The following is a 41,418-nucleotide window of genomic DNA, read 5'->3' on the forward strand; positions in this document are numbered from 1 at the left end:
CCGCAACCGCGCCGGATCTCGGCGCCCAGCTCGGCGGCGTGCTCCGTCAGCAGGCGCTCGGTGGTGCTCTGCGGGACGGCGAGGACGTACGAGTGCGCGGTGTCCAGCCGCTCGGGCCACGGCCTGTCGATGCCCGCGAAGAAACCGCCCGTCGCGAACCGCTGACCGAGCGGGAGGAACCGCTCCAGCAGCCCGCGCTGGTCCATCACCTCGACGCTGCGCACATGCAGGCCGAGCGCGCGGGACTGCCCCGTCGGCTCCGGCTCCCTCTCCAGCACGACCACCCGCACGCCGTGCAGCCGCAGCTCACCGGCCAGCATCATGCCGGTCGGCCCGCCGCCGGCCACGATCACGTCAAACATCCGCATCCTCATCAGGTGAGTGGGCGAGGCGACCGTCGCGAATCCGATATTTCCGCTGGTCCTGGCCTCGGGCGATGATTCTGCGGCACGACAGGGGCCTTGCCGCAAGGCCCCCCGTGCGCTATACGTTGAGAGTGGCAAGGAGCCGGTGCGCTCCTTGCCTTTTGCTGTCTCCGGGGGTCGCTCGGGCCGTCTCCGGGGGAACGCCGCGCCGGGGAGCCCTGCCACGGCGGCGGGGCGGTCGCCCAAGGAGGTTCCGACAGTGCATCTGACACCGCGCGAGACCGAGCGGCTCCAGTTGTTCACGGTCGCCGAGCTGGCCCGCAGACGCCGGGCCCGCGGCAGACGCCTCAACGCGCCCGAGGCCATCGCGCTCATCTGCGACGAGGTGCTGGAGGCCGCCTGGGACGGGCTGAGCATGGCCGAGGTGATCGCGGCCGGACGCGCGGTGCTCACCGAGGCCGACGTCATGGAGGGGGTGCCCGCGATGGTGCCCACCGTGCAGGTGGAGGCGCTGTTCCCCAGCGGCACCGCGCTCGTGGCCGTCGACGCGCCCATCGCCTCGGCGCCGGACACTCCGGAAGCGCCGGGCGCCCCGGGCCCCGGCGCCGTGTGCACCGCACCGGAGCCGGTACGCGTCAACGAGGGCAGGCCCACGCTGGCCCTCACCGTGCGCAACACGGGGGAGCGCCCCGTCTATGTCTCCTCGCACTATCCGCTGGCGGAGGCCAACGCGGCGCTGGAGTTCGACAGGGCGGCGGCGGCCGGGATGCGCCTGGACATCGCCGCGGGCACGGCGCTCGTCTTCGCGCCGGGAGAGTCCCGCGAGGTCCCCCTGGTGACGGCCCGTCACGAGGACGCGGGGCTGCGGCCCCCGGACGGGAAGCCGGACGGGGAGCGGGAGGGGACCGCGTGAACCGGATCGAACGCCGCACGTACAACGCGCTCTACGGGCCCACCACGGGCGACCGCGTCAGGCTCGGCGACACGTGCCTGTGGGTGGAGGTCGAGACGGACGACGGGACGCCGGGCGACGAACTGCTGGGCGGCTGCGGCAAGACCGTGCGCGACGGGCTGCTCGCCTCGCCCCGCTCCGACCGCGCCTCGGCGCTCGACCTCGTCATCTCCAGCGTGGTCCTCATGGACCCCGTACTCGGCGTGCGCAAGACCGACATCGGGGTGAAGGACGGCCGCGTCGTGGCCGTGGGCGGCGTCGGCAACCCGGACGTCATGGCCGTCGAGTACGCCGTCGACTCGCACACCTCGATGGTGCCGGGCGAGGGCCTGATCGCCACCCCCGGCATCGTCGACAGCCATGTGCACCTGTCCTCGCCCGAGATCGCGCCCGCCGCGCTCGCCTCCGGGGTGACGACAGTGGTGGGGATGGGGCTCGGCGGGATGTGGGAGATCGGCTGCAACCCGGCCCACAACCTCCACACCCTGATGAGCGCCTGGCGCGGCACCCCGCTCAACGTGGCGTTCCTGGCGCGCGGTTCGTCCAGCTCGCGGGCGCTGCTGGACGAGGCCGTGCTGGCGGGCGCGGGCGGGTTCAAGATCCATGAGGACTTCGGTGCCACCCCGCGCATCGTGGACACCTGCCTGGGCGCGGCCGAGCACGCTGACCTGCCCGTCGCGCTGCACACCGACTCGATGAACGAGTCGGGCTATCTTCGCGACACCGTCGGCGCGACGAGGGGCCGCACCGTGCACGCCTACCACGTGGAGGGCGGCGGCGGGCATCCCGACCTCCTGGAGATCCTCTCCGAGCCGCACATCCTGCCCTCGTCCACGACCCCGACCGTGCCGTACACCGTCAACACCGTGGACGAGCTGTTCCCGATGACGATGACCGTCCACCGGCAGAACCACCACAGCGAGAGCGACGTCGCCGTCTCGCGCGGCCGTATCCGCGCGCACGCCATCGCCGCCGAGAACTCCCTGCACGACCTCGGCGCCATCAGCATCGTCAACTCCGACTCCATGGGCATGGGCCGGATCGCCGAGACCGTGCGCCGCACCTGGCAGCTCGCGCATGTGCAGGCGTTGCGCACCGGCGACGGCGGCGTCGAACACCCCGCCAACGCGCGCGTGCTGCGCTACCTCGCGAAGATCACGCTGAATCCCGCCGTGGCACACGGACTCGCCCACGAGGTGGGTACGGTGCGGCCGGGACGGCTCGCCGACATCGTGCTGTGGCACCCGGCCTGGTTCGGCACCAAGCCCGAACTGGTCCTCAAGAGCGGCTTCGTGGCCTGGGGCAACACGGGCTCGGGCTCCGGCTCCACCCGGCTCACCCAGCCCCGCGCCTACCGCCCCTACTACGGAGCCCTCGGCGACGCGGCCTCCCGGCTGTCCCGGGTCTTCGTCGCCGCCGAGGCGCTGGCGGACCCGGCAGCCCGCGCGGCGCTCCCCGACGGGCTGCGCTACGCGGCCGTACGAGGTGCGCGCGGCCTCTCCCGTACGGACATGGCGCACAACACGGCCACGCCACGGGTCGAGGTGCCCCGCGATCCGGGGCCCGTCCTCGTCGACGGTGTGCCGACCGCGACGGACGCCGTGCGCGAGGTGCCCCTGGCGCAGCTTCACCACCTGGCCTGACGGTCCGCACGACCACTCCCACACAGCGAAGGCGAAGGCACCCGCATGAGCCCCAGCACCTCCGGCACACCGCACACCCCCGGCACTCCCGGCCCGTCGAGTACCCCGGACACCCCCGGCCGCCTCCCCGCGCGGACCGGCGGGCGCATACTGACCGCGCAGCTCCAGCGGCACGGCGTGGACCTCGTGTTCGGCGTGCCCGGAGAGAGCTATCTGGCCGTGCTGGACGCGCTGTACGACGCGCCGGTACGCATGGCCGTCTGCCGCCACGAGGGCGGCGCCGCCTACATGGCCGAGGCGTACGGCAAGCTCACCGGGCGCCCCGGCGTCTGCTTCACCACCCGAGGCCCCGGCGCGGCCAACGCGCTCGTGGCCCTCCACACCGCGCACCAGGACGCCACCCCGCTCGTCCTCTTCGTCGGCCTCGTCCCGCGCGGGCACACGGGGCGGGCGGCGTTCCAGGAGTTCGACCCGCGCGGCACGTTCGGCGCCCACGCCAAGCTCGTGGAGACCGTCGAGGACGCGGCGCGGCTGCCCGAGCACGTGGCCCGCGCCTTCGCCGTCGCCCGCGAGGGACGCCCGGGGCCCGTCGTCCTCGGGCTGCCCGAGGACATGCTCACCGACATCGCGCGGGTGCCCGACGCGACTCCGCTGCCCGTGCCGGACGGCGCCGTCTCACCGGCGGAACTGGACCGGCTCGGGGCGCTGCTGGCCTCCGCCGAACGACCGCTGCTGCTCCTCGGGGGCTCCCGCTGGACGGAGCGGGCCCGCGCGGACATACGGGCGTGGGCCGAGGAGTGGTCCCTGCCCGTGGCCGTCGACTTCCGCTGCCAGGACCTGATCGCCGCCGACAGCGAGGTCTACGCCGGACACCTGGGCTACGGGCGCTCCGAGGCCCTCGCCCGCCGGGTCGCCGAGACGGACCTCCTCCTCTGCGTGGGCACGGCACCCGCCGACGTGACGACCGACGGGTTCACCCTGCTCGGCGGACCGGGCGACGGAGCCGACGAGGGGGCGCCCCCGGCCGCCGAGACCGGGCCCCGCATCGTGCAGGCGCTGCCCTACCCCTTGCCGCCAGGACCGCTCTACGTGCCCGAGCTGGCCCTGCTCGCCGCGCCCGAGGCGTTCGGCGAGGCGGTCAGGGGGCTGAAGCCGTCCGGGCCCGTGCCCTGGGCCGGGCGCACGGCGCGGGACCGGGCCGCCTACGCCGCCTTCCACGCGCCCCTCCACGACGACGATCCCCTCGACCTCGGCGCCGTCTTCGCCACGCTCGACGCACGCCTGGCGTCCGACGCGATCGTCACCTTCGGCGCGGGCAATCACGCGGTGTGGACGCAGCGCTTCCTCACCTACCGCGAGGGCATGCGCCAGCTCGCCCCGCGCAACGGCTCCATGGGCTACGGCATCCCCGCTGCCGTCGCCGCCTGCCTCGTCCACCCGGACAGGCAGGTCGTGTCGGTCGCGGGCGACGGCTGCTTCCTGATGAACGGGCAGGAGCTTGCCACCGCGACGGCCGAGGGCGCCGCCCCCCTCGTGCTGGTCCTCGACAACGGCGGCTACGGCACGATCCGCAAGCACCAGGAGCGCGAGTACCCCGGTCGGGTGAGCGGAACGCGCCTGGTCAACCCCGACTTCGCCGCCTACGCGCGCGCGTTCGGGGCGCACGGCGAGACCGTCACCACCACGGCGGAGTTCGCGCCCGCGCTCGACCGGGCGCTGGCCCGCCAGGCGGCGGGCACGGCGGCGCTGATCGCCCTGCGCGTCACCGACGGGCGGCTCCTGCCGGGCATGACCGTCGACTCCCTGCGGAAGGCATCCCAGCGGGACTGATGCCGCACCACCTGCGGCACGGTCCGGTAGCGCCACTGTGCGAGCGGGACTGGCACACTGTCGAGGTCCGGTCGAAGGAGCCACGCATGTCGGTAGCACGCCAACTGAAAAAAGCGGTACGTCTGCCACGCGCGCGGTCCCGTGTGGACCTGAGCCACCCCGTCCGCTCCCCGCTCGGCACGGCGGTGGTCAACTGCGTCGCGTACCAGGAGGGCAACCGGCAGGACGACGGGGAGTGCCCCGTCAAGGAAGTGATCGAGCGGGTACGGGAGTCCGGCAGCGGCTTCGCGTGGATCGGGCTGCACGAGCCGACGGCCGAGGAGTTCGCGGGCATCGCCGACCTCTTCGGACTGCACCCGGTGGCGGCCGAGGGCGCCGTGGTCAGGCACCAGCGGCCGAAGGTGGAGCGGTACGACGACACGCTGTTCGCGGTCTTCAAGACGGTCGGCTACGTCGAGCACGGCGAGCTGACAGCGAGCAGCGAGGTCGTGGACACCGGCGAGATCATGGTCTTCACGGGCCCCGACTTCGTCGTCACCGTCCGCCACGGACGGCACGGTTCGCTGGGCCCGCTGCGCGAGGAGCTGGAGGCGGATCCCTCGCAACTGGCGAGGGGGCCGGTGGCCGTGCTGCACGCCATCGCCGACCATGTGGTGGACGACTTCATGGACGTCACCGACGCGGTCCAGGACGACATCGACCAGGTGGAGACCGACGTCTTCGCACCGGACGCGGCCAGTACGGCCGACCCGGCCCGCATCTACCAGCTCAAGCGCGAACTGCTGGAGCTGAAGCGGGCCGTCGCACCGCTGGACCGGCCGCTGCACCGGCTGACGCACCAGGCGATGCCGATGGTCGACACCGAGATACAGAAATATTTCAGGGACGTCGCCGACCACCTGGCCAGGGTCAACGAGCAGATCGAGAGCTTCGACGAGCTGCTGAACTCGATCCTCCAGGCCAATCTGGCCCAGGTGGCCGTCGCGCAGAACGAGGCCATGCGCAGGATCAGCGCCTGGGTCGCGATCGTGGCCGTCCCCACCATGTTCTGCGGGTTCTACGGCATGAACTTCGACCACATGCCGGAACTGCACTGGCGCTACGGCTATCCGCTGGTCCTGTGCGTCATCGCGGTCATCTGCTACACGATCCACCGGGGCTTCCGCCGCAACGGCTGGCTCTGAACCCCCGCCCCCGGCGCCGTCATGGCGCGTCCGGCGCTTCGGCGCCGTCCACGGGGTCGTCGAGGTCGTCGGACTCGTCCAGCAGCGCCTGGCCCGAGACGACCGTGTCCGCCCAGTGCCGGTGCATCCACTCCAGGTGGCCGGCGCGGCTCGCGGCGATGCGCAGGGTGTCCCAGTTGGGGAAGAGCTGCTGTGCCACGTGCGCGGTCATCAGCCGGGGGTCCACCTCGAAGAGGTGGTCGAAGCGCTCGACGGCGACGTCGCTCGCCCGGCGCGGGGGAGGCGGCGTGTGCTCGTCGGCGTAGCGGTAGCCCTCCATCAGCGCTCCTCGCCCTCTTCCCCGTACGCACGGTGCAGCCCGTACTTGCCGGGGTTCATGATGTTGTGCGGGTCGAGGGCCTTCTTGATGTCCAGCATCACGTCGTAGCCGCCGCCCAGTTCCATGGGCACCAGGTCCACCTCGCCCTCGCGGCAGGAGCCGTGGCAGGCGCTGATGGAGCCGCCGTGCCGCAGCGCGACGGCCGCGATGTCCCGCTTGGCGTCCACCCAGGCGGCCCACGCCGCGTCGTCCAGCTCCTGCTCCCAGATGCCGACGTCGATCTCGGTGAGGTAGTCCACCCCCGTGTCGGCGCTCGTGTAGCAGAACATGCCCCAGTCGTCGAAGACGTCGAACCGCTCGCGCAGCCCGGCCACGATGGCGTGCCACTCGCGGCGCACAGCGGGCAGCTCCGTCCAGTTGACGGCCGCGTCCTCGCAGTGCCAGCTCATCGGCGCCACCTGACCCGCCCGGGTGCGGCCGTGGAGCGGGGTGGCGTAGCGGTCGTGCCGTGCGGCCCAGTCGCCGTGCGAGATCTCGTCGCCGAGGTAGCGGGCCCCCGCGTCGCGCGCGATCCGCAGGAAGCGGCGCCCGCCCGCGAGGACCTCGTCCTCGTTGCCGTAGGCGACGGCGCAGACCAGCGCCCGTACGTCGGACGGCTGCGGGATGTACGCCTCGTCGTCCCTGCGCAGGTAGTCGACCTTCCACTCGTCGAAGAGCACGGCCCCGGCGAACGTCGCCACCCCGGCCTGCGCGAGCCGCTGGACGCAGCGGTAGGCGCCGTCGTAGTCGGGGAACGCCCAGAACGGCGAGAACTCCGCCTCCGGCTTCGGGTACAGCTTCAGCGTCGCCTCCGTGGCGATGCCCAGCGTGCCCTGGTGGCCCATGAACAGGTGCTTGAGCTGATAACCGCTGGAGCTCTTGGACACCTTGGGGTCGCCGCCGTCGCCCACCCTGATGATCTTTCCTGTCGGCAGGACGAACTCGAAACTGAGCACCAGATCGCGCGAGTGACCGTAGCGCGAGCCGATCAGCGACCAGCCGCTCGTGCCGATCCTGCCGCCGACGAGCGAGCAGGGGTACGAGGCGGGATCGTCCGGATAGATCAGCCCGTACGGCGCCAGCACCTCGTTGAGCTTCAGCATGTTGATGCCCGTGCCGACGGTGCAGGTGCGGTTGTCGGTGTCGATCTCCTTGACGGTGTTCAGCCGCTTGACGTCCACGACGATGCCGCGCCGCTCCGGCACGGCGCCGTCGGTGAGCCCGGTGCCGCCGTCCCTGGGAACGATGGGGATGCGGTGCGCGTGCGCGATCCGTACGACCTCCGCGACCTCCTCCGCCGTGCCCGGCATCACCACGAGGTCGGGCACGCGCTCGCTCCAGCGGTGCATGGGGAAGGGGGCGGGGACGCGGGCGCGGTTCATGCGCGCGGTCTTGGAGGTCAGCACATACGCGCCGCCGAGCGCGTCGGTGAGTTCGGTGAGCACCCGGTCGGAGAGCTGGGGCGCGGTGGGGGTGCGCGGGGCGGTGGTGCGGGTGGTGGCCGTCGGCCCGCCTGCCGTGGGCCCGTCCTTCGGCTGAGGAGTCATCGGTCCGTGCTCCCTCCCACCTCGATGCCGAGCGAGACGGCGAGCAGTTCGTGCAGGTCCACCACGTCGATGGAGACGGCCTCTCCTGCCTCCGCCAACGGGCGTTCCGACCAGGGACAGGCCGACACCAGGGTGTCCACGTCCAGCTCGGCGGCCTTCGCGACGCGGCTCTCGCTGATCCGCGCCGTCAGCTCCGGCTTCTCGACGGGCAGCCCGCCGCCCGCGCCCGAGCAGTACGACCACTGGGTCACGCGGTCCACGTCGTGGAACGTCAGCCCGGGGATCGCACGCAGGATGCGGCGCGGCTCCTCCCACACGCCCTTGCGCTTGTTGAGGCGGCAGGGGTCGTGGTACGTGATCGTGCGCTCGACGGGCACGGTCGGGGTCAGCCGTCCGTTCCCGATCAGTTCGGCGAGGAGTTCGACCACGAGGACGATCTCGATGTCGAAGTCGGCGCCGAAGTAGGCCGGGTAGTCCTCCGTGAAGGTGATGTAGTCGTGCGGGTCCAGGACCAGCACCCTGCGCACGCCGCTCGCCCGCCAGTCGGCGAGGTTGTGCTCGGCGAAGCGCCGGGACTGCTCGCGGTAGCCCATCTCGGCAGCGGGCCCGCCGCAGCACCACTGCTCGCGCATCAGCCCGAAGTCCACTCCGGCGCGCCGCAGGATCTGCGCGACGGCGCGGGGGACCGAGGTGCGGTGGAACGCCGCCTCGCAGTCCACGAACAGCACTGTCTCCCCGCCGACGGGCAGGTCAAGACCTTCGGCCCAGTCCCGCACCCGCTCCTGCCCGACGGGCACGTCACCGAGCACGGGCTCGTGCGACCGCTCGTCGGTCAGCCGGTTCCACCGCCGGTATCCCGGCTGGTGCACGCCGTTGTCGACGGCGAGCGCGCGCATCCGTTTGACGAGGTCCACGGTGCGGGTGCGGAAGCGGTAGAAGTCGCCGGTGAACAGGGTGTTGGGGCAGCGCAGTTCGCAGGCACCGCACTGGGTGCAGTTCACATAGTCCTCGGCGACGTCCTCGACGGTCAGCTCGCCCTGCTCCATCGCGACGACGTTGGCGTGGAAGGCGGTCGGCGTCCAGGACTCGTTGCGGGTCACCTGCATGACGGGGCACACCTCGCGGCAGAACTTGTGGCCCGAGGAGAAGCAGTTGTAGGCGGCGTCGCGCCAGTCGGAGAGGAACTCGACGGTGACCGGGGCGTGTACGGGCACGCCGCCCTCGGCGGAGGGCTCGGATGGGGGCTCGGCGGAGGGCACGCCGGTGGGTTCGGCGGAGCGTGTGGCGTGGGGTGGGGCGTCGTCGTCGCGATCGGTCATCGGTATGCCTCCACTCGCAGGGGCCGGCCGCGCGGCGTACGCGCCCCGGAGGGGCGGGCGTTCCGCTTCCCCGGCTGATGACGCGCGTTAACCTATGACTTCATAGTTCATGTGACAAGAGGGCGGAGGGAAGCAGGGTGAGCGGGACGGAGGTCTCCGGCGCGGCGCGGCACATCGTCTTCGCGCCGCTGGGGGAGGGCGGCAGGGTGGACGTCGTCGCGCGCCGCATCAGCGAGGCGATCGGCCTCGGCCTGATAGCCGACGGCGAGCAACTGCCCAGCGAGACGGCGCTCTCGGGCGCGCTGAACGTCTCGACGGTGACCCTCCGCGAGGCCCTCGCGCTGCTGCGCCAGCGCGGTCTGGTCGAGACCCGCAGGGGGCGCGGCGGCGGCAGCTTCGTACGGGCACCGGTCGACGCCTCCGTCGAGCGGCTGCGTACACGGCTGCGGGAGACGGGCGTGCACGAGCTGCGCGAGATCGGCGACCACCACCTCGCCGTCTCCGCGACGGCGGCCAGGCTCGCCGCCGAGCGCGCCTCGGGCGAGCATGTGCGGCGGCTGGGGGAGTGGGTGGAGCGGCTGGCCGCAGCGGAGAGTGTCGGCGAGCGCAGGAGGGCGGACGGCCGCTTCCACATCGAGATCGCCGCCGCGGCCCAGTCCACCCGGCTGACCCGCCAGGAGATCGACCTCCAGGGCGAGATCGGCGAACTGCTGTGGCTGCCCTTCGGCGAGGCGGTCGTGCACGAGGAAGCCGTACGGCAGCACCGGGACATCCTCGCCGCGATCGAGGCGGGCGACGGCGCGCGGGCGCGGGCGCTGAGCGAGGAGCACGTCGAACTGGGCGTCAAACGGCTCATCGCCTTCCACCTCCAGCTGGTCAAGAGCTGAGCGCCCAGGCACGAGGTGGGGCCTGCCGCTTGCCGGGAGCCGTGCCCGGGAGGCGTACGGGGAGCGCCGCGGGGGAAGCCGTGCGGACAGGTGCCGTGCGGTGAGCGGCCGTGCGGACAGGGGGAGGTGGGCAGCCGTGGCCGAGGCGGAGGGTTCCGCGTACGGGGCTCCGGGCGAGCGCGCGGCGGGCGAAGGGCCGCTGGGCGCGGGCCCGTCGAGCGGTGGCGGTCCGACGGGTGAGAGCGTCGCAAGCGCGGGCGCGGGCGCGAACGCGTGCGTGGATGCGGCGATCACCGGCGTCGAGACGCTGCTGGCGGACGTCTTCGCGGGCGTCGGCGTGCTGCGCGAACGTACCGCCGCGCTGCTCCGGCGCGCCAGCGCCGAGGGCCGCAGGCCGACGAGCGCCGACCTGGCCACCCTGCGCCCGACCGTACTGCGGCACCTCGCCGAGTCCCGCGGCACGCTGGCGGGCACGGGCGTGATCGCGGCGCCCGGCGCCCTCGCCGACAGGGCACGCTGGCTGGAGTGGTGGCGCGTGCCCGACGGCACGGCGGCGGGCACAGGGGAGGGCACGCCCTGCCCCCTCTGCGTCGACCTGGACCCGGGCAGCGTCGGCGCGTACGAGTACCCCGCCGCCGACTGGTTCGACGGGCCACGCCGCACCGGCCGCCGCACGGTGGTCGGTCCTTACGTCGACTACGCGGGCACCGACGAGTACATCCTCACGTGCGCCGCGCCGGTCGGCTTCGGCCAGGACTTCTTCGGCGTGGCCGCCGCCGACATCCGTGCCACCGACTTCGAGCGCGCCGTGCTGCCCCTGCTGGAGGCGGAGGGCGGCGCTGCGCTGCTGGTCAACGCGTCCGGCCGGGTGCTCGCCTCCAACACGCCCGACTCCATCACCGGCTCCCTGGCCCCCGCCGACGCACGACGCGGCGCCGTGCTCCCGCGCGGCGACGGGTGGGCGGACTGCACGGGGCTGCCGTGGTCGCTGGTACGGCTGTGAGACCGGCCCCGGCCCGTACCACGCGGTTCCCCGGTGCCTCACCTCACTCGCACCTCACTCGGCGGCCATCGCCGCCTGCCACGCGCCCGGGCGCCGGCCTGTCGCCTTCCTGAAGAACACCGAGAAGTTGGACGCGTCGGGGAAGCCGAGCGCGTCGGCGCAGCGGGCCGAGGTGAGGCGGTCGTGTGCGAGGAGGCGCTTGGCCTCCAGGACGATCCGGTCGACGATGTACGCCTTCGCGGTGCGGCCGGTGACCTGTTGCACCGCTCGCGAGAGGGTGCGGGGCGCGTATCCCAGTGTCCTGGCGTAGTAGCCGGCGTCGTGGTGTTCCCGGAAGTGCGCTTCGACGCTGGACCGGAACAGCCGGAACACCGGATGCGCGGACCGTGCCTCGGTATGAGGCGGTCGCAGCCGGGCGAGGAGCGCGGAGAGCAGGATCCCGGGCAGCTCCGTCGGGACGTCCCCGGGCGGCGCTGATGCCTCCAGGAGGAGATGGTCGCGCGCGGCGTCGACGAACGGCCGATCGGCTTCGGGAATGCTCCAGTGCGCGACGAGGTCCGGGGACGCGACGAGTTCCCGGGTGGCGTGGGTGACCGGCGCGGTCGGCACGAACAGCACGAGGTGCCCCGCCACACCGGCGATGTCGTCCCATCGGTGGACCGCGCCGGGGGCGATCCACACCGCGGACCGCTCCTTGAGCGGGTGCCGGAGGAAGTCCACCGTGACGGAGCCGTGGCCGGCGTCGACGAGGGCGAGGACATGGAAGTCGGCACGCTGCGTGCCGCCGTCGTTCAGCTCGCGGAGACGGTCGAACGCCATCGTCTCGACCGCGGTGGCGCGCCGCCCCGGAGGCTGGTAAGTCATCTGCCGGATCATCGTCACGTGTCCATTTTTCACCATCGGGCGACCGGTCCGGCCGATGCCGCGCGCGAGCGTGGAAGTTTGAATGAACACACAGGGCAAACGCCCAGAACACTGACCGGGAGAGACACGATGACCATGACGCAGCAGCCGCTCCTGCCCACTTACGACCATCGGCAGGGGGCCGGGCCGACCCTGGTGCTCCTGCACTACTGGGGTGGTTCCGCCCGTACCTGGGACCTCGTCGTCGACCGCCTCGCGGGTCGTGATGTGCTCACCGTCGACTTCCGCGGCTGGAGCCGGTCGAGCGGCCTGCCCGGCCCCTACACGCTCGGTCAGCTCGCCGAGGACACGCTCGCCGTGCTCGCCGACGCGGGCGTCACCGACTACGTACTGGTCGGGCACTCGATGGGAGGCAAGGTCGCGCAGCTGGTCGCGGCGACGCGGCCCGCCGGTCTGCGCGGCCTCGTCCTCGTCGGCTCCGGTCCGGCGAAGCCCGCCACGCAGATCACCCCTGAGTACCGGGAGACCCTCTCGCACGCCTACGACTCCGACGAGTCCGTGGCCGGGGCGCGGGACCACGTCCTCACCGCGTCCGCGCTGCCCGCGTCGGTCAAGGCGCGGATCGTGGCCGATTCGCGGGCCTGCGCCGACGCCGCACGCACCGAGTGGCCGCTGCGCGGCATCGCGGAGGACATCACCGCGCACACCCGCATGGTCAGCGTTCCCGCCCTCGTCGTCGCAGGGGAGAACGACCAGGTCGAGCCCGTCGGCGTGCTCCGCGACAACCTGGTGCCCTTTCTCTCCCAGGCCGACTTCACGGTGATCCCGGATACCGGCCATCTGATCCCGCTGGAAGCCCCGGCCGGCCTCGTGGACGCCATCACGGCCTTCGCACCGGCAGCCTGACCAGCCACGCGGCGTGGCCGACGCGCCCGCTGGAGGGCACGCCGACACCGTCGCCATGGGCACACACCTGTCCGCGTATCTGCGCCAGCTCTTAATGGGAGCGTTACGCCCTCGAAGGGGCGGCGTCACAGTGAACACAGAGGCTGAAGAGGTCAGTTGGCCCATGCCACGGGCCACCGGTCACCGGCGGCACACCTGAACACACCTGAACACGCCTGACATCCGGTCCTCCCCCCACGATCCGACCAGGATGGGACCTCACGCATGCCTCACGTACCGAGCCGCGCCCGACCCCGCTCCGCTACGCGCGTAGCGGGCCAGGGCGCAGCCACCGGCGTCTCCCAGCCCTCCGACACATCCGGCGCTCCGCTGGCGCTGCTCGAACCCGCGCCCGCGCTCGGCGACACACACGAACACGAGCCCCACCACGCCTCCGCCCCCGCACCCGCCTCCGCTCACGTCCTGGCCGTCGGCGCCCCAGGGCCGAGACGGGAGCGGCTCACCCGCACCCTGCTGGCCAACGGGCACGAGGTCAGCCACGCGGCGCCCGGCGAGGTGACCTCGCGGGTGAAGCAGGCGCCGCCCGACGCGATCGTCGCGCTGCACGAGGAGCGCGCGGGCCTGGACGTCATCGGCGAGGTGCGTGCCGCGCCCGTCGGCAGGGCGCTGCCGCTGCTCATGGTCACCGACGGCGCAGCGCCTGGCGGCGTGGTGGACATGCTGCGGCACGGCGCGGACGACTGCGTACCGGAGACCTCCGACCCGGCCGAGCTGTCGGCCCGGATAGAGGCCAAGCTGCGCCGCGTGCCCGTCCCCGTCGAGAACCTGCTCCGCGACCCGCGCACCGGCCTCTACTCCGCGCCGCACTTCCACGACGAACTCGGCCGCGAACTGCGCCGCCCCGGCGCCGGGCGCCGCAGCGGCGTCGTGGCCATGGTGGCCGTCGCCGAGATGGGGCCCCTGGAGGCCAGGCTGGGCCCGCGCGTGCGCAGGGAGGTCGCGGAGCGGCTGGCCGGGGTCGCCGAGAAGCTGGGCAGCCCGTGGGACCGGCTCGGCTGGGACGACGACGGTCATCTGCTCGTGCTGATGCCGGGCGTGGACGAGGAGACAGCGCGCGCGGCGCTGCGCGAGTTCGCGCACACGGTGGCGGGCACCCGCTTCGTCGTCGCCGACGAGAACGTCCGGCTGACGCCCGCCGTCGGCTGGCTCCCGCTCGCCGAGTGCGCCGATCCGGGCCAGGCCGTGGACAAGGCGCGCGACGCGGTCACCGAGGCACTGCGCCACCGGGACCTGCTGCCCGTCGCCTACGCCCCCTGGATGCGCGACACGGGGCAGCACCGCCGCCGCCCCCTCACGGCCTTCGTGCGCCCGCTGCTCTCCGCGCTCTCCCCGCTGCTGGTGCTGCTCGTCGGGGTGGGCCTGCCGTTCCTGCTCTACCAGCAGTCGTACGAGCTGGGCTGGGACCTGGGCTCCGGCGTCTACTGGGTGGTGGTCGCGGGGCTGCTGGTCTCGGCGCTGCTGATCGTGCTGGAGTGCCTGTTCTCGCTGGACGCCGAGCCCAGGCCGGAGCAGCCAGGGCAGCCCTACCCGCCCGCCAGCGCCGTCATCGCCGCCTACCTGCCCAACGAGGCGGCGACGATCGTCGACACCGTCGAGTCCTTCCTCCGCCAGGAGTACCCGGGCGAGCTGGAGATCGTCCTCGCCTACAACACCCCGCACCCCCTCCCCGTCGAGGACACCCTGCGCGAGACGGCCCGCCGCGACCCGCGCCTGGTCCTGCTTCCCGTGCGGGGCAGCACCTCCAAGGCGCAGAACATCAACGCGGCGGTCACCCGCGTGCGCGGCGAGATGGTGGGCATCTTCGACGCCGACCACCACCCGGCGCCCGACGCGTTCCGACGGGCCTGGCACTGGCTGTCGAACGGCTACGACGTCGTCCAGGGGCACTGCGTGGTACGCAACGGGGACAGCTCCTGGGTCTCCCGGCTGGTGGGCGTCGAGTTCGAGGCCATCTACGCGGTCAGCCACCCGGGCCGCACCAGGCTCTACGGCTTCGGCGTGTTCGGCGGCTCCAACGGCTTCTGGCGCACGGACCTGCTCGCCCGCACCCGGATGCACGGCTCCATGCTCACCGAGGACATCGACTCCACGATGCGCGCTCTGGGCGAGGGCGCGCGCATCGCCACGGACCGCACCCTCGTCTCGCGCGAGCTGGCGCCCACGATGCTGGGTCCCCTGTGGAATCAGCGCTCCCGCTGGGCACAGGGCTGGCTCCAGGTCTCGCTCAAGCACCTGTGGCACGGGCTGCGCTCCCCGGCGTTCACGCTCCGGCAGAAGGCGGGGCTGTTCGTGCTGCTCGGCTGGCGCGAGATACAGCCGTGGCTGACGCTCCAGATCCTCCCCGTCATCCTCTACTCGGCGTGGCGCGCGGGCGGGGTGCACCAGCTCGACTGGGCGGTGCCGCTGTGCCTGCTCGCGCTGCTGTTCACGATGTCGGCGGGCGTCGTACAGGCCGCCTTCGCCTGGCGGCTGGCCGTGCCCGAACTGCGCGCGCGGCGCGCCTGGTTCTGGTCGTACCTCCTGGTCACCACCGTGTTCTACAGCCACTTCAAGAACGTGATCGCCCGGCAGGCGCACCTCAAGGAAGCCCTGGGCGACCGCCAGTGGCGGGTCACCCCGCGCGCGGCGAAGGCGGTGGCCAAGCCGTGAACCGGGCCCGGACTTCCCCGCCCACCCCGCCGGAGGGCGCGCCGGCGCGCAGCAGGGCCCGGGAGATCGAGGGCTACCGAGGGCTCGCCGCGCTGAGCACCGTCGTCTTCCACGTCTGGCAGCAGTACGTCACCTACGACGCGGACGGCTCACGGCCACCCGTGGACAACCCCTACCTCGGCGCGCTCATCTCCCTCGAAGTCATCGACCTCTTCTTCGTGATGTCCGCCTACCTGCTGACGCTCTCCTACGCGCGCGCCGCCATCGACGGCGGCTCGACCCGCCCCGCCGGGGTCTTCCTCTTCCGGCGCGCCATCAGGATCGTGCCGCTGTACTTCCTCGCGGTGCTGGTCGTCTGGGCCAGCCGCAACCCCACCCTGCCGGGCGACTGGCTGGACCTGTTCGAACACCTCACCTTCACCCACGTCTTCGACAAGGACCGCATCTTCTACACCCTCGGCCCCACCTGGTCGCTGTCCCTGGAGATGCTGTTCTACGTCGCGCTCGTCGTGCTCGGTCCGCTCGCGGTGCGCGTCTGCCGCGCCGTCGGACGGCGCGGCGCGCGGGTCGCGGTGTGTGCGGGAGGGTGCGCGCTGCTGTTCGTACTGCCGGTGGTGTGGATCGCGGTGGCGCACTATGTGCTGCACGTGCCGCACACCGAGTGGCCCGTCTACTTCGGCCCGCAGGCGCGGTTCGGCGGCTTCGCCGCGGGCATGGGCCTGGCCGTGGCGACGGTCGCGCTCGGCGAACGCGGCAGGCCCGGCGCCCCGCTCGCGGGCACGCTCGCGCTGACGGCGTTCGCGGGCGTGTACGCCCTGTCGCTGTACTCGGAGCCGGGCAACGCGGGCTTCACCTTCTACCATCCGATCGCCGCCGCGCTGTGGCTGGTGATGCTGTACGGCACCGTCCACGTGGCCAGGCGTCCGCGCTGGCACCGGTTCCTGCGGGCGCGCTGGCTCACGGGCGTGGGCCTGGTCAGCTACAGCCTCTTCATCTGGCACGAGCCGATCATGCTGCGGCTCTACGGTGCCGGACTGCTCCCGCACGGGCAGGAGGACTTCCCGCTGGCCGTCGCCGTCGTGCTGCTCGTGGCGGTGCCCGCGGCCGTGCTCAGCTACTGGGCCGTCGAGTACCCGGCGAGCCTGCTCGGCAGGCTCAAGGACCGCGCGGGCAGGCCCCGCGACTTCTACCCGGCGGACGCGGCGGACCGGGTGGACCCGGCGAACCGGAATGGCCGGGGGGAGGCCCGAGAGAGCCCCGCACGGGCGGGCGCGGAACTGCGCGGGACCGCGTAGCCACCGTAGCCACCCGCGCGCCGCCGCCCGCGGACCCGCACCGCGTCAAGGCCCGACGGGGCCTTGCGGTGCGGGTCTGCCCGTACGGATGAAGTCCGCGTGCCAGCCGGGGCAATCCTGCTTCGCGCCGGGCCTGAAGGGGACGGCATGGAACTGTGGATCTTCCGAGAAGGGTGGCACGCATGGAGCGGTCCGAGCCGGAGCGGCCAAACCGCAGGGCAGCACTCGGGTTCGGCGCGGCGGTGGCGCTCACCGCGGCGCTTCCGGCGCGCAAGGCATTCGCGGCCCCGGGCACCGATGCCCCGGGCACACACGGCGGTCACTCGGGGGCCCTCGGGTTCTCGGGCAAGGAAGTGCTCGGGGTGACGGGTCCTGGGCGGGCGCTGCTGAGCAACCGGAGGCTGTACCACTCGACGGTGATGCAGTCCTTCGGGTTCGACGAGCGACGCGGCCACCTCTATGCGCTCCAGGTCATGCAAGGCGGCGTCCGTCTGCGCGGCGAGCCCCGCGCGTACAGCCACAGCGAGCGCGAGGACCGCGGCGACCTGTGCCTGAACCGCCTCGACATGAAGGGCCGACGGCTCGGCCACATGTTCCTCAAGGGCGTGGGCCACGGCGGCGCCCTGGGCATCGAGCCGCTGAAGGACCGCACCGTGCTGTGGACGGAGTGGGACGCGGCACCGCGCTCCGGCTACGGGCGCGGAGTGTGCCGCTTCTCCTTCGCCAACGGCAAAGTGCTCACCAGCCAGAGCCTGCGCGACAGCTCCTACCGCCCGAAGCCGGGCTCCACGAACAACTACGTCACCCTCGACGTGGCGCACGGCAGGGTGCTGCTGCACTACCGGCGCGACGACGAGCCGTGGTTCGCGGTCTACGCCCTCGACCGCTTTCTGGCCCGCGACTTCCGCCCGCTCATCGAGTTCCAGCGCCCGGCCACGGACCTGCGGCTGCCGTTCCAGGGCATGACGCTGTACGACTCGTCCGCCTATCAGATGCTCGGCAGCGCGTACGGCCCGAAGAACCCGCGCTCCTCCGGAGGCAACACCCGCCTCTTCCGCATCGATGTGCGCTCGGGCGTCACCCTGGAGAACACGCTCGACCGTACGGCCCCCGGCCTGAACCCGCGCGAGCCCGAGGGCCTCGCGGTGCTCAACACCAAGAAGGGGCCGCAACTGTGCATGGGCTTCGCGCACGGCAAGGCCAGGGCGCGCAGGTTCTCCGTCTTCATGAAGGACATCGGCTGGTCGGCCTTGTGAGGGGACAGGGGCTGACGGGGTGAGGCGGCTGCTGGGCGGCGAGGGAGCCAGGCACCCTCGGCCCCCTCGCCGCCCACCCCCGTTGCCCAGCTCCGACGTTCAGCTCCGACGGGAGACGCCCGGCCCCGACCGTACGCGGGAAGCACCCGAACCGCCCGTACTCCCCGAACCGCCCGCACCCTCCGCACCGCCCAGGGCGAGCCACGACGCCTCCAGCGCGCTGTTGAACGACACCTCGCTGAGCACTCCGGGCGCGGCCACCTGGTCCCCGGCCAGATACACGCCCTCGCCACGGTGCACGGCAGGGCGGTCGCGCCAGGTCGTGCCGGGCGGGTCGACGGCGCCCGTGCGGTGCTCCGCGACCGACTCCGTCGAGCACACCGTACGCTCCCGCCAGCCCGGGAAGCCCAGGTCGAGCAGCCGCTCCCCGCGCGCCAGCCCCACGGCCCTCGGCTCCCCTGGCGCCAGCGGGAACTGCGCCTGGAGCAGCGACTGGCAGGGCGGTGCGAGGGAGGGGTCGGCCGCCGTGAACCGCTCGATCCAGCCGGGCGCGTCGAGGTCGGACACGGCGAACGCGTCACCGCGCCGCTTCTCCAGCACCAGGTCCAGCAGCGCCGTACGGCCGCCGGGCCAGTCGAGCGCGCTGTCGCCCAGCAACTGCCGGGCCGACTCCAGGGCGGTGGCCACGATGACGGGCCCGTCGCCCGTCAGGCCGGTCAGTTCCGACGGCGAGGACACGCGTGCCCCCGTCTCGACGCGTACGCCCATCGCGCGGGCACGCGCCGCCATCCCCGCGACGAGCGTGGCCCAGCCGCCGCGCGGATAGTGGGCCTCGGGCGGCAGCTTCATGGCGCGGCGCAGCCGCTCGTGGGTGAAGGCGGCGGACAGCGCGCCCGGGTCGTGGTGGAAGACCGCCACGGCGGCGTAGTGCGCCGCGGCCCGCGCGTTCCGCTCACCGGCCACGGCGCTCGCCCACTCCATGAACGGCACGTCGGACGGCGCCTCGCGCCTGGCCAGCAGCCGCAGGAGGCCGGGCGGCGGGGTCCTGCGCAGCGCGCCGTCACGGTGGAAGCGCAGCCGCGTCCCCTCCAGCGGAGGGACCGGCGCCATGGGAGGCAGCAGTCCGCGCCGCTTGAGCCAGGTCCAGTGCGGGCCGCCTTTGTAGAGGGCGTGCGGCCCCTCGTTGGTGCGGTACGGTCCTTCGGCGGTGCGGGCCCGGCCGCCGAGGTCGCGGTGCGCCTCGTACAGGGTGACGGCGGCGCCCGCCTCGGCGCTGGCCAGGGCCGCGGTGAGTCCGGCGAACCCGCCGCCGACGACGGTGAGATGACGCGTGGGCATGGGAGCCTCCATCTGGGGTGGCGCGGCCCGTAGGGCCACTGGTGGCTGGTGGACGCCGGATTACGCGCGGGCCGCGCGTGCCGGTGGCCGGCCGCCCGGTTCCTGATGGCCGCTCAGCTCCCATGTCTGGCCCCCTACGAGGGCACGCCCCTGGTCGTCCTGCTCCTGCCCGTGCCCGTGTCCGCGTGCGGCGCGGGCCGTCACAACGTGCCGCTTCATGCCGCTGCTCCCTCCGCTCGAAGGTGCCGTGCCCCGCCCGGTGCGGGGCCTCCTGACCCGTACGACGAGGGAGGGGCGCGGAGTGTGACATTGAGGGGGCGGAGAGAGGCGGAGAGAGGCGGACGGGCGCGGTCGCCGGTGCCGGAGCCCGTCGCGTTCAGGACCCCGGACCGGTGCCAGGACCCTTGCCGGGTTCGGTCCTCGGCGCCGGAACCGGGGCGCCGGGTTCCGTTCCGGTCACCGGCGCCGGCGCCGGTGCCGGGACCGGGGACGGGTCCTCGCCGGGGTCCGCGCGCGAGTTTCCCGAGTGCGGGGTGCAGCGGCCCTCGGCCCGCCACTGCCGCACCAGCGCGCGGAAGATCGGCGGATCCTCCTGGTGCGCGCGCAGCAGTTCCGCGAGTACGACCGCCGGATCTCCCGGCTGGGACGACTGCGTGCCTGGGTTTCCCTGGGCATACATGACCTGTCCAACGCGCCTTTCCCCAGGTGGGCACGCTGCCGTCGTGCTGACACCCGCGTTCGGGCGTAGCGGGCCGCCCCGTACAGCCGGTGCGGAACGGCCCTCTCCTGCCCGTCCGGCGGGCCGTTGGCCGCCCACCCGGGCGCCTGACCGGGCATCTTTCCGAGCGCCTGTCCGGGCGCCGGGAACTCCTTCCTGACGTCACCCACAAGGCGGTGCGGTTCCTGCCGCCTGCCGGACGGGTGCTTCGAGGCGTACTTGTCCCGGTCCGCCGCGGAGAGGGAGCGTAGGAGCGCCCAGGTGCCGTCGCCGGATCAAGGAGTTCACGTGACGTACGACGCGTACGACCTCCAGGCCCTCCGCGAGCGCATACCCGCGCTCGGCGCGGGCCGCGCCTACTTCGACGGGCCAGGGGGCACCCAGACCCCACGGGCCGTCATCGAGGCCGTCTCCGACGCGCTGGCGAACCCGCTGGCCAACCAGGGCGAGAACACCCTGGGCGAGCGGAACGCGGAAGCCATCGTCGTCGGGGCACGCGCCGCGCTCGGCGATCTGCTGGCGGCCGACCCGTCGGGCATCGTCTTCGGGCGCAGCGCCACCCAGCTCACCTACGACCTCTCCCGCACCCTGGCCAGGACGTGGTCGCCCGGCGACGAGATCGTCGTGACGCGGCTGGACCACGACGCCAACATCCGCCCCTGGGTCCAGGCCGCGGCGCACGCGGGGGCCACGGTGCGGTGGGCCGACTTCGACCCGGAGACCGGCGAGCTGACGCCGGATCACCTGCGCGCCGCGCTCTCGGGGCCCGGGCGCACCCGGCTGGTCGCGGTCACGGCGGCGTCGAACCTGATCGGCACCCGGCCGCCCGTCGCGGAACTCGCCGCCCTGGCGCACGCGGAGGGGGCGCTGTTCCACGTCGACGCGGTGCACTACGCCGCGCACGCCTGTGTGGACCTCGCGGCGCTGGGCGCCGACTTCCTCGTCTGCTCCCCGTACAAGTTCCTCGGGCCCCACCTGGGCGTCCTCGCGGCCGACCCCGCTCTGCTGGAGACGCTGCGGCCCGACAAGCTGCTGCCCGCGACGGACGAGGTACCCATGCGCTACGAGCTGGGGACCCTGCCCTACGAACTCCTCGCCGGAGTCAGCGCCGCCGTCGACTTCCTCGCCGGTCTCGCCCCGCGCGGGGAGGGCGGCGGGCGCCGGGCGCGGCTGGTCTCCGCGCTCGCCGCGGTCGGGGCGCACGAGGACGCGCTGCGGCTGCGCGTCGAGAAGGGGCTGGCCGCGTTCGAAGGGGTCACCCTGTACTCGCGCGCCGCCGAGCGCACCCCGACTCTCCTGCTCACCCTGGAGGGCCGCGACACGGAGGCCGCCTCCCGCTTCCTCGCCGCACGCGGCGTCGACGCGCCGTCCGGCTCCTTCTACGCGCTGGAGCCCTCCCGCCACCTCGGGCTCGGGGACGCGGGCGGACTGCGCGTCGGCCTCGCCCCGTACAACAGCGCCGAGGACGTCGACCGGCTGCTGGAGGGGCTGGCGGACCACCTCGCCAGGTGACGGGAGAATGACGCCGAAGGCTGTGTGGGGGTGGCCCTGTTCAGGGAGGCGCCGTTCGCCGGTACACGCCGGACGGCCGCCTGGACCGGGAGATCACCTTGCCGGTCTCGCTGACGACGTCCTGCGCCTTCGGCGGGCCGGGCCTGACGGACCTCTACGTGACCACCGCGCGCCGCGACCCGTCCCCCGACCCCCTCGCGGGACGCCTCTTCGTGGTACCGGACGCGGGCCGCGGCATCGCGGGCACCCCCTTCGACGGCTGACGCCCGCGCGTCAGAGGGCGTCGTCAGGGGGCGTACGGGTGCGGCCCGGCGGCCCGTTCGTCGTGCGCCCGCCCGGGACCGCGCCGAACCGGCCGCCGCCTCACCCCCGTACCTCGGCGTACTCCTCCGTGTCCGGTGTGCCCTCCCGTACGCCGGAATCGCGGCGCCCGTACGTCACGCGCCCGGAGCGCTTCCGCGCTTCCGCGGCCCGTCGCGCAGCTTCCGTACAGGGCGCGGAGCGCCGTCTTCCCCTGCCGGGGCGTGCCAGGATCGGCGGCCGTACCGCACCCGGACCCGGACCCGGATCACAGGACGGCTCAGCTTACGGAAGACGGAGGGCCCGCCTCATGACCACGGTTGCCAGGAAGCGGCCCCTGGCCCTCCTCTTCGACGTGGATGGTGTGCTGATCGACTCGGGGGCCGCCCACGCACGCGTGTGGGCCGGATGGGCGCGGGCGCGCGGGCTGGACCCGGCGCTCGTGCAGCGGGCGACGCAGGGCCGCCGCCGCATCGACACGCTGCGGCGGCTGGCGCCCGACCGCCCGCCGGTGGAGGAGAACCGGCTGCTCGACGCGCTCATGGCCGCCGAGGAGCCCACCATCGCCGCCTACGAGGGCGTCCGCGAACTGCTGTGCTCCCTCGCGCCCGGCACCTGGGCCCTCGTGACCTCCAGCCGGGCCGGGACCACGGCCTCGCGCATGACCGCGCTCGGCCTTCCGCTGCCGGAGGCGCGCGTCTGCGCCGAGGACGTACGCGACGGAAAGCCGTCACCCGAGGGCTACCTCGCCGCGGCGGCGGCCCTCGGCGTGGCCCCCTCCGACTGCCTGGTGCTGGAGGACTCGCCCGCGGGGATACGCGCGGGCCGCGCCGCCGGATGCGTCGTCCACGCGGTGTCCACCACCCACCCGCCACACCGCCTCCGCGCCGCACATGCCTGTTTCTCCTCCCTCCGGGACGCCGTCGCCTCCGCACACGCGCACGCTTGTGATGTACGAAGTGCCCATTAAGTTGAACGAGAAGGTTCAAGTCGGCGCGCGGCGGCGCGCGACTCCCGTACAAGGCCGAGGGCGGTGAGTGCCGTCGCGGTGAGTGCGGTGCGGGAAAAAGTGTCGCCCGTGACGGGGGAGTTCGCTGATACTCGGGCCCATGGCGCACTTCTCCGACTTCGATACCCGCGGCTACCGGACGGTGGACGTGACCACCGGCTACGGCCAGTGGGTGGACACCTACGAACAGACCGTCGAGGACGTCATGGACCTCGCCGTGCTGGAGGAACTGGACGAGCCACGCTGGAGCGCGGTGCGCCGTGCGGCCGACCTCGGCTGCGGCACGGGGCGTACGGGCGCGTGGCTCAAGAGCCGAGGCGTCGCCTCCGTCGACGGTGTGGACCTCACCCCGGGGATGCTGGAGCGGGCGCGTGCGCGCGGCGTCCACGACCGGCTGGTGGAGGGCGACGTGCGCGCGAGCGGCCTGGAAGCGGGGGCCTACGACCTCGTCATCGCCTCCCTCATCGACGAACACCTGCCGAAGCTGCGGCCGTTCTACGACGAGGCGTGGCGCCTGGCGGACGAGGGGGCCATGTGCGTCATCCTCGCGTTCCACCCGCACTTCATCATGGCTTCGGGCATGCCCACCCACTTCACCAGCGCGTCGGGCGAGCCGATCGCCATCACGACCCACGTCCACCTCCTGAGCGACCACATCACCGCGGGCCTCAAGGCGGGCTGGACGCTGGCCGAGATGCGCGAGGGGGTCGTGGACGAGCGCTGGCTCGCGGTCAAGCCCAAGTGGGAACGCTTCCGCGGCCACCCCGTCTCGGCCGCCCTGGTGTGGCGCAAGCGGAGCTGAGCCAAGGGCCAAGGGCCAAGGGCCGGGGGAGGGGCGGTTCAGCGGGACCGGAGCGGCACGGGCCTGGCCCGTTCTCCGGACACGGCGGGTTCGGCGCGCCGCCCCTCGTCAGAGAGAGCCATGGAGAGGAACGCGAGCGCCGAGCAGCCCAGGGGCAGTGTCGCCAGCGAGCACAGCAGCAGGGCGAGCGCCACCGGGGTGAGCGTCAGCGCGGCGCCCGCCGCCGAGGGGCCCCCGACGCCGAGCCGGAGCAGCGCGGTGCGGGCCTCCTCACCCGCCGGTCCCGCCACGTACCGGAACAGCCCGTACCCGCACACCGTGGTCACAGCGCCCGTCGAGCACACCCCGCACACGCGCCACCAGGAGCTCCGCACCAGCGTCCACGAGCGGCGTAGCGCGGACAGCGGGGCGCGGCCCTCCAACACGGTCACGGCGGGCGCGAGCGCGAGGCGGACCCGTACGAAGAAGGCGAGGGCGAGGAGCGCGAACGGGACGACGCACCCCGTCAGCACCGTCAGCGCGCACTGCGCGGGACCGTGCGGCGCCGCGCTCACCCCGGGCACCGCGCCCGAGCGGACGGCGGCCATGGCGGCGCAGCCAGCCAGCGCCGTTCCGCCCACGCACAGCCACACCAGCAACTGCACCCCGAGCGCGGCCCGCAGCCGCGCGCGGGTGCGCCGCCACAACTCGCCCCTGGCCAGCGGCAGTCGCGTGGCGGCGGCTTCGAGCGCCACGCCGTGGGCGCTGTGGAGCACGGCCATGAGGCAGGCGGTGATGAGCAGCAGGAGCGGTACGAGTGCCGCGCCGACGGCGAGCGCTGACCCGGGCAGCCCGGCACCGGCACCGGCACCCGTGCCCCCGCCCCCGCCCACGTCGAGCCCTGTACCCGTACCGGGACCGGGGCCGACGCCCGGCCAGAAGGCGTACGCGGGGAGGGCGGCGGACCCCGGTGCGGAGGGCCGCAGCCAGCCGTCCGCCGCCGCGACCACGGCGGTCGCCGTGACCGCTGCCGCCGCGCTCACGGCGGTGACCACCCCGTAGAGCGGCCGCCAGTGGCGGCCGATGACGGCGAGGACGCCCCCGGCGATCTCCCCCGGACCGAGCGGCCGGGGTGCCACCGTCGGGGTGGGGACACCGCGCGCCGGGACCTCGCCGTCCGCCGTGGCGCTCGTCGCGCTCCGCATGACGCTCACCCTTCGCCGGTGCCCTGCCCGCTGTGATGTCGTGCTCTCCAGAACGGCGGAGTATTCCGACCCGGCGGATCACGTGGCAAGGACCGTCCCCGTACCGGGGAGAACCGTCCCTTCACGCGCACGACCCACGTACACCCGTGCGGTCCCAGGCCCCCCCGAAAGGGCACCGGAACCCCGCCTCGCACCCACCTCGCGCCCGCTCCGCTCCGCTGCCGCCGTGCGTGTGATGTTCGCGTGGGTGCCGGGGCGCATGGGTACGCGGTCGTCGGGCGGGGCAAGGCTTACCGTCGCGGACACCGGCCGACACGGACAGGCCGGCCGCCAGAGACCACGGGAGGTTTCCCAGTGAAGTTCGGCATCTCGACGTTCATCACGGACCAGGGCATCGCACCGGCCCCGCTCGGCCGGGCCGTGGAGGAGCGCGGGTTCGACTCCCTGCTGATCGCGGAGCACACGCACATCCCGGTGGAGCGCCGCTCGCCCTACCCCGGGGGCGGCGACCTGCCGGGGATCTACTACCGCACCCTCGACCCCTTCGTGGCACTGAGCGCCGCCGCCTCCGTGACGAACCGGCTGCTGCTCGGCACCGGCGTCGCGCTCGTGGCCCAGCGCGACCCGCTGACCACCGCGAAGGAGGTGGCCTCCCTGGACCTGGTCTCCGGCGGCCGGGCGGTCTTCGGCGTCGGCGTCGGCTGGAACCGCGAGGAGATGGAGAACCACGGCACGGACCCCACCAGCAGGGGCCGTCTCGTGGACGAGCGGCTGCGCGCGATGCGTGAGCTGTGGACGAAGGAGAAGGCGGAGTTCCACGGGGAGTTCGTGGACTTCGACCCCGTCTACGCCTGGCCCAAGCCCGTGCAGAGCCCGCACCCGCCCATCTACGTCGGCGGCGGCGAGGCCGCCTTCCCCCGCGTGGCCGCGCTCGGCGACGCCTGGCTGGCCAACAGCGTGCCGCCCGAGCGGCTCGGCCCGCAGATCGACCGGCTGCGCGAGTCGGCGGGACGCGAGGTCCCCGTCACGGTGTACGCGGCGCCCCACAGCGCCGAGGCGGTCGAGGGCTACGCGGCGCTGGGCGTGGAGCGGCTGCTGTTCTACCTGCCCACGAAGCCCGAACCCGAGGCGCTGGCCGTACTGGACCGGCTGGCCGAGGCCGCCGAAGCGCACCGCTGACGGGCCGGTCGCCGTGGCCACTCTGACGGGCGCCGAGGCGAGGGCGGCGTTCGCCGGGAGCAGGGTGGCCCGGCTGGCGACCGTGGACGCGGACGGCCGCCCCCACCTGGTGCCCGTCGTCTTCGCGGTGACGGGGGACACCGTGGTGACGGCCGTCGACCACAAGCCGAAGCGCACGACGCGGCTGAAGCGGCTGGCCAACATCGAGGCCAATCCCGCGGTGTGTCTGCTCGTCGACGCGTACGACGAGGAGTGGGAGCACCTGTGGTGGGCGCGCGCCGACGGCACGGCGCGCGTCCTGCCCCCGGCGTCCGACGCGTCCGACGCATGCGACGCGTCCGACACAACCGGTGCGTCCGGTGCGGCGGACGCCGCCAGGTCGGCCGAGCTGCTGGGCCTGCTCGTGGAGAAGTACGGGCACCACTACGCGGGCCGCCCGCCGCGCGGCCCGGTGACCGAGGTGACGGTCGGCCGCTGGAGCGGGTGGCGACTGGGGTGAGGGTCACCGGATCACCGCGTCACCGCGTCAGCGGATCTGGCGGCGTACCAGCTCGTGCAGTTGCCCGCCCGTGTCCGCGAGCAGCTCCGCGGGCGGGCCCTCCTGGACGATCCTGCCCTCCGACATGACCAGGACCCGGTCGGCGTCCATGACCGTGGAGAGCCGGTGCGCGATGACGACGCGGGTGGCGCGCAGTTCGCGGGTACTCTCGATCACGACGCGCTGGGTCTCGTTGTCCAGCGCGCTGGTCGCCTCGTCGAAGAAGAGGACGCGCGGACGCCGGATCAGGGCCTGGGCGATCATCAGCCGCTGGCGCTGGCCGCCCGAGATGGTGCCGCCGCCGTCCGAGAGCATCGTGTGCATGCCCATCGGCATGCGCTTGATGTCCTCGGCCAGGCCCGCCATCCTGGCCGCCTCCCACGCCTCCTCCTGCGAGTACATCTCCGTGCCGCAGATGGCGTCGAGGATCGACCCCGTGAAGGGCTGTGCGTTCTGGAGGACGACGCCGCACTGGCGGCGGACGCTTGCCTGGTCGAGGGCCGCCAGGTCCTGGCCGTCGTAGAGGACGCTCCCGGAGGCGGGCCGGTCGAAGCCGATGAGCAGCCGCAGCAGCGTCGACTTGCCGCAGCCGCTGGCCCCGACGACGGCGACGAACTCACCCGCGCGGATCCGGAACGAGACGTCGTCCAGCACCAGCGGGCCGTCGTCGGAGTAGCGGAAGGACAGTTGCCGCGCCTCGATGTCACCGGACAGCGCACCGGGCTGGGTGCTGGCTCCGCGTACCTCGGGCATCTCGTCGAGCACCGGCTTGATCTGCTCGAACATGGGCAGCGCCGAAGCGGCCGAGATCAGCGCGCCCGTGAGCTGGGTGACCGAGGTGAGCATCATCGTCACGGCGGTGTTGAAGGTGAGGAACGCGCTGGAGGAGAGGCTGCCGCGCGCCGGACCCGCCAGCAGCATGAACATGAGGAGCGAGCAGAGCGGCAGATAGACCGCGTTGACGACCGTGGTCAGGTTCTTGATCCGGCCCACCCGCTGCTGGAGTTCGCGGCTGCGCGCGAACTCGCGCGCCCAGTCCGCGTAGGCGAAGCTCTCCGCCGCCGCGACGCGCAGCTTCGGCAGCCCGCGCAGCGTCTGGAACGCCTGGTTGTTGAGCTTGTTGGTCAGCTCGACGAGTCTGCGCTGCCAGCGCAACTGCCACAGCCCCATCCCGAGGAAGACGGCGGCGATGACGGTCAGCATCCCGAGCGCGGTCAGCGCGAGCGGGACGCTGAAGAAGAGCAGCAGCACGAGGTTCATCGCGCCGACCGTCACCGACTGCACCGCCACGGGCCCGACGCCGGACAGCAGGCGTCGCATGGTGCTGACCCCCATGGCGGCGCTGGCCAGTTCGCCGGTGGAGCGCTCCGTGAAGAAGCGCGTGGGCAGCCGCAGCAGCCGGTCCCACACGGCGGGCTGAAGCGTGCTCTCGACGCGGCCCTCCATGCGCAGGATCGAGAGGTTCTGGAACAGCATGAACGCGGCCGAGACCACGCTCGCGACGATCACGGCCAGCGAGACCTGGACGATGAGACCGGTCTCGGCGTTGGGCACGAACTCACCCAGCACCTGCCCCGTCGCCACTGGCACCAGCGCCCCGAGGCCGACGGTGACCAGCCCGCCCAGCACGAGGTTGCGCACATCGCCGCGCGTGCCGCGCACGCTGAAGCGCAGCAGGCGCCAGGCGCTCATGGGGCGGTCGGGCAGCGGCCGGTAGAACATGACGGCGCGCGGCTCGAACTCCTCCGCGCGCTTGGCACCGATCCGCGTGCGCTCGCCGGACGCGTCGACGGCCTCGTAGCCGCCGCGCCGCCACAGCAGCGCCACCGGAGCGCCGCCGTCCGTGCGGTGGCCCACCAGGGGGCCGGTGTTCTCCCGCCACCAGCGGCCGTCGAGCCGTACGACGCGGGTGCGGATCCGGGAGCCGAGCGCGACCCGTTCGACGGCGCTCAGCCGCTCGTCCGGCGAGCGCACGCGCCGCGCGGGAGCCGACAGCGTGATCCCGGCCGCCTCGGCGACCCGGCGGCAGACGGCGAACGTGGCGTCGTCCCCGGCGCCCGGCGCGCGCACGGTGGACCTGCCCGAGGTGCCGATGGAGGCCACGAGCGCCTGGTCGGCCTGCGCGCGTACGGTCTCGCCCGCCTCGATCCCGGCGGCCGTGCGGTCCTCGTGGGCCCGCTCCAGGCGCTCGATCCAGCGGTCGAGCGTGGACAGCAGCCGGTACTGCTGGTTGACCATGCGCTGCCACATCGCGCCGTCGACGAGCAGTTCGCCCGCCGCCTCCTCGCCGAAGGCGGCACCGTACTCGACGCTTCCGGGGGAGACGGGCATCCACAGGACGTCCTCGTCCTCGTCCCCGTCCTGCCCCTCCTCGCTCGTGCCCTCGCCGGTGCCGCCCGGTCCGGCGCCGACGCTGCGCTGCCCGTCCAGCGGGGCGTCCGACAGCACGCGCAGACCGCGCCCCACACCGAGCGCGAACGCGTCCTCCAGCGGGCTGAGGCTCCCGGCCGGATCGCCGTACGGGTACGGGTACGGGTTCGGGGCGCCGTCGCCTTGGCCGTACGCGTACCCGGACTCGTAGCCCTGCCCGTAGCCGTACCCGTAACCGGCGTCCTGCGCGGGTGCGGGCTCCGGCCTGAACAGCTCCCGCAACTGGATGCGCCGCAGCACGCTCCCCTGGAGCGGCCTGCCCACCAGCGTGTGCCGAGGCCCCTCGACGGGGCCGATCAGCAGGGTGCCGGGCGCGAGGCGGCCGAGGAAGTGCCAGTGGCCCTGCTGGGAGGCGTCGACGGCGAACAGGTCCATAGCCCCGTCCTCGACGAGCCACAGGACCTGCGGGCCCTCCAGCGACAGGCTGCGTCCCCCGCTGAGGTCGGGGCGCTCGCCCAGCCCGCCGAGCGCGGCGATCACGGCGTCACCGGGGCCCGCGTCAGGGCCCGTGCCTATGCCTGTGCCTATGCCCGTTCCGGTGGCCTCCGGCTGCTGGTGAACGGACGTCAACTCAGTGCTCCTTGACCAGGTCGGCGTACGGGCCCCGCGCGGCCACCAGTTCCTCGTGCCGCCCGCGCTCCACGACGGTCCCGTGGTCCAGCACGACGATCTCGTCGCTGTCGCGCACGGTGCTCAGCCGGTGCGCGATCACCACGCAGGCGCAGCCGCGCCGCCGCAGGTTATCGATGATGACCCGCTCGGTCTCCGCGTCCAGCGCGCTGGTCACCTCGTCGAGCACCAGGATGCTGGGCCTGCGCACCAGGGCCCTGGCGATCTCCAGGCGCTGCCGCTGCCCGCCGGAGAAGTTGCGCCCGTCCTGCTCCACCCGGCAGTGGATGCCGCCGGGGCGGCGGCTGAGCGTCTCGTGGATCGCGGCGTCCTGGAGCGCGGCCACCACCGCCTCGTCCGGGATCGACGGGTCCCACAGCGCCACGTTGTCGCGCACGGTGCCCTCGAAGAGGAAGACGTCCTGGTCCACGAACGACACCGAGGCGGCGAGCGCGCCCCTGGGGATGTCCTCCAGCCGCTGCCCGTCGATGCGGACCGCGCCCTCCCACGGGCTGTAGAGGCCGGAGATCAGCCGCGACACCGTCGACTTGCCGCTGCCCGAGCCGCCGACGAGCGCGACCTGCTGGCCTGGCCCCACCGCCAGCGAGAAGTCCGTGAGCAGCGGCTTGTCGAGCGGGCTGTAGCCGAAGGTGACGTTCTCCAGTGCCACGTGCCCCTTGAGCCTGCGCGTGCTCGCCTCGGGTTCGCGGCGCGTGTAGAGCGGGTCGACGGGGAAGTTCTCCACGTCCTTGAGGCGTGCCACGTCGGCGGCGAAGTCCTGGATGCGCCCCGCGACCCCGTTCAGCCGGGTGATGGGCGCGGTGAAGCGGGTCACCAGCGCCTGGAAGGCCACCAGCAGCCCGATGGAGATATGGCCCTCCACCGCGCGCATCCCGCCGATCAGCAGGATGAGCGCGCTGTTGAGCGCCGCGAGCGTGGGCGCCACGACGGCCAGCGCCGCGCTCGGCACGCCGAGCCGCTGCTGCTCCTCCAGCGTCGTCGCGTGCTGGCCCGCCCAGCGGCGGAAGTAGCCGTTCTCGCCGCCGGTCGCCTTCATCGTCTCGATGAGCTGGAGGCCGCTGTAGGAGGTGTTGGTGAGCCGTGCGCTGTCGGCGCGCAGCTTCTGCGTACGGGTGGCACGCAGCTTCACCACCACGCGCATCGCGACCACGTTGAGCAGCGCGATCAGCACGCCGACGACGGTGAGCTGCGGATCGTAGGTCCACAGCAGCACGGCGTAGAGGATCACCACGACCGCGTCCACGCCCGCAGCGGCGAGGTCCCTGGCCAGGGTCTCGGCCACCGTGTCGTTGGACTGGAGGCGCTGCACCAGATCGGCCGGGTTGCGCTGCGCGAAGAAGGTGACGGGCAGTCTGAGCAGATGCCGCAGGAAGCGGGCGCTGCTCAGCGTCGAGGAGATGATGCGCCCGCGCAGCAGGTTGGCCTGCTGGAGCGCGGTGAGGACGACGGTGAGCACCACCATGGCCGCCATCGAGGCGAACAGCACGCCCAGCGAGGACGTCTGGTCGCCGATGAGGAACATGTCGATGTACGTGCGGCTGAGCGCGGGCACAGCCGCGCCGACGCCGACCAGCAGCAGGCTGGCCAGCAGCGCGGCGAGCATCGTGCCCGTGGTGCCGCGCAGCCGCGCGGGCATGGCGCCCATGATCCCGGGCTTCCTGCCGCCCTTGCGGAAGCCCTCGTCCGGTTCGAAGGTCAGCACGACGCCGGTGAAGCTGCTGTCGAAGTCCTCCATGGACACGAAGCGGCGGCCCTTGTCGGGGTCGTTGATCTGCACGCCCCGGCGGCCGAGGCGGCGCGCCGTGCCGTCGTAGACGACGTAGTGGTTGAACTCCCAGAACAGGATGGCCGGGGCCCGCACCTCGGCGAGCGCGGCGGGCTCCATCTGCATGCCCTTGGCCTTGAGGCCGTAGGAGCGCGCCGCCTTGAGGAGGTTGCTGGCGCGGGAGCCGTCGCGCGAGACGCCGCAGGCGATGCGCAGCTCTTCGAGGGGGACGTGCCGCCCGTAGTGCCCGAGCACCATGGCCAGCGAGGCGGCGCCGCACTCCACGGCCTCCATCTGGAGGACGGTGGGGGTGCGCACGCTCTTCCCCTGGCCGCCCTTGGGCAGCGGCTGCGGGCGCGTGCGGTTGGCGCGCCGCCGCCCCGACCTGGGCTCGGGGCGGTGCCTGCCGCGGCCCGCTGGGGGCAGTTGCTGCGCGCCGGGGGAGGGGCTGGGGGCGGGGGTGGACGGGGAGGACTGCGGCGCGGTCACGGGAGGAGCCAATCGATCGGACGCTGCGCGGCGAGGTGGATGGCGCCGTCGGCCAGGGTCATGGAGTCGATCGCGTACGGCGGACCCTGCTCCGACGACCAGGTGTAGCCGGACTTGGTGCGGGAGGAGCGGTCGAGCCGCACCATGACAGCGACCGGGTGGCCCTGCCGGGAGAACTGGCGGCTGAGCTGCGTATCGCCGAGGAACCCGGCGATCTGCCGCTCCGTCTGGGGCGTACGGCCCACCGCCTGCACCCGGCCGCGCAGCACGCCGAACTGCTGGGTGGGCGCGGACTGGACCGTCAGATCGACGGAGGCGCCCACGGGAACCGTCGCGCCGCTGTCCCCCGGCACGTAGAGCATGGCCACAAGGGGCTCGTCGGGGCGCTCGACGCGTTCGACGGTGGCCACGTCAGCTCCGGTGGTGACCACGCTGCCGATCTTGGACACGAGGGTGGTGACGCGGCCCGCGGCGACGGCGCGCACGGCGCGGTAGCCGCGCTCCGTACGGACCTTGAGCAGCGGAGAGCCCGTGCGCAGCGTCTCGCCCTCCTTGGCGAGCACCTCGGTGACCTGCCCGGCGACCGGGCTCTGGAGAACGTAGCTGCCCTGGGCGTGGGTGAGCACCCCGGGCGCGCTGAGCTTGGAGGAGACGGAGCCGGTCACGGCCCAGAAGCACGCGGCGGCCATGACGACGACCGTGACGGTGAGCACGAGCCAGCCCTGCGGGCGGGCGAAGCGCACCGGAAGATCGAGTTCTTCGGGCGATTGCAGCTTGGAAAGCGCCTTTTGCCGGAACTGCACGGAACTATTCCCTCAACTGCATTCATCTCATTCGGGCCCAACGCGGCCTGACGCTAACACGGACGTCGCTGCGCGCCGATGGCCGTCATCCGGCCCGGCCCAAAGGTGTCCGAAGGCCCCGGAACGGTGACGTTCCGGGGCCCACGGTGCGCTCCAGCGGCAGTTTTACGTGCCGAAGAGCGGAGCTTCAACGCTCGTGATTCCGCCGCTCGGCGGCGAAGGGCGCCTCAGAGACCGGCGAGACCGGTGACCGCGGTGGTGTTGACGCCGGTGACCTGCGAAACGGTGCCGGTGACCTCGGAGACCGGGGCCACGGAGTCGACGGTGCCGACGACGTCGCCGACGACCGGGCCGAGAACGCCACCGGACACGTTGTCCAGGTCGCTGTCGGAAATCTCGCGGGTCTCAACCTGGGGGGTGAAGTCCATGACTTGGCCCTTCTTTCGTCTGTGCTGGGTATTTCAGTAGGCCGACGGGCAGGCTGCCGGGTAAATGGCGGCCCGTCCGTCTGGGCGGTCGTCAGGCTGCCAAAAAGGCGACCATTTCTTCAACTCCCGCAACTGGCCCGATCAAAGCATGTCGGCGGGGCGCACGGCCACTCGGTCAACTGCCGATTCAGGGAGCATCCCCGGACAGAACTTCGCCGAAGTGGACTCCCTTGCACCGCTTGGTGGCGACGTCTTCACACGATCGGCAGAAGCCATTCTCTCCGGGTGGCACAGTGTGTCACGAGTAAGCGGACATTCCCGCGCCAACGGGTAATTGGATGCCCCGGGCATCCGAATTTCGCCGGGTGTCGCGGGTCGTATGCGTTCCCGATGTGCAGATCCGCTGAAAGCGCGGTGCGGAGCGCATATGTGCAGGTCCAGACCGTGCGCGCGCCTGTCCACAGCCGGGTCCGAGGGTCGGACCGGGCTCGAATTCGCATGGGGCGAGAAAAGGGAATCGGAGGTCGTGCGGTGCACGCGGGTGCGTGCGGGTGTACTGCGGACTTAAGTGCTCCGCGTCCTTCGATGTCGCGTTTTTCCGCATGTGGAGGTGCTTCTGCCGCATGTGCGGGTGGTGCCGGTCAAGTGGCGATACGGCGAACTCCCGTGGCGTGCCCGTCGTGAGGGCAGACGCAGTGGGCGCGTGCGGGGTTGAGCCGCGGCCCGCTCTGACCGGTGGAGAAGTTGTGGGGAGGGGTGCCCGGCGGGGGAGGCCCGGCAGGGGAATTCCGGTACGGGAATTCCGGTGCGGAAAATATCCCGGCGCGGGCCCTTTCCGTGGATGTCCGGTCCCCTGGGCGGCCCTCGCGATACCGGCCGCTGCGCGGTGAACGCGACCTGGCCGCGCCGGACATCGGCCGCACATCAAGCGGATCAGATCCTTCCGTGTTCTGGGTCCGCCTCGCCCGGCCGTACCCGGAACGTTCCCTCCCCCTTCGACGGGTGGATGAGGACGGTCCGCTTTCCCGTGCCCACACGAAGCACCGCTTCCCCACCGGAACCCACAAATCCGCAAACCCATTCAGAATGGGACTGGCGAGCGGGCAGGCGGACGGCAATGATGGCGGCATGACGGGGCGAGCTGGAGCAGGGGGAGGGGGCCGGCTTGTCGACGGGGCTGTGGCCGGGAGGCTGACGCTGTGCGCCGTATCGGGGAACCGGAGCACAGCCGTGCGCTCAACCGCCCTCGTGGGGACGAGGGCCAGGACATCCAGTACACGCGGCACATCCAATACGCGCGGCACATCCAGTGCACGCGCCGCACGCAGTGGCGGTACACCGCCGTGACACCGGTCGTACGAGGTCGGCGCGGGGCCAACAGCCCTCGCCCCGGGCCGTATCCGCGCACCGACACCGCATCGGCGACACCCGCCGGCGGACGGACGGCGGCAACCACCGGACCGCACGCGTGCGTCCTTGTCACCGTCCGGCCGGGCACCGCCCGGCCGCGTGCCGCCTCGAAGCTCCGCGTCCCGCACACGCGGCGGGGTCTTCGGGCCGGCGAGCACAGTCACAGCACGGGGGGGCGGGTGATCCCGCTGTACGAACGAGAAGCGCTGGTGGTTTCCGCGCTTTAGGCGAACGGCACCGGGACGTGCCGCGCCGGTCGGCAGACGGCCGACAATCCTGTCTTGCGTCTCTATGTGGTGGCCGGGCCTCGGGGTGGCCTCGGCCGATCGCTTTTCAACTAGGACATCAACCGTCAGGTTTCGGGGGTGGAACCGGCTATGAAGTTGGTGGAACGGGACAAGGAGCTGGCGATTCTGGGGGGCATGCTCGACGCGAGTGCGGCCGGGCATGGCGGAGTGGCGTTGATCAGTGGTGCCGTGGCCAGCGGCAAGACGGCCCTGCTCCGCGCTTTCGGGGAGCGCGTGGGTGCGACGGGGGCGCTGTTCCTCCAGGCCACGGGCTCGGGCTTCGAACGGGATCTGCCGCTCGGAGTGATGGGGCAACTGCTGCTCGGAGCCGATCTGCCGGAGGCGGACACCGCGCTCGCCACCCGGCTGCTGGACCTGGTCGCGGTGACCGCGCCGGTGCGGGCCGCGGAGGGAGCCATTCCCGCGGAGCTGGCGATCAATGTGTTTCCCAGGCTCTGCGGAATTCTCCTCGCCCAGGCGAGGAGGCGGCCCGTGGTGCTCAGTATCGATGACGTACACCATGCCGACGCACATTCGCTCGAATGCGTACTCTATCTCGCACGTAGGCTCGAAGTAAGCAGAATTCTCGTGGTGTTGGGCGAAAGCAGCAGTTTTCCCTGGGAGGACTCGCGTTTCCGGGACGAATTGCTGCACCGGCCCGGTTGCCGCCATCTGCGGCTCGATCTGCTCCCGTGGCAGGGCGTCACGGAGATGATCACCGCGGGGCTCGGCGGGCGCAGAGCGCGTCCGCTCGCCTCCGACTTCCACTGGCTCAGCGGCGGCAGCCCGCTGCTGATGCGCGCGCTGCTGGAGGACTACCACGCCTCGGAGCGGGCCGGTTCGGCCGAACTGGTGCCGGGCGAGGCGTTCGAGCAGGCCGTCACCTCGTGCCTGTACCGCAGCGACATCGCCACCCGGCGCGCCGCCTGGGCACTCGCGGTGCTCGGCCCGGACGTCTCCCACGACGCGCTCGCCGAAGTCCTGGGCACCTGCCCGGAGTCGGCGGACCGCAGTCTGACGGCGCTGGGCGAGATGGGGCTGCTCAGCTCCGGCTGGTTCCGGCACGAGGCGGGCAGGGCGGCGGTGCTCCAGAGCATGGAGCCGCCCCACCGCGCCCGGCTCGAAGCCCGGACGGCCGAGGTGCTGCACGACCGAGGCGAACCGGCCGTCGTCCTGGCCCGGCATCTGATTGTGGCCGAGCCCATCGAGGCGTCGTGGACCCTGCCCACCCTGCTGGAGGCGGCGGAACGGGCGCTCGACGAGGACGAGGTCGGCCTCGCGCTGGACTGCCTCCGCGTCGCGGGCGACTCCTGCGCCGACGAGCGGCAGGACCTGACGGTCAGGGCTGCCCTCATCCGCGCGGGCTGGCGCATCAACCCCTCGGACGCGGCGGGCCAGCTGCCCGCGCTGACCGGGGCGGCGCTCGAAGGGCGCCTCGGCGCGAGGGACACCAAGGCCCTGGTCGGCTGCCTGCTGTGGTTCGGCAAGGTCGACGAGGCGCTCGGCGTGCTCGGCGCCGCCTCGGCCCGCCGGACGCGGGCCCCGGGCGAGGACGCACCGGCGCGGGGGCGGCCGGCCGTCGAGGGACCGGTGACGCAGGGACCGGCTACGGAGGCACCCGTGGCGGAGGCGCCGCGCGGGGGCGGCGGCTTCCTGGAGCCCGACTTCGTCCGGCTCTGGATGACGTACGGCTACCCGGGCCTTCCCGGCGCCCGTCGGCCAGGACTCCCCGGCGCCGAGCACCGAAGGCCCGGCGACGGCCACGCGCGGGGCCCCGAGGGGCCCCGTACGCCCGCGGGCACGCCCGCCGCCGTGCCGGGCGGCGGCGGCCCGTCGTCGCCCGGCACGGAGGAGCTGGCGATGTCGCTGCTGGACAGGCTCCTGGGCCAGGGGACGGAACCGTCCCGTGGGGCCACCGCCGAGGTGGCCGCGAGGGCGGAGGAGGTGCTGGAGAGCACACGCCTCAAGGAACGCACCCTCCCGGCGCTGATGGCCGCCGTGGCCACGCTCGTCTTCGCCGACGAACTGGGCAAGGCGGCCCGCTGGTGCGACGCGCTGTACGAGGAGGCGACGGAGCGGCACGCGCCGATGTGGCAGTCGCTGGCCGCGGCGGCCAAGGCGCTGGTGGACATCCGGCGGGGAGGGCTGAGCGCGGCGGAGGAGTCGGCGCACACCGCGCTGACCCTGGTCTCGCCTGAGGGCTGGGGCGCGGCCATCGCCACCCCCGTCGCCGCGCTGCTCTACACCAAGGCCATGATGGGCCGGTTCGACGAGGCGGCGGCGCACTTGAGCGTGCCGGTGCCCGAGGCGGCCTTCCGCACGCCGGGCGGGCTGTTCTACCTGTGGGCGCGCGGTCACTACTACCTCGCCGTCGGGCGCCCCTACGCCGCGCTCGACGACTTCCACGCGTGCGGCGATCTCATGATCAAGTGGGAGCTGGACTTCCCCGCCTTCGTGCCGTGGCGCACCGATGCCGCGCAGGCGTATCTCTCGCTGGGGGACGAGCACCGGGCACACGCGCTGGCGGAGGAGCAGCTCGTGAGGGTCGGCACCGCACGCACCTGGATGCGCGGGATCTCGCTCCGGGTGCTCGCTGCCACCGTCGAGCCGGGGAAGCGGCCCCGCTTCCTCAGCGAGGCCATCGAGATCCTCCGGGAGCGCGGGCACCGGCTGGAGCTGGCCCGTGCCATGGACGAACTGGCCCTGGCCTACCGCGAGCTGGGCGACGAGGGCAGGGCCCGGGCACTCGCGCGCAAGGCGCTCCAGTTGATGCGGGAGAGCGGGGTGGAGCCGCCCGCTGAGGAGGAGCGGATCCGCCGCGCTGAGCCCGCGGCTCCCGCGCCCGACGAACAGCCCTGGTCCCCGGGCGAGCTGTGGCAGCCTGGCGAGCTGAGCGAGGCGGAGCTGAGGGTGGCCACGCTCGCGGCGCGCGGGCACACCAACCGGCAGATCGCGGGGAAGCTGTTCATCACCGTCAGCACGGTCGAGCAGCATCTGACCCGGGTCTACCGCAAGCTCGACGTCCAGCGCAGGACCGACCTGGCGGCCAAGCTCAGATCGGATGTCGCGGGACCACCGGGCAGGCCCGAGGGCGGCCGGGAGACCGGCACCGTCCGCAATCGCCTTCGCGCCGTCTGACGCCGCCTGCCGTCCGACGCTCCTACGGGCGCGGTCGTCCTCCTCGCATCGGGGAGGACGACCGCGCCCGTACCGCTGTGCGGGGAGCGGGAATTTACGCAGTTGGACACGGCCCGGATAGGCACCGGATTCGTTGAGGATTCTCCGGCCCACTTCTACTCTGTACGGAAATGAGAGGCGCGTCACAGAACTTGGGCACAAGCCCCGAACTGGATCGCGCGCATTGGGCGCCGGGGGAGAACATGAAATTTAAAGAACCGCCTGGCCGGTTCTAGTCGTGGGTGCCCCCCTCCGTGCGCGGACGGCTCACGGATGAATGACCGGCGAGGCACGGCGCCGGTCCCGTAAAGGCAGAGGGAGCCCTCATGGCGGGCGCGGTTCCGGAAGTGGCACGGCGGCGCGGGCGCGCCGCCGGAGGCCGGGTGCGCGGCGGCCGTGCAGCCCTCGGTCACCGCGGGATGTCGCGTGCGGTGCCGGTGCGCCGGGCGAGCCGTGTGCGCGCGTCGTCCCGTCGCCCCGGGGGAACGGGCGCGACGGAGGTGCGCCGCGGGCGAGAGCTGGGCCGGAAGCGACACTGTCCGGTAACTGGCAGGTTCTGTCCGCTGATGTGTCGTATTCCCGGTAGGGGTAGGGGTACCCCCATCCGGGCGATGTACGAGCCGACGCGCTGCCCGTCGGTCCGCGAAGCGCCGAAAGCCCGGGTGGTCTGGTCCAGTTGCTGGACACCCCCACGTTCACCAGGGACTTCACGCGCCGAAGACGTACGTACCAGTGATGATGTCGAGCGCGGTTTCCCGCCCTCCGGGCCGGAGATCGCCGTCCGCTGGCCGAGAAGCCAGGGAAACGTGGATAGGGGTACTGACTGTGAACTCGTGGTGTCGCGGGGTGCTGGCCATTCTTGATCCGCGGGATAAGGCGTAGGCGTGCGGTACGCACAGGGTGGCGGGCTGACCGCCGAACGGCAGGAGTTCCGGGAGCGGCTGAGACTCCAGGCCGCCGAGCGATTCGAACGGGGTGAGACGAACGCCGTCATCGCCAAGGACCTGCGGATCAGCGTGCGTTCGGTGCAGCGCTGGCGCCGCGCATGGCAGCAGGGCGGCCCGCTCGCGCTGAACTCGAAGGGACCCGCGTCCAGGCCCCGGCTCAGCCCCGCGCAGTTCCGTGAGCTGGAGGCCGAGCTGGCCAAGGGGGCCGCGGCGCACGGCTGGGCCGACCAGCGCTGGACGCTGGAGCGCATCAGGGCCGTCATCGCGCGCAGGTTCCACATGACGTACACCATCCAGGGCGTGCGCAAACTGCTGCGCCGTCACGGCTGGTCGTGCCAGGTCTCCGAGCGCTGGGCGACGGGGCGCGAGACGCTGGCCGAGGGGTGGATCAAGCAGGCGTGGACGCAGCCGGAACCGCCGAGGCGGCGCCAGGCACTCCGCGCCGACGACGCCATGGAGGGCCGCGAACTCCTGGTGGAGTGACCGCCGTCCGGCGCGCCTCCCGGTGGCGACTCCCGGCGTGCATCGCGTAGGGCGGTTGCCCACGGCATCCGGTTTTCCTCGCCGTGCGGAAATGTGCACTACGACATCACGAGTTCAGGGGCGGCAGATAGGGGTGCCTGGGCTCATAAGACGCTGTTAAAGTTAGTGTCCGAATAGGGGAGACTCGTCCGTTTCTACGTGGCGGACTGAGTAACGGGGAGAGGTCGAGTGGAATTGACAACGGGCAGAGTTCTGCAATTCGACGAGATGCGGGGCTTCGGATTCATCGCGGCCGATGACGGCGGCGATGACGTATTCCTGCACACCTCGGTCTTCACGGGGGACCCGAGCGATCTCGTGCCGGGGGCACGGATCGAATTCGAAATCATGGCCGGTGACCGGGGGCGCAAGGCATTCGCGGCGCGCCTGGCCGAGGAAACCGTCGATGCCGTTGACCAGTCCGCACCGTCCGTTCCCGAGGTGCAGGCGGCCAGGATCGCCGGGGAGGGGACGTGCGAGGTCCTCACCCGTGACGACTTCGGGCACGCCGTCACCGAGCTGCTGCTGGAAGCCGCACCGAGCCTGACCGGGGGCCAGGTACTCCAGGTGCGGCAGGGGCTGCTGGAGTTCGCCACGAAGCGTGGATGGGTCGACGCCTGACCGCACGGGGGCTACGGCACCTCCCGGCGGATGACGCGGGGAGGGCCGTACCAGCGGTCCGGCGTACATCATTCGGTGCGTCAGCGCTCGCTTGCGCACGGGGGATACGAAATCGTGAGGAGCTGGAGTTGGAGCCTGGGCAGGCGCAATTCGATCAACAGATAGTCGAAGAAGTCGAGATCAGCTCATTGTCGGTGATGGGCTCGCCAAGAATCTCCGGAGAAGATCCGGAACATGTCGAGGCACTGGCGGTGGCGCAGGCCCCGCTCCCACCGATCATCGTGCACCGCGCGACGATGCGCGTCATCGACGGACTGCACCGATTACGAGCCGCCGAAGCACGCGGACAGGACAAGATCGCCGTCAGGTTCTTCGACGGTGACGAGGCCGACGCCTTTGTCCTGGCGGTGGAATCCAACATCACACACGGCCTTCCCTTGTCGATGGCCGACAGAAAACAGGCGGCGGGGCGCATCATCGTGTCCCACGCGCAGTGGTCGGACCGGATGATCGCCTCCGTCACCGGGATCGCTCCCGGCACGGTCGCCGACATCCGGAGGAAGGTCTCGGCGGGAACGGCCGTCGAGGGCAGCAGGATCGGACAGGACGGCCGGGTCCGTCCCATCAACGGAGCCGAGGGGCGCAGGCTCGCCGGCGAACTCATCGCCGAGAACCCGGATCTGTCGCTGCGGCAGATCGCCCGGGCCGCGGGGATCTCCCCCGAGACGGCCCGTGACGTGCGGAACCGGATGCGCAGAGGAGAGGAGCCGCTCTCGAAGCCTCGTGGCAAAGCACGTACCCGCCACGAGGGCAGGCCGGCCGGTCCCCGCGGTGGCTTCGGCAGCAACACCGCGCCCGCGCGGACACCGATCGAGGACCGTATCGCCGCCGTGGACCGCCTCAAGGCGGACCCGGCACTGAGGTTCAGCGAGACCGGCCGCACACTGCTGCGGCTGCTCAACATCCACATGCTCACCGCGGAGGAGTGGGAGGAGATCATCGACAATGTGCCGCCGCACTGCAGCGGCATCGTCGCCACGCTCGCCCGCGAGTGCGCGGGGATCTGGGGAGAGATCGCGGTGCGGGTGGACCACCAGATGGCGGAGATCGTCTAGCGCTGTGGGTCGAGGACGGAAGGCTTTTCGGGGGCTGTGGCTGTTCAGGGGGCTGGTGCTGGGGTTGGGGTTGGGGTCGGGGGCTGCGGGCTGAGA

30 protein-coding genes and 3 pseudogenes are annotated in these 41,418 nt (G+C 72.6%); 20 read left to right on the plus strand and 13 right to left on the minus strand.

Annotated features, from left to right (window positions below; all coding sequences use genetic code 11):
• Positions 1–740 (minus strand): annotated as a pseudogene (locus ACYVOO_RS29445) (FAD-dependent monooxygenase); the annotation flags it as partial.
• On the opposite strand from ACYVOO_RS29445, the gene ACYVOO_RS29450 reads away from it, so the two are divergent.
• The 4 genes from ACYVOO_RS29450 (at position 625) to ACYVOO_RS29465 (ending at position 5,974) form a co-directional block, all read left to right on the plus strand.
• On the plus strand, positions 625–1,278 hold the full coding sequence (locus tag ACYVOO_RS29450) for an urease subunit gamma (protein ID WP_461018741.1): 654 nt from the start codon (positions 625–627) through the stop codon (positions 1,276–1,278). The pseudogene ACYVOO_RS29445 and the gene ACYVOO_RS29450 overlap by 116 nt on opposite strands.
• Positions 1,275–2,960 carry an urease subunit alpha gene (locus ACYVOO_RS29455; protein ID WP_461018742.1) on the plus strand — a complete coding sequence of 562 codons (1,686 nt, stop codon included), beginning with the start codon at positions 1,275–1,277 and terminating at the stop codon, positions 2,958–2,960. The genes ACYVOO_RS29450 and ACYVOO_RS29455 overlap by 4 nt, the downstream gene beginning before the upstream one ends.
• A gap of 45 nt (positions 2,961–3,005) precedes the next feature.
• Positions 3,006–4,790, plus strand: coding sequence for a thiamine pyrophosphate-dependent enzyme (locus ACYVOO_RS29460; protein WP_461018743.1), 1,785 nt, complete (start codon positions 3,006–3,008; stop codon positions 4,788–4,790).
• An 86-nt stretch (positions 4,791–4,876) separates the two neighbouring features.
• Complete coding sequence (locus ACYVOO_RS29465; RefSeq protein WP_461018744.1) at positions 4,877–5,974, plus strand: magnesium and cobalt transport protein CorA; 1,098 nt, start codon at positions 4,877–4,879, stop codon at positions 5,972–5,974.
• A 19-nt stretch (positions 5,975–5,993) separates the two neighbouring features.
• Here the strand turns inward: ACYVOO_RS29465 and ACYVOO_RS29470 are convergent, their stop codons facing one another.
• Genes ACYVOO_RS29470 through ACYVOO_RS29480 form a run of 3 tightly spaced genes read right to left on the minus strand, consistent with a single transcriptional unit; the run spans position 5,994 to position 9,198 of the window.
• Positions 5,994–6,293 (minus strand): hypothetical protein, encoded by a 300-nt coding sequence (locus ACYVOO_RS29470; protein ID WP_461018745.1) that lies wholly within the window; start codon positions 6,291–6,293, stop codon positions 5,994–5,996.
• The gene (locus ACYVOO_RS29475) at positions 6,293–7,879 is read right to left on the minus strand and encodes an FAD-binding oxidoreductase (protein WP_461018746.1); all 1,587 of its coding nucleotides are present in this window, start codon (positions 7,877–7,879) and stop codon (positions 6,293–6,295) included. Before ACYVOO_RS29475 ends, ACYVOO_RS29470 begins: the two co-directional genes overlap by 1 nt.
• Positions 7,876–9,198 (minus strand): (Fe-S)-binding protein, encoded by a 1,323-nt coding sequence (locus tag ACYVOO_RS29480; protein WP_461018747.1) that lies wholly within the window; start codon positions 9,196–9,198, stop codon positions 7,876–7,878. Before ACYVOO_RS29480 ends, ACYVOO_RS29475 begins: the two co-directional genes overlap by 4 nt.
• 137 nt (positions 9,199–9,335) lie before the next feature.
• Between ACYVOO_RS29480 and ACYVOO_RS29485 the strand changes: the two genes are divergently transcribed.
• Positions 9,336–10,085, plus strand: a complete 750-nt coding sequence (locus ACYVOO_RS29485) for a FadR/GntR family transcriptional regulator (protein WP_461018748.1) — start codon at positions 9,336–9,338, stop codon at positions 10,083–10,085.
• 136 nt (positions 10,086–10,221) lie between these two features.
• A complete protein-coding gene (locus tag ACYVOO_RS29490) occupies positions 10,222–11,088 on the plus strand; it encodes a cache domain-containing protein (protein WP_461018749.1) in 867 nt (288 codons plus the stop codon).
• 54 nt (positions 11,089–11,142) lie between these two features.
• On the opposite strand, the gene ACYVOO_RS29495 is transcribed toward ACYVOO_RS29490, so the two are convergent.
• Positions 11,143–11,970: a helix-turn-helix domain-containing protein gene (locus ACYVOO_RS29495; protein ID WP_461018750.1), complete on the minus strand. Its 828-nt coding sequence runs from the start codon at positions 11,968–11,970 to the stop codon at positions 11,143–11,145.
• 111 nt (positions 11,971–12,081) lie between these two features.
• Between ACYVOO_RS29495 and ACYVOO_RS29500 the strand changes: the two genes are divergently transcribed.
• The 4 genes from ACYVOO_RS29500 (at position 12,082) to ACYVOO_RS29515 (ending at position 18,118) form a co-directional block, all read left to right on the plus strand.
• Complete coding sequence (locus ACYVOO_RS29500; protein ID WP_461018751.1) at positions 12,082–12,858, plus strand: alpha/beta fold hydrolase; 777 nt, start codon at positions 12,082–12,084, stop codon at positions 12,856–12,858.
• Between the two features lie 264 nt (positions 12,859–13,122).
• Positions 13,123–15,567 (plus strand): glycosyltransferase, encoded by a 2,445-nt coding sequence (locus ACYVOO_RS29505; protein WP_461018752.1) that lies wholly within the window; start codon positions 13,123–13,125, stop codon positions 15,565–15,567.
• The gene (locus tag ACYVOO_RS29510; protein WP_461018753.1) at positions 15,564–16,862 is read left to right on the plus strand and encodes an acyltransferase family protein; all 1,299 of its coding nucleotides are present in this window, start codon (positions 15,564–15,566) and stop codon (positions 16,860–16,862) included. Before ACYVOO_RS29505 ends, ACYVOO_RS29510 begins: the two co-directional genes overlap by 4 nt.
• Before the next feature lie 182 nt (positions 16,863–17,044).
• Entirely contained in the window at positions 17,045–18,118 is a 1,074-nt protein-coding gene (locus ACYVOO_RS29515; protein ID WP_461018754.1) for a phage baseplate protein, read from the plus strand.
• Between the two features lie 99 nt (positions 18,119–18,217).
• On the opposite strand, the gene ACYVOO_RS29520 is transcribed toward ACYVOO_RS29515, so the two are convergent.
• The 3 genes from ACYVOO_RS29520 to ACYVOO_RS29530 form a co-directional block, all read right to left on the minus strand.
• Complete coding sequence (locus tag ACYVOO_RS29520; RefSeq protein WP_461018755.1) at positions 18,218–19,456, minus strand: FAD-dependent oxidoreductase; 1,239 nt, start codon at positions 19,454–19,456, stop codon at positions 18,218–18,220.
• 60 nt (positions 19,457–19,516) lie between these two features.
• Complete coding sequence (locus ACYVOO_RS29525) at positions 19,517–19,675, minus strand: hypothetical protein (protein ID WP_461018756.1); 159 nt, start codon at positions 19,673–19,675, stop codon at positions 19,517–19,519.
• Positions 19,676–19,832: 157 nt separating this feature from the next.
• Positions 19,833–20,135 carry a hypothetical protein gene (locus tag ACYVOO_RS29530; RefSeq protein ID WP_461018757.1) on the minus strand — a complete coding sequence of 101 codons (303 nt, stop codon included), beginning with the start codon at positions 20,133–20,135 and terminating at the stop codon, positions 19,833–19,835.
• Positions 20,136–20,462: 327 nt separating this feature from the next.
• Here ACYVOO_RS29530 and ACYVOO_RS29535 point away from each other — a divergent pair, with 327 nt between their 5' ends.
• From ACYVOO_RS29535 to ACYVOO_RS29550, 4 genes and pseudogenes are all read left to right on the plus strand, one after another.
• Positions 20,463–21,686 (plus strand): cysteine desulfurase-like protein, encoded by a 1,224-nt coding sequence (locus ACYVOO_RS29535; RefSeq protein WP_461018758.1) that lies wholly within the window; start codon positions 20,463–20,465, stop codon positions 21,684–21,686.
• A 9-nt stretch (positions 21,687–21,695) separates the two neighbouring features.
• Positions 21,696–21,949, plus strand: a pseudogene (locus ACYVOO_RS29540) (SMP-30/gluconolactonase/LRE family protein); the annotation flags it as partial.
• Positions 21,950–22,296: 347 nt separating this feature from the next.
• Positions 22,297–22,956 carry an HAD-IA family hydrolase gene (locus tag ACYVOO_RS29545; RefSeq protein ID WP_461018759.1) on the plus strand — a complete coding sequence of 220 codons (660 nt, stop codon included), beginning with the start codon at positions 22,297–22,299 and terminating at the stop codon, positions 22,954–22,956.
• A gap of 139 nt (positions 22,957–23,095) precedes the next feature.
• Positions 23,096–23,797 (plus strand): class I SAM-dependent DNA methyltransferase, encoded by a 702-nt coding sequence (locus ACYVOO_RS29550; protein WP_461018760.1) that lies wholly within the window; start codon positions 23,096–23,098, stop codon positions 23,795–23,797.
• A 38-nt stretch (positions 23,798–23,835) separates the two neighbouring features.
• Here ACYVOO_RS29550 and ACYVOO_RS29555 read toward each other — a convergent pair whose 3' ends face one another.
• The gene (locus tag ACYVOO_RS29555) at positions 23,836–24,981 is read right to left on the minus strand and encodes a hypothetical protein (protein ID WP_461018761.1); all 1,146 of its coding nucleotides are present in this window, start codon (positions 24,979–24,981) and stop codon (positions 23,836–23,838) included.
• A gap of 354 nt (positions 24,982–25,335) precedes the next feature.
• On the opposite strand from ACYVOO_RS29555, the gene ACYVOO_RS29560 reads away from it, so the two are divergent.
• A complete protein-coding gene (locus ACYVOO_RS29560) occupies positions 25,336–26,160 on the plus strand; it encodes an LLM class F420-dependent oxidoreductase (protein WP_461018762.1) in 825 nt (274 codons plus the stop codon).
• Positions 26,161–26,173: 13 nt separating this feature from the next.
• Positions 26,174–26,659 (plus strand): TIGR03668 family PPOX class F420-dependent oxidoreductase, encoded by a 486-nt coding sequence (locus tag ACYVOO_RS29565; protein WP_461018763.1) that lies wholly within the window; start codon positions 26,174–26,176, stop codon positions 26,657–26,659.
• 27 nt (positions 26,660–26,686) lie between these two features.
• On the opposite strand, the gene ACYVOO_RS29570 is transcribed toward ACYVOO_RS29565, so the two are convergent.
• The 4 genes from ACYVOO_RS29570 to ACYVOO_RS29585 form a co-directional block, all read right to left on the minus strand.
• Positions 26,687–29,644, minus strand: a complete 2,958-nt coding sequence (locus tag ACYVOO_RS29570) for an NHLP bacteriocin export ABC transporter permease/ATPase subunit (RefSeq protein WP_461018794.1) — start codon at positions 29,642–29,644, stop codon at positions 26,687–26,689.
• Between the two features lie 55 nt (positions 29,645–29,699).
• Positions 29,700–32,012, minus strand: coding sequence for an NHLP family bacteriocin export ABC transporter peptidase/permease/ATPase subunit (locus tag ACYVOO_RS29575; RefSeq protein ID WP_461018764.1), 2,313 nt, complete (start codon positions 32,010–32,012; stop codon positions 29,700–29,702).
• Complete coding sequence (locus ACYVOO_RS29580) at positions 32,009–32,815, minus strand: HlyD family efflux transporter periplasmic adaptor subunit (RefSeq protein ID WP_461018765.1); 807 nt, start codon at positions 32,813–32,815, stop codon at positions 32,009–32,011. The genes ACYVOO_RS29575 and ACYVOO_RS29580 overlap by 4 nt, the downstream gene beginning before the upstream one ends.
• A gap of 227 nt (positions 32,816–33,042) precedes the next feature.
• Positions 33,043–33,243: a type A2 lantipeptide gene (locus ACYVOO_RS29585; RefSeq protein ID WP_461018766.1), complete on the minus strand. Its 201-nt coding sequence runs from the start codon at positions 33,241–33,243 to the stop codon at positions 33,043–33,045.
• A 1,787-nt stretch (positions 33,244–35,030) separates the two neighbouring features.
• Here ACYVOO_RS29585 and ACYVOO_RS29590 point away from each other — a divergent pair.
• The 4 genes and pseudogenes from ACYVOO_RS29590 to ACYVOO_RS29605 all read left to right on the plus strand — a co-directional run bounded on the left by ACYVOO_RS29590 (position 35,031) and on the right by ACYVOO_RS29605 (position 41,322).
• Positions 35,031–38,078: a helix-turn-helix transcriptional regulator gene (locus ACYVOO_RS29590; protein WP_461018767.1), complete on the plus strand. Its 3,048-nt coding sequence runs from the start codon at positions 35,031–35,033 to the stop codon at positions 38,076–38,078.
• A gap of 923 nt (positions 38,079–39,001) precedes the next feature.
• A pseudogene (locus tag ACYVOO_RS29595) lies at positions 39,002–39,433 on the plus strand (winged helix-turn-helix domain-containing protein); the annotation flags it as partial.
• A 342-nt stretch (positions 39,434–39,775) separates the two neighbouring features.
• Complete coding sequence (locus ACYVOO_RS29600) at positions 39,776–40,207, plus strand: cold shock domain-containing protein (RefSeq protein ID WP_461018768.1); 432 nt, start codon at positions 39,776–39,778, stop codon at positions 40,205–40,207.
• A gap of 197 nt (positions 40,208–40,404) precedes the next feature.
• Complete coding sequence (locus tag ACYVOO_RS29605) at positions 40,405–41,322, plus strand: streptomycin biosynthesis protein (protein ID WP_453350306.1); 918 nt, start codon at positions 40,405–40,407, stop codon at positions 41,320–41,322.
• Positions 41,323–41,418 lie beyond the last annotated feature (96 nt).

Source organism: Streptomyces daliensis (assembly GCF_054782395.1).

What these genes read in the sequence shown, in the direction of transcription:
- ACYVOO_RS29460 (WP_461018743.1), top strand. Translation starts at nt 3,006, where the DNA reads ATGAGCCCCAGCACCTCCGGCACACCGCACACCCCCGGCACTCCCGGC.
- ACYVOO_RS29465 (WP_461018744.1), top strand. Translation starts at nt 4,877, where the DNA reads ATGTCGGTAGCACGCCAACTGAAAAAAGCGGTACGTCTGCCACGCGCG.
- ACYVOO_RS29470 (WP_461018745.1), bottom strand. Translation starts at nt 6,293, where the DNA reads ATGGAGGGCTACCGCTACGCCGACGAGCACACGCCGCCTCCCCCGCGC.
- ACYVOO_RS29475 (WP_461018746.1), bottom strand. Translation starts at nt 7,879, where the DNA reads ATGACTCCTCAGCCGAAGGACGGGCCCACGGCAGGCGGGCCGACGGCC.
- ACYVOO_RS29480 (WP_461018747.1), bottom strand. Translation starts at nt 9,198, where the DNA reads ATGACCGATCGCGACGACGACGCCCCACCCCACGCCACACGCTCCGCC.
- ACYVOO_RS29500 (WP_461018751.1), top strand. Translation starts at nt 12,082, where the DNA reads ATGACCATGACGCAGCAGCCGCTCCTGCCCACTTACGACCATCGGCAG.
- ACYVOO_RS29505 (WP_461018752.1), top strand. Translation starts at nt 13,123, where the DNA reads ATGCCTCACGTACCGAGCCGCGCCCGACCCCGCTCCGCTACGCGCGTA.
- ACYVOO_RS29515 (WP_461018754.1), top strand. Translation starts at nt 17,045, where the DNA reads ATGGAGCGGTCCGAGCCGGAGCGGCCAAACCGCAGGGCAGCACTCGGG.
- ACYVOO_RS29520 (WP_461018755.1), bottom strand. Translation starts at nt 19,456, where the DNA reads ATGCCCACGCGTCATCTCACCGTCGTCGGCGGCGGGTTCGCCGGACTC.
- ACYVOO_RS29525 (WP_461018756.1), bottom strand. Translation starts at nt 19,675, where the DNA reads ATGAAGCGGCACGTTGTGACGGCCCGCGCCGCACGCGGACACGGGCAC.
- ACYVOO_RS29530 (WP_461018757.1), bottom strand. Translation starts at nt 20,135, where the DNA reads ATGTATGCCCAGGGAAACCCAGGCACGCAGTCGTCCCAGCCGGGAGAT.
- ACYVOO_RS29545 (WP_461018759.1), top strand. Translation starts at nt 22,297, where the DNA reads ATGACCACGGTTGCCAGGAAGCGGCCCCTGGCCCTCCTCTTCGACGTG.
- ACYVOO_RS29550 (WP_461018760.1), top strand. Translation starts at nt 23,096, where the DNA reads ATGGCGCACTTCTCCGACTTCGATACCCGCGGCTACCGGACGGTGGAC.
- ACYVOO_RS29555 (WP_461018761.1), bottom strand. Translation starts at nt 24,981, where the DNA reads ATGCGGAGCGCGACGAGCGCCACGGCGGACGGCGAGGTCCCGGCGCGC.
- ACYVOO_RS29585 (WP_461018766.1), bottom strand. Translation starts at nt 33,243, where the DNA reads ATGGACTTCACCCCCCAGGTTGAGACCCGCGAGATTTCCGACAGCGAC.
- ACYVOO_RS29590 (WP_461018767.1), top strand. Translation starts at nt 35,031, where the DNA reads ATGAAGTTGGTGGAACGGGACAAGGAGCTGGCGATTCTGGGGGGCATG.
- ACYVOO_RS29605 (WP_453350306.1), top strand. Translation starts at nt 40,405, where the DNA reads ATGGGCTCGCCAAGAATCTCCGGAGAAGATCCGGAACATGTCGAGGCA.